Annotated in this window: 46 protein-coding genes and 1 pseudogene; 30 read left to right on the forward strand and 17 right to left on the reverse strand. The window is 74.0% G+C overall.

Annotated features, from left to right (window positions below; all coding sequences use genetic code 11):
- The 7 genes from ACFZA0_RS14075 to ACFZA0_RS14105 all read left to right on the forward strand — a co-directional run.
- Positions 1-750, forward strand: a 750-nt coding sequence (locus ACFZA0_RS14075; RefSeq protein WP_391015405.1) for an alpha-glucosidase C-terminal domain-containing protein, incomplete at its 5' end; no start/stop codon positions are given.
- On the forward strand, positions 747-2,465 hold the full coding sequence (gene treS, locus ACFZA0_RS14080; protein ID WP_391015407.1) for a maltose alpha-D-glucosyltransferase: 1,719 nt from the start codon (positions 747-749) through the stop codon (positions 2,463-2,465). The genes ACFZA0_RS14075 and treS, both read left to right, overlap by 4 nt.
- 28 nt (positions 2,466-2,493) lie before the next feature.
- Positions 2,494-3,855, forward strand: coding sequence for a maltokinase (locus tag ACFZA0_RS14085; protein WP_391015410.1), 1,362 nt, complete (start codon positions 2,494-2,496; stop codon positions 3,853-3,855).
- Between the two features lie 6 nt (positions 3,856-3,861).
- On the forward strand, positions 3,862-6,084 hold the full coding sequence (gene glgB / locus ACFZA0_RS14090; protein WP_391015413.1) for a 1,4-alpha-glucan branching enzyme: 2,223 nt from the start codon (positions 3,862-3,864) through the stop codon (positions 6,082-6,084).
- Positions 6,085-6,226: 142 nt separating this feature from the next.
- Positions 6,227-7,315 carry a glutamate--cysteine ligase gene (locus ACFZA0_RS14095; protein WP_391015416.1) on the forward strand — a complete coding sequence of 363 codons (1,089 nt, stop codon included), beginning with the start codon at positions 6,227-6,229 and terminating at the stop codon, positions 7,313-7,315.
- A gap of 157 nt (positions 7,316-7,472) precedes the next feature.
- Positions 7,473-9,383 carry an AMP-binding protein gene (locus tag ACFZA0_RS14100; RefSeq protein ID WP_391015418.1) on the forward strand — a complete coding sequence of 637 codons (1,911 nt, stop codon included), beginning with the start codon at positions 7,473-7,475 and terminating at the stop codon, positions 9,381-9,383.
- A gap of 118 nt (positions 9,384-9,501) precedes the next feature.
- Positions 9,502-9,933 carry a hypothetical protein gene (locus ACFZA0_RS14105; RefSeq protein ID WP_391015420.1) on the forward strand — a complete coding sequence of 144 codons (432 nt, stop codon included), beginning with the start codon at positions 9,502-9,504 and terminating at the stop codon, positions 9,931-9,933.
- Positions 9,934-10,060: 127 nt separating this feature from the next.
- Here ACFZA0_RS14105 and ACFZA0_RS14110 read toward each other — a convergent pair whose 3' ends face one another.
- On the reverse strand, positions 10,061-10,231 hold the full coding sequence (locus tag ACFZA0_RS14110) for a hypothetical protein (RefSeq protein ID WP_391015423.1): 171 nt from the start codon (positions 10,229-10,231) through the stop codon (positions 10,061-10,063).
- 301 nt (positions 10,232-10,532) lie between these two features.
- Here ACFZA0_RS14110 and ACFZA0_RS14115 point away from each other — a divergent pair, with 301 nt between their 5' ends.
- Positions 10,533-10,967: an ATP-binding protein gene (locus tag ACFZA0_RS14115; RefSeq protein ID WP_391015425.1), complete on the forward strand. Its 435-nt coding sequence runs from the start codon at positions 10,533-10,535 to the stop codon at positions 10,965-10,967.
- Positions 10,968-11,020: 53 nt separating this feature from the next.
- On the opposite strand, the gene ACFZA0_RS14120 is transcribed toward ACFZA0_RS14115, so the two are convergent.
- From ACFZA0_RS14120 to ACFZA0_RS14130, 3 genes are all read right to left on the reverse strand, one after another.
- The gene (locus ACFZA0_RS14120) at positions 11,021-11,470 is read right to left on the reverse strand and encodes an ATP-binding protein (protein WP_391015427.1); all 450 of its coding nucleotides are present in this window, start codon (positions 11,468-11,470) and stop codon (positions 11,021-11,023) included.
- A 131-nt stretch (positions 11,471-11,601) separates the two neighbouring features.
- On the reverse strand, positions 11,602-11,973 hold the full coding sequence (locus ACFZA0_RS14125) for an anti-sigma factor antagonist (protein WP_391015430.1): 372 nt from the start codon (positions 11,971-11,973) through the stop codon (positions 11,602-11,604).
- A gap of 151 nt (positions 11,974-12,124) precedes the next feature.
- Positions 12,125-12,496, reverse strand: coding sequence for a PRC-barrel domain containing protein (locus ACFZA0_RS14130; RefSeq protein WP_391015433.1), 372 nt, complete (start codon positions 12,494-12,496; stop codon positions 12,125-12,127).
- A 411-nt stretch (positions 12,497-12,907) separates the two neighbouring features.
- On the opposite strand from ACFZA0_RS14130, the gene ACFZA0_RS14135 reads away from it, so the two are divergent.
- The 5 genes from ACFZA0_RS14135 (at position 12,908) to ACFZA0_RS14155 (ending at position 22,460) form a co-directional block, all read left to right on the forward strand.
- Complete coding sequence (locus tag ACFZA0_RS14135) at positions 12,908-13,483, forward strand: ferritin-like domain-containing protein (RefSeq protein WP_391015436.1); 576 nt, start codon at positions 12,908-12,910, stop codon at positions 13,481-13,483.
- A 179-nt stretch (positions 13,484-13,662) separates the two neighbouring features.
- Positions 13,663-14,544 carry a SigB/SigF/SigG family RNA polymerase sigma factor gene (locus tag ACFZA0_RS14140; RefSeq protein WP_391015439.1) on the forward strand — a complete coding sequence of 294 codons (882 nt, stop codon included), beginning with the start codon at positions 13,663-13,665 and terminating at the stop codon, positions 14,542-14,544.
- Between the two features lie 346 nt (positions 14,545-14,890).
- Complete coding sequence (locus ACFZA0_RS14145) at positions 14,891-19,189, forward strand: HAMP domain-containing protein (RefSeq protein WP_391015441.1); 4,299 nt, start codon at positions 14,891-14,893, stop codon at positions 19,187-19,189.
- A 104-nt stretch (positions 19,190-19,293) separates the two neighbouring features.
- On the forward strand, positions 19,294-21,741 hold the full coding sequence (locus ACFZA0_RS14150; RefSeq protein ID WP_391015443.1) for a SpoIIE family protein phosphatase: 2,448 nt from the start codon (positions 19,294-19,296) through the stop codon (positions 21,739-21,741).
- Between the two features lie 317 nt (positions 21,742-22,058).
- Positions 22,059-22,460, forward strand: coding sequence for an anti-sigma factor antagonist (locus ACFZA0_RS14155; protein WP_391015446.1), 402 nt, complete (start codon positions 22,059-22,061; stop codon positions 22,458-22,460).
- 250 nt (positions 22,461-22,710) lie between these two features.
- Here the strand turns inward: ACFZA0_RS14155 and ACFZA0_RS14160 are convergent, their stop codons facing one another.
- The gene (locus ACFZA0_RS14160; protein ID WP_391015449.1) at positions 22,711-23,184 is read right to left on the reverse strand and encodes a MarR family transcriptional regulator; all 474 of its coding nucleotides are present in this window, start codon (positions 23,182-23,184) and stop codon (positions 22,711-22,713) included.
- 171 nt (positions 23,185-23,355) lie between these two features.
- Between ACFZA0_RS14160 and ACFZA0_RS14165 the strand changes: the two genes are divergently transcribed.
- The 4 genes from ACFZA0_RS14165 to ACFZA0_RS14180 all read left to right on the forward strand — a co-directional run bounded on the left by ACFZA0_RS14165 (position 23,356) and on the right by ACFZA0_RS14180 (position 28,332).
- A complete protein-coding gene (locus ACFZA0_RS14165; protein WP_391015452.1) occupies positions 23,356-24,540 on the forward strand; it encodes a SpoIIE family protein phosphatase in 1,185 nt (394 codons plus the stop codon).
- Positions 24,541-25,043: 503 nt separating this feature from the next.
- Positions 25,044-25,487 carry an ATP-binding protein gene (locus ACFZA0_RS14170; protein WP_391015455.1) on the forward strand — a complete coding sequence of 148 codons (444 nt, stop codon included), beginning with the start codon at positions 25,044-25,046 and terminating at the stop codon, positions 25,485-25,487.
- Positions 25,484-26,575 (forward strand): SpoIIE family protein phosphatase, encoded by a 1,092-nt coding sequence (locus ACFZA0_RS14175; RefSeq protein WP_391015457.1) that lies wholly within the window; start codon positions 25,484-25,486, stop codon positions 26,573-26,575. The genes ACFZA0_RS14170 and ACFZA0_RS14175 overlap by 4 nt, the downstream gene beginning before the upstream one ends.
- Positions 26,572-28,332 (forward strand): SpoIIE family protein phosphatase, encoded by a 1,761-nt coding sequence (locus ACFZA0_RS14180; RefSeq protein ID WP_391015459.1) that lies wholly within the window; start codon positions 26,572-26,574, stop codon positions 28,330-28,332. The genes ACFZA0_RS14175 and ACFZA0_RS14180 overlap by 4 nt, the downstream gene beginning before the upstream one ends.
- A gap of 41 nt (positions 28,333-28,373) precedes the next feature.
- Here ACFZA0_RS14180 and ACFZA0_RS14185 read toward each other — a convergent pair whose 3' ends face one another.
- On the reverse strand, positions 28,374-28,808 hold the full coding sequence (locus tag ACFZA0_RS14185; protein WP_391015462.1) for a MarR family transcriptional regulator: 435 nt from the start codon (positions 28,806-28,808) through the stop codon (positions 28,374-28,376).
- A 456-nt stretch (positions 28,809-29,264) separates the two neighbouring features.
- Here ACFZA0_RS14185 and ACFZA0_RS14190 point away from each other — a divergent pair, with 456 nt between their 5' ends.
- Together ACFZA0_RS14190 and ACFZA0_RS14195 are read left to right on the forward strand one after the other, a co-directional pair.
- On the forward strand, positions 29,265-30,632 hold the full coding sequence (locus tag ACFZA0_RS14190; RefSeq protein WP_391015464.1) for an FAD-dependent oxidoreductase: 1,368 nt from the start codon (positions 29,265-29,267) through the stop codon (positions 30,630-30,632).
- Positions 30,633-30,825: 193 nt separating this feature from the next.
- Entirely contained in the window at positions 30,826-33,072 is a 2,247-nt protein-coding gene (locus ACFZA0_RS14195; RefSeq protein ID WP_391015465.1) for an FUSC family protein, read from the forward strand.
- Between the two features lie 123 nt (positions 33,073-33,195).
- On the opposite strand, the gene ACFZA0_RS14200 is transcribed toward ACFZA0_RS14195, so the two are convergent.
- From ACFZA0_RS14200 to ACFZA0_RS14215, 4 genes are all read right to left on the reverse strand, one after another.
- Positions 33,196-33,627: a hypothetical protein gene (locus ACFZA0_RS14200; RefSeq protein ID WP_391015468.1), complete on the reverse strand. Its 432-nt coding sequence runs from the start codon at positions 33,625-33,627 to the stop codon at positions 33,196-33,198.
- Between the two features lie 51 nt (positions 33,628-33,678).
- Positions 33,679-34,512 (reverse strand): DUF1206 domain-containing protein, encoded by an 834-nt coding sequence (locus ACFZA0_RS14205; protein ID WP_391015471.1) that lies wholly within the window; start codon positions 34,510-34,512, stop codon positions 33,679-33,681.
- A 262-nt stretch (positions 34,513-34,774) separates the two neighbouring features.
- A complete protein-coding gene (locus ACFZA0_RS14210) occupies positions 34,775-35,638 on the reverse strand; it encodes a SigB/SigF/SigG family RNA polymerase sigma factor (RefSeq protein ID WP_391015472.1) in 864 nt (287 codons plus the stop codon).
- A gap of 198 nt (positions 35,639-35,836) precedes the next feature.
- Complete coding sequence (locus tag ACFZA0_RS14215) at positions 35,837-36,292, reverse strand: ATP-binding protein (RefSeq protein ID WP_391015475.1); 456 nt, start codon at positions 36,290-36,292, stop codon at positions 35,837-35,839.
- A gap of 250 nt (positions 36,293-36,542) precedes the next feature.
- On the opposite strand from ACFZA0_RS14215, the gene ACFZA0_RS14220 reads away from it, so the two are divergent.
- Together ACFZA0_RS14220 and ACFZA0_RS14225 are read left to right on the forward strand one after the other, a co-directional pair.
- Complete coding sequence (locus tag ACFZA0_RS14220; protein WP_391015478.1) at positions 36,543-36,773, forward strand: hypothetical protein; 231 nt, start codon at positions 36,543-36,545, stop codon at positions 36,771-36,773.
- Between the two features lie 370 nt (positions 36,774-37,143).
- Entirely contained in the window at positions 37,144-37,599 is a 456-nt protein-coding gene (locus tag ACFZA0_RS14225; RefSeq protein ID WP_391015481.1) for a cyclic nucleotide-binding domain-containing protein, read from the forward strand.
- Positions 37,600-37,661: 62 nt separating this feature from the next.
- Here ACFZA0_RS14225 and ACFZA0_RS14230 read toward each other — a convergent pair whose 3' ends face one another.
- Complete coding sequence (locus ACFZA0_RS14230; RefSeq protein ID WP_391015484.1) at positions 37,662-39,035, reverse strand: MFS transporter; 1,374 nt, start codon at positions 39,033-39,035, stop codon at positions 37,662-37,664.
- Positions 39,036-39,289: 254 nt separating this feature from the next.
- On the opposite strand from ACFZA0_RS14230, the gene ACFZA0_RS14235 reads away from it, so the two are divergent.
- On the forward strand, positions 39,290-39,547 hold the full coding sequence (locus tag ACFZA0_RS14235; RefSeq protein ID WP_391015487.1) for a WhiB family transcriptional regulator: 258 nt from the start codon (positions 39,290-39,292) through the stop codon (positions 39,545-39,547).
- Positions 39,548-39,629: 82 nt separating this feature from the next.
- On the opposite strand, the gene ACFZA0_RS14240 is transcribed toward ACFZA0_RS14235, so the two are convergent.
- Positions 39,630-40,997, reverse strand: coding sequence for a M1 family aminopeptidase (locus ACFZA0_RS14240; RefSeq protein WP_391016525.1), 1,368 nt, complete (start codon positions 40,995-40,997; stop codon positions 39,630-39,632).
- Between the two features lie 308 nt (positions 40,998-41,305).
- Between ACFZA0_RS14240 and ACFZA0_RS14245 the strand changes: the two are divergent.
- Positions 41,306-41,655 (forward strand): annotated as a pseudogene (locus ACFZA0_RS14245) (DUF488 domain-containing protein).
- 40 nt (positions 41,656-41,695) lie between these two features.
- Here ACFZA0_RS14245 and ACFZA0_RS14250 read toward each other — a convergent pair.
- Both ACFZA0_RS14250 and ACFZA0_RS14255 read right to left on the reverse strand, forming a co-directional pair.
- On the reverse strand, positions 41,696-43,378 hold the full coding sequence (locus tag ACFZA0_RS14250; RefSeq protein ID WP_391015490.1) for an FAD-binding dehydrogenase: 1,683 nt from the start codon (positions 43,376-43,378) through the stop codon (positions 41,696-41,698).
- Positions 43,379-43,395: 17 nt separating this feature from the next.
- A complete protein-coding gene (locus tag ACFZA0_RS14255; RefSeq protein ID WP_391015493.1) occupies positions 43,396-44,082 on the reverse strand; it encodes a TetR family transcriptional regulator in 687 nt (228 codons plus the stop codon).
- Between the two features lie 163 nt (positions 44,083-44,245).
- On the opposite strand from ACFZA0_RS14255, the gene ACFZA0_RS14260 reads away from it, so the two are divergent.
- Together ACFZA0_RS14260 and ACFZA0_RS14265 are read left to right on the forward strand one after the other, a co-directional pair.
- Complete coding sequence (locus ACFZA0_RS14260; RefSeq protein WP_391015495.1) at positions 44,246-44,872, forward strand: alpha-ketoglutarate-dependent dioxygenase AlkB; 627 nt, start codon at positions 44,246-44,248, stop codon at positions 44,870-44,872.
- A 66-nt stretch (positions 44,873-44,938) separates the two neighbouring features.
- Entirely contained in the window at positions 44,939-46,168 is a 1,230-nt protein-coding gene (locus ACFZA0_RS14265; protein ID WP_391015497.1) for a DUF4032 domain-containing protein, read from the forward strand.
- 38 nt (positions 46,169-46,206) lie between these two features.
- Here the strand turns inward: ACFZA0_RS14265 and ACFZA0_RS14270 are convergent, their stop codons facing one another.
- Complete coding sequence (locus tag ACFZA0_RS14270) at positions 46,207-47,079, reverse strand: universal stress protein (protein WP_391015499.1); 873 nt, start codon at positions 47,077-47,079, stop codon at positions 46,207-46,209.
- 171 nt (positions 47,080-47,250) lie between these two features.
- Between ACFZA0_RS14270 and ACFZA0_RS14275 the strand changes: the two genes are divergently transcribed.
- A complete protein-coding gene (locus ACFZA0_RS14275) occupies positions 47,251-48,342 on the forward strand; it encodes a polyprenyl synthetase family protein (RefSeq protein WP_391015502.1) in 1,092 nt (363 codons plus the stop codon).
- The gene (locus ACFZA0_RS14280) at positions 48,339-49,010 is read left to right on the forward strand and encodes a biliverdin-producing heme oxygenase (RefSeq protein WP_391015504.1); all 672 of its coding nucleotides are present in this window, start codon (positions 48,339-48,341) and stop codon (positions 49,008-49,010) included. Before ACFZA0_RS14275 ends, ACFZA0_RS14280 begins: the two co-directional genes overlap by 4 nt.
- A 22-nt stretch (positions 49,011-49,032) precedes the next feature.
- On the opposite strand, the gene ACFZA0_RS14285 is transcribed toward ACFZA0_RS14280, so the two are convergent.
- Together ACFZA0_RS14285 and ACFZA0_RS14290 are read right to left on the reverse strand one after the other, a co-directional pair.
- Positions 49,033-51,825: a LuxR C-terminal-related transcriptional regulator gene (locus tag ACFZA0_RS14285; protein WP_391015506.1), complete on the reverse strand. Its 2,793-nt coding sequence runs from the start codon at positions 51,823-51,825 to the stop codon at positions 49,033-49,035.
- Positions 51,826-51,967: 142 nt separating this feature from the next.
- Complete coding sequence (locus ACFZA0_RS14290) at positions 51,968-54,916, reverse strand: AAA family ATPase (protein WP_391015508.1); 2,949 nt, start codon at positions 54,914-54,916, stop codon at positions 51,968-51,970.
- A 363-nt stretch (positions 54,917-55,279) separates the two neighbouring features.
- On the opposite strand from ACFZA0_RS14290, the gene ACFZA0_RS14295 reads away from it, so the two are divergent.
- The 3 genes from ACFZA0_RS14295 (at position 55,280) to ACFZA0_RS14305 (ending at position 57,651) form a co-directional block, all read left to right on the forward strand.
- Complete coding sequence (locus ACFZA0_RS14295) at positions 55,280-56,098, forward strand: alpha/beta fold hydrolase (RefSeq protein ID WP_391015511.1); 819 nt, start codon at positions 55,280-55,282, stop codon at positions 56,096-56,098.
- An 81-nt stretch (positions 56,099-56,179) separates the two neighbouring features.
- Positions 56,180-57,190, forward strand: coding sequence for an alpha/beta fold hydrolase (locus tag ACFZA0_RS14300; RefSeq protein WP_391015514.1), 1,011 nt, complete (start codon positions 56,180-56,182; stop codon positions 57,188-57,190).
- Between the two features lie 2 nt (positions 57,191-57,192).
- Positions 57,193-57,651 carry a cupin domain-containing protein gene (locus ACFZA0_RS14305; RefSeq protein WP_391015517.1) on the forward strand — a complete coding sequence of 153 codons (459 nt, stop codon included), beginning with the start codon at positions 57,193-57,195 and terminating at the stop codon, positions 57,649-57,651.
- Positions 57,652-57,671 lie beyond the last annotated feature (20 nt).

The raw sequence follows: 57,671 nt of genomic DNA on the forward strand, positions 1-57,671 counted from the left end.
ACCCGCCCCGCGATGATGCGCACCCTGGGCCAGATCGGCTTCCAGCAGTCCTACACCTACTTCACCTGGCGCAACACCAAGCAGGAACTCACCGAGTACCTCACCGAGTTGTCGGGCGAGGCCGCCGCCTCCATGCGCCCGAACTTCTTCGCCAACACCCCCGACATCCTCCACGAGTACCTCCAGCACGGCGGACGCCCCGCCTTCGAGGTCCGCGCCGTCCTCGCCGCGACCCTCTCCCCCACCTGGGGCATCTACAGCGGCTACGAACTCTGCGAGAACACCCCCCTGCGCCCCGGCTCCGAGGAATACCTCGACTCCGAGAAGTACCAGATCAAGACCCGCGACTGGGACGCCGCCGCCCGCGAGGGCCGCACCATCGCCCCCCTCGTCACCCGCCTCAACACGGTCCGGCGCGCGCACCCGGCGCTGCGGCAGCTGCGCAACCTGCGCTTCCACCACACCGACAACGACGCGGTGATCGCCTACAGCAAGCGCAGCGGCGAGGACACGGTCCTGGTGGTCGCCAACCTGGACCCGCACCACGCGCAGGAGGCCACCGTCTCGCTCGACATGGCCCAACTCGGGCTGTGCCAACACGACTCGGTGGTCGCGCGGGACGAGATCACCGGCGAGACCTACCGCTGGGGCAGCGACAACTACGTGCGCCTCGACCCCCGTCGGGCGCCCGCCCACGTCCTGCACGTGCGGCCCGCCGCCGGCCAGGCCCTGAGCGGAGGGGTTTCGTGACCGTCAACGGGCCGGTGCCGGACACCTTCGAGGACACCCCCGTCAGGGACCGTGACCCCGAGTGGTTCAAGCGCGCCGTGTTCTACGAGGTGCTGGTCCGCTCCTTCCAGGACAGCAACGGCGACGGCGTCGGCGACCTGCGCGGTCTCACCAGCAGGCTGGACTACCTCCAGTGGCTCGGTGTGGACTGCCTGTGGCTGCCGCCGTTCTTCAAGTCCCCGCTGCGAGACGGCGGTTACGACGTCTCGGACTACACCGCCGTCCTCCCCGAGTTCGGCGACCTCGCCGACTTCGTCGAGTTCGTCGACGCCGCCCACCAGCGCGGCATGCGCGTCATCATCGACTTCGTCATGAACCACACCAGCGACCAGCACCCGTGGTTCCAGGAGTCCCGCAAGGACCCCGACGGCCCCTACGGCGACTACTACGTCTGGGCCGACGACGACAAGCAGTTCCCCGACGCGCGGATCATCTTCGTCGACACCGAGGCGTCCAACTGGACCCACGACCCGGTGCGCGGTCAGTACTACTGGCACCGCTTCTTCTCCCACCAGCCGGACCTCAACTACGAGAACCCGGCGGTCCAGGAGGAGATCCTGGCGGCCCTGAAGTTCTGGCTGGACCTGGGCATCGACGGCTTCCGGCTCGACGCGGTCCCGTACCTGTACCAGCAGGAGGGGACCAACTGCGAGAACCTGGCGGCCACGCACGCGTTCCTGAAGCGGGTGCGGCGCGAGATCGACGCGATGTACCCGGACACCGTGCTGCTGGCCGAGGCGAACCAGTGGCCGGAGGACGTCGTCGACTACTTCGGCGACTACCAACAGGGCGGCGACGAATGCCACATGGCGTTCCACTTCCCCGTCATGCCCCGCATCTTCATGGCCGTGCGCCGTGAGTCCCGCTACCCCGTCTCGGAAGTCCTCGCGAAGACCCCGGCCATCCCCTCGGGCTGCCAGTGGGGCATCTTCCTGCGCAACCACGACGAGCTGACCCTCGAAATGGTCACCGACGAGGAACGCGACTACATGTACGCGGAGTACGCCAAGGATCCGCGGATGCGCGCCAACATCGGCATCCGCCGCCGCCTCGCGCCCCTCCTCGACAACGACCAGAACCAGATCGAACTGTTCACCGCGCTGCTGCTCGCCCTGCCCGGCTCGCCGATCCTCTACTACGGCGACGAGATCGGCATGGGCGACAACATCTGGCTCGGCGACCGCGACGGGGTCCGCACCCCGATGCAGTGGACCCCCGACCGCAACGCCGGATTCTCCTCCTGCGACCCCGGCCGGCTCTTCCTGCCCACGATCATGGACCCCGTCCACGGCTACCAGGTCACCAACGTCGAGGCGTCGATGTCGTCGCCCTCCTCGCTGCTGCACTGGACCCGCCGCATGATCGAGATCCGCAAGCAGAACCCCGCCTTCGGCCTCGGCACCTACACCGAACTGCCCTCGTCGAACCCGGCCGTGCTGGCGTTCCTGCGCGAGTACGAGGACGACCTCGTGCTCTGCGTGAACAACTTCTCCCGCTTCGCCCAGCCCACCGAGCTGGACCTGCGGGCCTACGACGGGCGCCACCCCATCGAACTGATCGGTGACGTCCGGTTCCCCGCCATCGGCGAGCTGCCCTATCTGCTCACCCTCGCGGGCCACGGCTTCTACTGGTTCCGGCTCTCCCGAGTCGCCTCCCGCATCGGACGACGGCGTTGACCGTCTCCCGAGGAAAGGACGCGTGACCATGCCGAAGACCGCATTCGTCCACCGGACCGCCCCCGGCGCGGCCGACACGATGGCCTCGCTCGGCGATCTGCTGCGTCAATGGCTGCCCAGCCAGCGGTGGTTCGCCGGCAAGGACCGGCCCGTGAGCGAACTCGGGCTGCTGTCGATGACCGAGCTGTACCCGGGCTGCCTGCACCTGCTGGTGCACACCGGGCACACGGCGGTGCCGGCGCCCGGTGGCACCGGATTCTCCGGCGACTGCTACCAACTCCTGCTGGGCGTAAGGGAACACCTGCCGCCCGGTCTCGAACAGGCCGTCGTCGGACGGGCCGTCGGGGGGCCGCTGGCCGGGCTCACCGTGTACGACGCGCTCCAGGACCCGCGCTCGGCGCGGCTGCTGCTGGAGCGGCTGCGGCACCCGGGCACCGCGGGCCCGCTGTGCTTCGAGGCGGACCCGGCGGCCCGGGTGCCGTCCGGGCTGACCCCGCGGCTGCTGGACGCCGAGCAGTCCAACACCTCGCTGGTGTACGGCGACGCGTACATCCTCAAGGTGTTCCGGCGCGTCCAGCCGGGTGTCAACCCGGACCTGGAGGTGCCCCGGGCGCTCGCCGCGCAGGGCTGCCGCCGGGTGCCCGAGCCGGTGGCCTGGTTCCGGACGACCCGTCCGCAGCCCGCCACCCTGGGCGTGCTCCAGCCGTTCCTGCCCGGCGCGTCCGACGGCTGGACGCTGGCGCTGCGCGCCCTGGCCTCCGGCGACGACTTCGCCGCCGAGGCGCACGAACTGGGCCGGGCCCTCGCCGAGGTGCACCTCGCGCTGGCCTCGGCCTTCCCCTCCGGCACCCGCGCCGAGAACGGCCGCACGGCGGCCGCGATGACCGAACGGCTGGAGGCCGCGGCCCGTTGCGTGCCCGCGCTCCAGCCGTACACCGCCGGGCTGCGCGGCGCCTTCGGGGCCCTCGCGGGCTGCGAGGCGGGTCCGCCCGCGCAGCGCGTCCACGGCGACCTGCACCTGGGGCAGGTGCTGCGGACGGGCAGCGACTGGTTCGTCATCGACTTCGAGGGCGAGCCGTCGCGCCCGCTCGCCGAACGGTGCAGCGTCCAGTCCCCCGTCCGGGACGTCGCGGGCATGCTGCGGTCCTTCGACTACGCCGCCCGCCAGCGGCGGCCCTGGCGGCCGCAGTGGGCCGGCCGCTGCCGGGAGGCGTTCTGCGCGGGCTACGCCGCGCGGGCCGGCTGGGACCCCCGCACGAAACACGCACTACTCCGTGCCTACGAGACGGACCGGGCCGTGTACGAGGTGCTGTACGAGGCCCGGCACCGCCCCGACTGGCTCCCTGTACCGATGGCGGCGATCGAACGCCTCGCCGTGAGAGGAGACTGACCGCAAGTGGCCCTCCAGGAGACGTCACCGCCCGAGTCCGCCGGCCCGCCGGCCGCCCCTGCCGGAGCGCCGGCCCCCGCCGCCGCACTGGATCCGGGCGACCGCGGCAGGCTGCTGGCCGGCGCCCACCACGACCCGCACGGCCTGCTCGGCGCGCACCCCGTCCCGGGCGGTGTCGTCTTCCGGGCGCTGCGCCCGTTCGCCCGCTCCGTCGCGGTGCGGATCGACGGCGAGAGCCACGAACTCGCCTCCGAGGGCGACGGGTTGTTCTCGGCCGTGCTGCCGCTGACCGCGGTTCCGGAGTACACGCTGCTGGTGGCGTACGACGGCGACCCGGCCGAGACCCACGACCCGTACCGGTTCCTGCCGGCGCTCGGCGATCTCGACCTGCACCTGATCCGCGAGGGCCGCCACGAGCAGTTGTGGAAGGCACTCGGCGCGGAGCCGACGACCCACCAGGGAGTGACCGGCACCCGGTTCGCGGTGTGGGCGCCGAACGCCCGGGGCGTGCGCGTCACCGGGGACTTCAGCTGCTGGGACGGCACCGCGTTCCCGATGCGGTCGCTCGGCTCGTCCGGGGTGTGGGAGCTGTTCCTGCCGGGCGTCGGAGAAGGCGCCCGTTACAAGTACGAGATCACCTCGCGGCACGGCGGACGGTTCCTCAAGTCGGACCCGATGGCCCGGCGGACCGAGGTACCGCCCGCCACCGCCTCCATCGTCACCGCGAGCCACTACAAGTGGCGCGACGCCAAGTGGCTCAAGCAGCGCGGCAAGGTCTCCCTGCACGAGGCGCCGTTCTCGGTGTACGAGGTCCATCTCGCCTCGTGGCGACCGGGGTTGACGTACCGTCAGCTCGCGGACGAACTCCCCGCGTACGTACGCGACCTCGGCTTCACGCACGTCGAGCTGATGCCGGTCACCGAGCACCCCTTCGGCGGCTCGTGGGGCTACCAGGTCACCGGGTTCTACGCCCCGACGTCCCGGCTGGGCACCCCGGACGACTTCAAGTACCTGGTGGACGCGCTGCACCGGGCCGGGATCGGCGTCATCATGGACTGGGTGCCGGCCCACTTCCCCAAGGACGACTGGGCGTTGGCCCGCTTCGACGGCGACCCGCTCTACGAGCCCGGGGACGACCGGCGGGCCGAGCACCCCGACTGGGGGACCTACGAGTTCGACCTCGGCCGCACCGAGGTGCGCAACTTCCTTGTCGCCAACGCCGTTTACTGGTGCGAGGAGTTCCACATCGACGGCCTGCGCGTCGACGCCGTGGCCTCCATGCTCTACCTCGACTACTCGCGCGACTCGGGCGGGTGGAGCCCCAACGTGTTCGGGGGCCGCGAGGACCTGGACGCGATGCGGTTCCTCCAGGAGATGAACGCGACCGTCTACCGCAGGGTGCCCGGCGTCGTGACGATCGCCGAGGAGTCCACCGCGTGGGACGGCGTGACCCGCCCGACGGACTCGGGCGGTCTCGGGTTCGGGTTCAAGTGGAACATGGGCTGGATGCACGACTCGCTGGAGTACATCGGCAAGGAGCCGGTGCACCGCCGCTACCACCACAACGAGATGACGTTCTCGATGGTGTACGCGTACAGCGAGAACTACGTGCTGCCGATCTCGCACGACGAGGTCGTGCACGGCAAGCAGGCCCTGGTCTCCAAGATGCCCGGCGACTGGTGGCAGCGGCGCGCGAACCACCGTGCCTACCTCGCCTTCATGTGGGCCCACCCTGGCAAGCAACTCCTGTTCATGGGACAGGAGTTCGCGCAGGGCGACGAGTGGTCGGTGGACCGCGGACCCGACTGGTGGCTGCTCGACCCGGCGTACGGCGCGCAGGCCGACCACCGCGGGGTGCGGGATTTGGTGCGCGACCTGAACACCGTCTACCGCGACACCCCGGCGCTGTGGCGCCTGGACACCGATCCGGCCGGGTTCCGCTGGGTGGTCGGTGACGCCGCGGAGGACAACGTCTTCGCGTTCCTGCGCCTGGACTCCGACGGCTCGCCGCTGCTCGCGGTGTGCAACTTCTCGCCCGTCGTGCGCCACGGCTACCGGCTCGGCGTCCCGGACACCGGGTCCGCGTGGACGGAGACGCTGAACACCGACTCCCTCGTCTACGGCGGCAGCGACGTGCTCAACCCCGGGCCGATCGAAGCGGAGGACGGCTGCGTGACGATCACGCTGCCGCCGCTCGCGACGGTCTGGCTCACGCCCGCCGCGGGCTGACGGCGGACAGGAGGGGCCGGGGACGCGGAACGCCGCGGCCCCGGCCCCTCCCGCGCACAGGTGTCCCGGTTCCGTCCCGGGGCAGTCGTGCCGTACGGCAGGCGCACGCCCGCGCTGCCGAACGGCAGAAGGGCGACACCTCGTGCGCACCGTCGGAGTGGAGGAGGAACTCCTCCTGGTGGACCCGGAGACCGGGGAGCCGAAGGCGTTCTCCGCAGCCGTGCTCGCTCGCGCCGCGCGCGACGACGCGGCGCCCGGCGTCTTCGAGAAGGAGCTGTACGGACAGCAACTGGAGTTCGCCACGCGGCCGCAGGCGGACATGGGCGCCCTCGGCGCGGAGATCCTGCGCTGCCGCGAGGAGGCCGCCCGGCACTCGGAGGACCTCGGCTGCGCGGTCGTCGCGCTCGCCTCGTCGCCGCTGCCGGTGAGCCCCACCCTCACCACGAGCGAGCGCTACGCGTGGATGGAGGAGCGCTACGGCCTGCCGGTGCAGGAGCAGCTCGTCTGCGGCTGCCACGTGCACGTGGCGGTGGACTCGGATGAGGAGGGTGTCGCCGTCCTCGACCGGATCCGGCCGTGGCTGCCCGTGCTGACGGCGATCAGCACCAACTCCCCCTTCTGGCAGGGCCGGGACTCGGGCTACGCGAGCTACCGCACGCAGGTCTGGACACGGTGGCCGTCGGCCGGGCCGACGGAACCGTTCGGGTCGGCGGAGGGCTACCACCGCCGGGTCGCCGACATGGTGGCGACCGGCGCCATACGCGACGAGCACATGGCGTACTTCGACGCCCGGCTCTCGGACACCTACCCGACCGTGGAGGTCAGGGTGGGGGACGTGTGCCTGCACGCGGACACCGCGCTGCTCCTCGCCGCCCTGGTGCGCGGCCTGGTGGAGACGGCGGCCCGGCAGTGGCGCTCGGGTGCCGGGGTCCCGGGCCACAGCGTCAGCCTGCTGCGGCTCGCCGGGTGGCAGGCGGCCCGTTCCGGCCTCGACGGCCCCCTGCTCGACCCGGGGACCCTGCGGCCGAGGCCCGCGCGGGACGTGGTCGCGGCCCTGCTCGACCACGTCGGCGACGCGCTCGCCGACAGCGGGGACACCGACCTGGCCCGGGACACCGTCGCGCGGCTCGTGAAGCACGGCAACGGGGCCCGGGTGCAGCGCGAACTCCTGGAGAGCACGGGCAGTCTGCGGGACGTCGTGGCGGAGTGCGTGATCCACACCAAGGCGTGACCCGCCGGGAGGGGGCGCGCGCGGGCGCCACTTCCCTGTTCCCGTTCCTCACAGGGGTCCCGCTGGGCTACATTCGACCACTGTCGGCACCGCACGCGCAGGCCCCAAGCACGTTGGAAACCGGCGGAGTTCATCCCCTCCACGTCAGGAGCCGCGCATGCGCGACGTCCCCGCTCCGCCGGCCGTCCCCGTGCCGGCCGGCGGACTCGCCGACGGTGTCCACGCCGCGGCGGACCAGGACCCCGGCCGGCCGGTGCTCGCCGTGCGCTCCGACGACGGCACGGGCACCTGGCGGGAGGTGACGGCGGGGGAACTGCGCGCGGAGGTGACGGCCGTCGCAAAGGGCCTCGTCGCCTCGGGCATCTCGCCGGGGCGCCGCGTCGCGATCGTCTCCCACGCCCCGCACACGGCGACGGTGCTCTGCCTCGCGCTGTGGACGGTGGGCGCCGAGCTGGTCCCCGTCCACCCGGCGTCCCCGCCCGACCAGGTCGAACGCGTCCTGCGGGACACCCGGTGCGTCGCGGTGGCCGTCGAGGACGAACAGGGCGTGATGACCGTCGGGCCGCTGTACGCGACGATGCCGCTGCTGCGGCACGTCTGGCAGCTCGACGCGGGCGCGCTCGGCCAACTGGCCGCGCGGGGCGAGGCGATACCGGACACGACGGTGGACTCGCTGCGCCGCATCGTCCTGCCGGACTCGACCGCGGTCGTCGCCCACACGGCAGGCACCACCGGCCCGCCGCGCGCCTGCGCGCTGAGCCACCGCGCGCTGGCGAGCCCCTGCGACGCGCTGCTGGCCGGCTCGGGGCACCCGGCGGCGCCGGCGGGCGAGCGGGCCGCGGTGCTGTCGTTCCTGCCGCCCTCCCACGTGCACGGACTGCTGGTGCGCACCCTGTGCCTGCGCGGCGGCCTGCTCCTCGCGCAGGAGCCCGGCCCGGACGGCGCGACGCCGCCCGAGACCGTCCTGCGCTCCTTCCGCCCGACGTACTTCCACGCGGCCCCCTCGGTCTTCGAGCGGATCCACAGCTCGTTCCTGCGCTCGGCCCAACAGGCGGGCCGCGGCGCCCTGTTCGAGCGGGCGGCGGCCACCGCGCGCGACTTCGCCGCCGCCGAGGAGCGCCGCCGGCTCGGCAGGGGGACCGGCCCCGGACTCGACCTGCGGGTGCAACACGCCCTGCACGAAAGGACGGTGTACCGCTCGCTGCGCGCCGCGCTCGGCGGCCGGCTGTGCGGCGCGTCCTCGGCCGGTGGTCCGCTGGACCGTGAACTCGCCCTGTTCTGGGCGGGAATCGGCATTCCGGTACACGGCGTCTACGGCCTCACGGAGACTGGCGGCGCGGTGACGGCGCAGCCGCCGGGCAAGGAGCGGGCGGGCACCGCGGGAGTACCGCTCCCGGGCTCCGAGATCCGGGTGGCCGACGACGGGGAGATCCTGGTGCGCGGCCCGTCCCTGTTCCAGGGGTACGTCGACCACGAGCGCGGGGCGGCGGTCCGCCCCGGCGCGCCCGACGCGTGGCTCGCCACCGGCGACGTGGGGCGGCTGGACTCCGCGGGGCACCTCACCGTCACCGGTCGCAAGCGCGACCTCCTGTTCACCGGCGGCGGCACCGGCGTGGCACCGGGCGTTCTGGAGCAGCGGCTGCGGATGCACCCGCTGGTGCGGCAGGCCGTGGTCGTCGGCGAGGGCCGTTCCTGCGTGGGCGCCCTGATCACGCTGGACCCGGACTTCCTGGAGCACTGGTCCACGACCGTCGCGGCACCGGGCGACGCGCCGGGACGGGAGGCCCGCGTGGAGAACGCGCTGCGCGAGGAGGTCGGGCGGGCGGTCGCCGTCGCCAACAGCGCGGTGCCGCGCGACGCGGCGATCCGGGTGTTCCGGGTGCTCCCCCAGACCTTCGAGCGGACCGGCGGCCTGCTGACGCCGTCCCTGTCGGTGCGCCGGGACGCGGTCCTGACGCACTACGCGTTCGAGATAGACGCGATGTACCAGGCCCGCAAGCGCCCCGCCCGCCGCCCCGAGCCGCGCGAACCGGCCGGCTGGGACGAGTCGGACAGCGTCTTCCGCTGACGGGGGCACGACGGCGGGAACGCGTGGCACCGCTCCGGATTCCCGCAGGTTTACTTCCGTCGGTTCGTCGCATCCGGAGAAAAGAACCTCTGCCGGAAGTGGACGGGAGCCCGCACCGATGACACACCACCGCCGCCGCCAGGCCCTCCGCGCCGCGGCCGCCGTCCTCGCCGCGACCGGCGGGGCGGGCTGCGCCGCCGCCGGCTGGTGGGCGCCCGCGGCGTCGCTCGGCGTCGGTGCCGTCGTCCTCGCGGCCGCCTCCGCGCACGCGGGTCTCGCGCACCGGCGGACGGTGGCCGACCACCTGCGTGCCCGCCTGACCGCCCTGGGAAGCAGTCCCGGCCCGCTGGCCGTGCCGCGTCCCTGCTGCGCCTTCTGGAAGGCCTCGCGCGGCGCGGTGCACGCGCCCGACTGCGTCCACGCGTCCGGCCTCCAGGCCGAGGTGGAGCGCGGCTGGCGGGAACTCGACGAGGCGTGCTGCCTGCGCGGCTGGGAGTCCCGCGGCGGGGAGCACGACTCCAGGGCGTGCGCGCGGAGCACCGCCGCTTAGGAAGCCTTCCCCCGTCGGGGCCGTGTTCGCCAACCGGCCCTTCCCCGCGCCTCGTTGGGGCCGCACGACACGAAGGGGCCGGTCACGACCTACGTCGTGACCGGCCCCTTCGTGTCGTGCGGCGGGGTCAGCGTCTGCGACCGCCCCAGCCGCTGCCCACGCCCGCGACGTGCAGCGCCAGCAGCATCAGGCCTATGAGCATCACGTTCGTCGACGTGAAGACGTCGTTCGTGTCGATGTCCCCCGCGTTGATCAGGAAGGAAATGAGAAACAGGACAGCAGCCGCAATACCGAGCACGGCTTCTCCTCTCGTCGGTTCCCCGAGGGGGGCTTGGCCGGCGAGGGTCCTCGCCGGTGAGACCCATGTGCCCCCGAACCACGGCGGCAGACCTGCCGGATCCCGGCGGTGGTAAGGAAGTTGTGGCCGGCGGTCACCGTGGCGGGGGAATCGGCGCACAGGGTCCGCGCGGCAGGGGCGCGTAGGCTGCGCACCCCTGGGAACACAGAGAAAGTACGCGACGGCGACCGTCGCGCGTACAGACGGAAGAATCACGGCAGAACGGACAACGGCCCTGCTGAGGCCGGGCGAGGAAGACGACATGGCTACCGAGCCTCATTGGGACGAGACGCTGGCTTCCGACGAGATCCCGGACCGCACGACCCGCTTCGAGGGTGAACTGCACAACGTGACCGGCGCACGCCTCGCCGCGGAGGGATTCCTCCGCGATCTCGCGCGGGCCTCACCGCCGTCCGCGCCCGAATACTGGGACGACATCCTGCTGGTCGTCACGGAGCTGGCGGCGAACGCCGTCCAGTACGCCCCGGGGCCCTTCGAGCTGTGCCTGCGCCGTACCTTCGACGGCGTCCACGTGACGCTGCACGACACCAGCACCGAGCTTCCCGAGCCCCGGCCCTTCCACCCCAGCCGGGGCGGCGGAGGCATCGGCTGGCACCTGGTGCACACCCTGTGCGACCAGGTCAGCGTGGTGGCGGACGACCACGGCAAGGACATCCACGTCTTCCTGCCCTGGTGAGACGCCGCGCGCGGCCCCGGGTGAACGCCGCGCGTCACCCGGTGGCCGTGTTCTCAGGCCTGGTGGCCCGGGTCCTCCGTGTCGGACACCGTGCGGATCGGCACCAGCACGCTGATGCTCTTGCCGCCCTCGGGGCGCAGCCGGATCGTGATGTCCCGGGCCAGCCGGATGATCAGCGGCCACCCGTACCCGTTGCCCTGGTGGCCGACGGGCAGGGCACCGGAGCCGTACGCCACCTCGGGCACCACGTCGCTGCGGTCGTGGACGGTCAGGTGCAGCCCCTCAGCGGTCGGGACCGCCTCGAAGCCGGCCAGCCCGTCACCGTGCCGGATGGCGTTGGTGACCAGTTCGGACACGACGAGCTGGAGGTCGATGAGGTCCTCGTCGCGGGGCCGCCGCGCCGGCGGACACCACTGTCCGCGCACCACCTCCTGCGCGTGGGCACGCGCCGCCGCCGCGCTGGTCACTCCGGGTACGCCCCGCGAGCCGTTCGTGTCCGCCATGGGCATCACTCCCGGGGGCAGTCCGCCGGCCGGTGGCAGCGGACCGGATCCGCCCAGGTGCCCCAGCCGGGCCGGGTCCCTGACGTCCGCGCGTTCCGTACCGGGTTCCGCTCCCGGTCGCTCGTGCCACCTCACCGCTCGGTCACTGCCTGAGGCACCTCCATCGCTGCCGCGACACTGTCGGCAAGGACGAAGAACCCGGCGGTTCCTGTCACGTCAAACAGCCTTTCAATGCTCTCGTTGAACGGCCCCGCCACCACCATCAGCGCCCCCCGCTCCTCGTGCTCCTGGCGAGCCGCGAGGAGTACGTGCAGGACGGACGAGTCGGCGAATTCGGTGCCGGACAGGTCGACCACGGTCCGTACGGAGACCGCTCGTTCCGCGGCGTCGAGGGCCTGTGCCAGTTGCGGTGCGCTCTCACTGTCGATGTCGCCCCCTACCCGCACGACGAACGCCTCGCGTTCGGCGTGGTACGTGACGACGGCCTGCCGCTCGTCGGACATCGGCACACTCTTCCTTGTTCGCACTTCTTCTCGCACCCGGACGCGACGCACGACGCACGCCCCGCGGGTCGCTCCAGCATAAGGAGGCTTCGCCGCGGCCGTGCACCACGGATGCGGGTCAGGGGTCCGGGAGGCCGGACCGGCCCGGCCGTCAGGCCGGTGTCGCCTCGCGCGGCGGCAGCCGGTGGTAGTAGTCGCCGACGGTCGCCAGGTACTCGGCGTCCATGGTCTCGCTGTCGGTGCGGAACCGCGGCGCCTCCTTGACCTCGCTCTCCGTGCAGGAGAGCGAGACCTGCTGCGCCGCCGGGTCGATGCCCGTGACGACGCCCACCGGCACCAGCACGCTGCGGCCGAACTTCCAGACGCCGGTGTCCACGACGAGGTGGCGCATGCCGAAGTGGTCGGCCTCGCGTTCGACGCGGCCGATCGTGCCGTCGGTGGCGACGACCGCGAACCCCGTCGTGTCGGCTTCCGCGGAGTATCCGCTGTCCGGCGTGTAGGACCAGATCCTGTCGATGGCCACGCTGCTCCCCTTCTCCCGGGCGGATCACATTGGCTTTCCGGCACGGACGGCGGCCTCGGACGGCGCCCCCGTGCTCCACAGCTGCAATTACCCTGCCTTTGCCCTCGCATTCGGGGTGATTTCCGCTCGGTCGGGGACGGCCGGGATGCCAGCCCGAACGCGTTCCGGTGCCCGGGAAAAAGCCGCCGTCGAACACCTGGGCGGCCGGCGGGAATTCCGTGCTCCCCGAATGCCGACCCCCGCCGCGGGTGTGTAGTGCCCCGGCATCGGGGCACGCGTTGCCGTGGAGGCCGTCGAGAACGCTTCCGCGGTCCCGCCCCCGTGCGGTGGCCCCACGCTCGTCCGGACCTTCGCGCCCACGCCACGGGTGCCGTCCGGGTCTCCGGCAACACAGGATGGGAAGGAACACACATGACGTCGTCGCAGTCCACCCCGAAGTACACGGTTCCCGGCCTCGGTCTTCAGGACGGCGGTCGCGTGATCGAACTGCTGCGCGTCCGGCTCCACGCGTTGAACGACCTTTCGCTGACGCTCAAGCACATTCACTGGAATGTCGTCGGACCGCATTTCATCGCCGTGCACGAAATGCTCGACCCGCAGGTCGACCGGGTCCGTGAAATGGCCGACGATCTCGCCGAGCGCATGTCCGCCCTCGGCGGCGTGCCCGCCGGCACCCCGGGTGCGCTCGTCAAGGAGCGCACGTGGGACGACTACTCCGTGGGCCGCGCCGACGCGATCGCCCACCTCGGCGCCCTCGACCTCGTGTACACGGGCATCGTCGAGGACCACCGCGCCGCGCTGGAGGAGGTCGGCAAGATCGACCCGGTCACCGAGGACCTCCTCATCGAGCAGCTGCGGTCGCTGGAGCAGTTCCAGTGGTTCGTGCGCGCGCACCTGGAGAGCTCGGGCGGCGTCCTGTCGACGGCCGGTGCCGAGCACGAGGACCAGGCCGCCCGCTCCGCCGGGAAGAGCTCCAAGCGCAAGTGAGACCCCGCCTCCCGGGCCGCGGCCGCCCGGGAGACGGAAGCCGTTCGTGAACGGGGGGCGCCGCTGGACGGCGTCCCCCGAGGGATTCGAAAAATCATCCGGATTTCGTGTGCATGAGGTGAGGATCCCGGGGCAGACGGGCTCTGCCAGCATGCAGTGCGACGAACGGAGTGGGCGGGATGAATGCCGTGACGGCAGGCGGGGCGACGAGCACGGCGCGGCGGTCGGTCACCGAGGAGGCAGCCGAGCGGCTCCCGTTCATAGCCGACCCCTCGAAGGTCCAGCCGAAGGACGCGCGCGAGCTGTCGCGCCGCTTCTTCGACCGGCTGGCGACCCTTGAGGAGGGCACGCACGACCACCAGTACGTGCGCAACACGCTGATCGAGATGAACCTGTCGCTGGTGCGCTACGCGGCCTCGCGGTTCCGCAGCCGCGGCGACTCCATGGAGGACATCGTCCAGGTCGGGACGATCGGGCTCATCAAGGCGATCGACCGTTTCGAGCTCACCCGCGAGGTGGAGTTCACGTCGTTCGCCATCCCCTACATCGTGGGCGAGATCAAGCGCTTCTTCCGCGACACCAGCTGGGCCGTGCACGTGCCGCGCCGGCTCCAGGAGGCGCGGGTCGAGCTGGCGCGCGCGACGGAGGAGCTGCGGACGCGTCTGGGCCGCACGCCGACCACGCGCGAGCTGTCCCAGCTGATGTCGCTGCCCGAGGAAGAGGTCATCGAGGCCCGCAAGGCGGCCAACTGCTACAACTCCTCTTCCCTCGACGCCGCGCTGACCCCCGACAGCGGCAGCGACGGGGAGTCCGTGCTGGCCGACTTCATCGGCCAGGAGGACGCCTCGCTCGAACTCGTCGAGGACCTGCACTCGCTGGCCCCGCTGATCGCCGGGCTGGACGACCGCGAGCGCCGGATCATCCACATGCGTTTCGTCGAGGAGCGCACGCAGGCGCAGATCGGCGAGGAGCTGGGCATCTCGCAGATGCACGTCTCGCGTCTGATCAGCCGGCTGGTGAAGCGGCTGCGCGAGGGTCTGCTGGACCCCGAGGTCGCCTGACCCCCGCGGGCCGCGACCCCCTGCACCCGGCGGCCGGTCCGGGCGGAGCGATCCGCCCGGACCGGCCGCTTCGCGGTGCTCTCGCACGCCCTTCCGAAACCGTCCTCGGTACCCCGGTCCGACGCCCCCGTACCGCTCGCGCACCCCGCGCCGTTCCCCCGTGTGCAACTTCGCGGGATGCTTTGTCCAGCGTGCTTCCGGTGGGTTAGCCTTCGGCGTATTTTCCCATCGCGCAATTCCGTGAACTGCGGAAACGCACGCTGGCACGCCGGAGCGTCCCGCGCTCGGGCGCGGTTCCGAGTCCTCGTCGTTCCGGGGGCTCCCGGGAAGCGGAACAAGGGTGCGCATGAGCGGCAACACGTCCGAGACCTCCGAGGCGGCGCCGGGCGAGCAGGAGCTGAGCACGGTCCCGGGCGACCAGGAGCTGCGGCGGCTGCTGGCGGGTCTGACGGCGGTGCGGGACGGCGACTTCGGCACCCGGCTGCCCGACGACGCGGGCGGCCTGATGGGCGACATCGCCACCGTGTTCAACGGCATGGTCGACCAGTTGTCCGTGTTCACCTCCGAAGTCACGCGTGTGGCACGGGAGGTGGGCACCGAGGGGACGCTCGGCGGGCAGGCGGAGGTGCCCGGTGTCTCCGGGACGTGGGCCGACCTGACGGACTCGGTCAACGCCATGGCGGGCAACCTGACCACGCAGGTGCGTGACATCGCGCAGGTGGCGACCGCGGTGGCCAAGGGCGATCTCTCGCAGAAGATCGACGTGCCGGCGCGGGGCGAGATCCTCCAGCTCAAGGAGACCGTCAACACGATGGTCGACCAGCTGTCCGCGTTCGCCGACGAGGTCACCCGCGTCGCCCGCGAGGTCGGCACCGAGGGACGGCTCGGCGGACAGGCCCAGGTGCCCGGTGTCGCCGGTGTGTGGCGGGACCTGACGGACTCGGTCAACTTCATGGCCGGCAACCTCACCGCCCAGGTCCGCAACGTCGCCCAGGTGACGACCGCGGTGGCCAAGGGCGACCTCTCGCAGAAGATCACCGTCGACGCCCGCGGCGAGATCCTCGAACTCAAGAACACCATCAACACGATGGTCGACCAGCTCTCCGCGTTCGCCGACGAGGTCACCCGCGTCGCCCGCGAGGTCGGCACCGAGGGACGGCTCGGCGGACAGGCCGACGTCAAGGGGGTGCGGGGCACCTGGCGGGACCTGACGGACTCGGTCAACTTCATGGCCGGCAACCTCACCGCCCAGGTCCGCAACGTCGCCCAGGTGGCGACCGCGGTCGCCGAGGGCGACCTCTCGCAGAAGATCACCGTCGACGCCCGCGGCGAGATCCTCGAACTCAAGAACACCATCAACACGATGGTCGACCAGCTCTCCGCCTTCGCCGACGAGGTCACCCGCGTCGCCCGCGAGGTCGGCACGGCGGGCAACCTGGGCGGGCAGGCCACCGTCCGGGGCGTCTCGGGCACGTGGAAGGACCTGACCGACAACGTCAACGTGATGGCGTCGAACCTGACGGGCCAGGTCCGTTCCATCGCGCAGGTCGCGACCGCGGTGGCGCGCGGCGACCTCTCGCAGCGGATCACCGTCGAGGCGAAGGGCGAGGTCGCCGCGCTCGCCGACGTCATCAACACGATGGTCGACACCCTGTCCGCGTTCGCCGACGAGGTCACCCGCGTCGCCCGCGAGGTCGGCACCGAGGGACGGCTCGGCGGACAGGCGCACGTGCCGAACGTGGCGGGCACCTGGAAGGACCTGACGGACAACGTCAACTCGATGGCGAACAACCTCACCGGGCAGGTCCGCAACATCGCCCTGGTGACGACCGCGGTGGCCAAGGGCGACCTGTCGAAGAAGATCGACGTGGACGCCCGGGGCGAGATCCTCGAACTGAAGACGACCATCAACACGATGGTCGACCAGCTCTCCGCGTTCGCCGACGAGGTCACCCGCGTCGCCCGCGAGGTCGGCACCGAGGGACGGCTCGGCGGACAGGCCGAGGTGGAGGGCGTCTCCGGCACCTGGAAGCGGCTGACGGAGAACGTCAACGAGCTGGCCGGGAACCTGACCCGGCAGGTGCGCGCCATCGCCGAGGTGACCAGCGCCGTGGCGGAGGGCGACCTGACGCGGTCGATCACCGTGGTCGCCTCCGGCGAGGTCGCCGAGCTGAAGGACAACATCAACTCCATGGTGGAGTCGCTGCGCGAGACGACGCGGGCCAACCAGGAGCAGGACTGGCTCAAGACGAACCTCGCCCGGATCTCCGGCCTGATGCAGGGCCATCGCGACCTGCCGGTGGTCGCCGAGCTGATCATGGACGAGCTGGTGCCGCTGGTGTCCGCGCAGTACGGCGCGTTCTACCTCGCCGAGGACGGCGAACGCGGGCCGGAACTGCGGCTGGTGGGCTCGTACGGCTATCCCGACGACGACACGCGTCCCGTCCGCATCCCGTTCGGCCGCTCGCTGGTGGGCCAGGCCGCGCGCAGCCGCCGCACCATCACGGTGGACGAACTGCCCGCCGGCTACGTGACGATCTCCTCGGGGCTCGGCCGGGTGGTGCCGACCGCCCTGGTGCTGCTGCCGATCGTGGTGGAGGGGCAGGTGCTCGGCGTCATCGAGCTGGCCTCGGTGACCCTTTTCACGCAGATCCACCGGGACTTCCTGGAACAGCTGATGGAGACCATCGGCGTCAACGTCAACACCATCGTGGCGAACGCGCGCACCGACGAGCTGCTCGGCGAGTCGCAGCGGCTGACCGGTGAACTCCAGTCCCGCTCCGCTGAGTTGCAGGCACAGCAAGAAGAACTCCAGCGCTCCAACGCGGAGTTGGAGGACAAGGCGACCCTGCTCGCCACCCAGAACCGCGACATCGAGGCGAAGAACCTCCAGATCGAGCAGGCCCGTCAGGAACTGGAGGCGCGCGCCCAGCAGTTGTCGCTCGCCTCGAAGTACAAGTCGGAGTTCCTGGCGAACATGAGCCACGAGCTGCGCACCCCGCTCAACAGCCTGCTGATCCTCGCCCAGTTGCTCGCGCAGAACCCCTCGCGCAACCTCACGCCGAAGCAGGTCGAGTACGCCGGCATCATCCACTCGGCCGGCTCGGACCTGCTCCAGCTCATCAACGACATCCTCGACCTGTCGAAGGTCGAGGCGGGCAAGATGGACGTCTCGCCCGAGCGGGTGCCGATGCGGCAGCTCGTCGAGTACGTCGAGGCCACGTTCCGGCCCATGACGACGCAGAAGAACCTGGACTTCGCGGTCCGCGAGGCCCCGGGCGCCCCCGCCGACCTGCTGACCGACGACTCGCGGCTGCGCCAGGTGCTGCGCAACCTGCTGTCCAACGCGGTCAAGTTCACCGAGGAGGGCCGCGTCGAGCTGAGCATCGAACCGGTGGCGGACGGGGAGGTGCCAAGCAGCGTGCCGCGCGGCGGGACCGTCGTGGCGTTCCGGGTCCGCGACACCGGCATCGGCATCCCCGAGCAGCACCTGGAGACCATCTTCGGCGCGTTCCAGCAGGCCGACGGCACGACCAGCCGCAAGTACGGCGGCACGGGCCTGGGGCTGTCCATCACCCGGGAGATCGCGCACCTGCTCGGGGGCGCCGTCACGGTCGACAGCACGCCCGGCCGCGGGTCCACGTTCACCCTGTACCTGCCGGTGGCGCGGCCCGACTTCGAGGAGGCGCTGAGCGGCACCCGTTCCGTCGAGCGCGTGCCGCTCGCCGCCCTTCCCCCGGCGGCCGGGCACGAGACGGTGCCGGCGCCGGGCGGCTCGGGACGGCGGCCCCGGCGGCTGCTCGTGGTGGAGGAACGGCCGCGAGGGCTGCTGACGCTCGTCGCCGAGAGCGTCGTCGCCGACGCCGCCCGCAGCCGCGAGGACGGCGGCCCCGGCATGGCGGTGGACGTCATCACCGCGGTCGGCGCGCAGGAGGCGGCGGGCGCGCTGGCCGCCGAGCCGTGCCACTGCGTCGTGCTGGAACTGGGCATGCCGGACGGCGAGGCGTCCCGCTTCCTGGGGGCGCTCCAGGGCGACTCGGCCCTCGCGGGCGTCCCGGTGCTCGTGCACAGCGGGCACCGCGCGGACCTCGCGCAGGAGGAGACACTGGCGTCCCGCGCGCCGGGCCGGGCGCTGGAGTTCCTGTCCAGCCTGGACGAACTGCGCGAGCGCATCGCGCTGCACCTCTCGGCGGAGGAGCCCGGGGACGTGCTGCCGCTGGTGCGTGCCGAGGAGCCCCGGCTGAGCGCGCCGCGGCCGGTGGACGACGCGACGGCCGGCCGTACCGTCCTCGTCGTCGACGACGACGCGCGCAACCTGTTCGCGCTCAGCGGGATCCTGGAGCTCCAGGGCTTCCGCGTGCTGCACGCCGACAACGGCCGCAAGGGCATCGAGACGCTGGTCGACAACCCCGAGGTGGCGCTCGTGCTGATGGACGTGATGATGCCGGAGATGGACGGCTACACGGCCACCGCGGAGATCCGCTCGATCCCCCGGTACGCCGGGCTGCCGATCATCGCGGTGACGGCGAAGGCGATGCCGGGCGACCGGGAGAAGAGCCTCGCCTCGGGCGCCAGTGACTACGTCACCAAGCCGGTCGACACGCGCGACCTCATCGCCTGCGTCCGCCGCTGGCTGCCCGAGTGAAGCAAGTGCAGTAGACGGTGCCGGTCCCGCGGGGCGGGGCGGGCGCCGAGGCCCGCCGTCCGTCCCACGTCCCCGGGGCCGTCCCGCCGAGGAGCGTCCGCACCGTGAGCATGTCCGAGGAATCAGTCGAGCCGCGCGGCGGGAGAGCCGTCGCCGGGCCCTCCGGGACCGTCGCCGGCGGCGGGGCGGCGGACGTTCCGCCGCCGGATCCGGTGGGGCGGCTGGCGGCCACCGTGGAACGGCTGCGGCGCGAGGTGCGCGCCGCGCAACGGGAGGCCGAGGGGCGGGCCCTGGTCGAGCTGGCCAAGGGCATCCTCGTCGAACGGCTCGGCTGCGGCCCCGCGCAGGCGGCCCGGCAGCTCACCGGGCTGGCGGAGCAGGCCGGGGTGACGCCTCTGGAGTTCGCGGTCGAGGTGATCAACAGGTCGGCCCGGGACCGGATGTCCGAGGTGACCGAGGCGTTCCTCGCGGCCACCGCCGACCCGGGCGGGCCCGCGGACCCCGGGGTCCCCGAGGGCGGGTCGGCCGCGGTGCGGCTGCGGACCGCCGAGAGCGGTGCGCTGGCGGCCGGCGACACGCAGGCGGTCGCCGACTCGCTGCTCCAGCACGCGCTGCACCCGCTCGGCGCGGTCGCGGTGGCGATCTGGGCGGCCGGCCCCGACGGCTCGCTGACCCTCGCGGGCAGCGCCGGGTTCTCCCCCGCCGAGGCGGCGCGCTGGCGCTACGTACCGCCGGACGTCGCGACGGTGGCGCGCCGCACCCTGACCGGCCGCGCCGGGCAGTGGATCACCTCGCCGGCCCGGACGGGGCTGCCGACGGTGGGCCGCGGCCTGTTCCCGGAGGGCGGCCGGGTGGCGCTGCCCGCCGGTACCGGGGGGCGGGTGCACGGCGTGCTGGAGATCGCCTGGGCGGTGCCGCTGGCGCCCCAGCCGCCGCGGGTGGTCCGGCAGATCGAGGCACTGGCCGAGCTGTGCGCGCACACCCTGGAGACGTCGCCGCCCGAGCCGGAGGCGGGCCGGGGGCCGCGGCCGCTGCTGCCGGACACCGCCGAGCTGATGGACCTCGCCGACGGGCTGCACGACCCGGCACTGGTGCTGGTGCCGCACCTCGACGCGTCGGGGCAGCTCGTGGACTTCCGCATCCAGCACGTCAACAGCCGCTTCCTCGACCCGGCCGGCCGCCCCCGCGCGGTCGTCAACGGCGCGCTGCTCCTGGAGGCGTACCCCCTGGCGGCGGGCGACGGCGACCTGTTCCGGCAGGTCGAGCGGGTGTACGCCACGGGAGAACCGTTCCGGGCGCACCGCGTTCAGCTCACCGCGCTGGTCGACCAGGTGCCGCTCTCGGCGGTCGCCGACATCAGCGTCAGCCGGCACGGCGCCGGGGTGCTGCTGATCTGGCGGATCGAGGACGAGACCGCGCGGCTGGCCTCGCTGCTCCAGCACGCGCAGCGGCTCGGCCGGGTCGGCGGCTTCGAGGAGAACCTGCTGACCCGGGAGATCACCTGGAACGGCCAGATGTTCGCGCTGTACGGCCGCCCGCCGTCGAGCGCGCCGGTCCCGCTGGAGGAACTGGCGGCCCACGCGCACCCGGACGACGCGGTCGCGATCGGCCGGTTCCTGCGCACGCTGCTGCACGGGTGCCGGCCCGCGTCGGCGGCGTTCCGGCTCCAGCGCCCGGACGGGGTGACCCGGCACATGCGGGTGGTGGCGGAGCCGGTGCTCGACCCCGACGGCCGGCTGTTCGCGGTGCGCGGCGCCTACCAGGACATCTCCGCGCAGCACTGGACGGAGGTGGCCCTCGCGGCCACCCGGGACCAGTTGGCGCACACCGAGCAGCGGGCCGACGAGCGCAACCGGCTCACCCTCCAGCTCCAGCACGCGATCATGCCGCCGGAGCAGGCGCCGCTGCGGATGCCCTCGCTCCAGGTCGCGGTCCGCTACCGGCCCGCGGAGACCGAGCAGTTGGTGGGCGGGGACTGGTACGACGCGGTGGTGCTGCCCTCGCGCCGGGTGCTGCTGTGCGTGGGCGACGTGGCCGGGCACGGCATGGAGGCGGCGACCAGCATGGTCGTGCTGCGCAACGCGCTGCGCGGGCTCGCCGTCACCGGCGCCGGTCCCGGGCAGCTCCTGTCGTGGCTGAACATCGTGGCGCACCACCTGACGGGCGCCGTCACCGCGACGGCGGTCTGCGGGCTGTACGACCCGGCCACCCGGACCCTGCGCTGGGCGCGGGCGGGCCATCTGCCGCCGGTCCTCGTACGGGGCTCCGACGCGACGGCGCTGCCGCTGGTCCGCGGGATGCTGCTGGGCGCGGTGCCCGAGGCGGTGTACGAGGAGGACGAGGTGCAACTGGCCGTGGACGACACGCTGTTGATGTACACCGACGGTCTGATCGAGCGGCGGGACCGGCCGTTGGAGGAGTCGCTGACGCATCTGCTGACCACGGCGCGGACGGCGCCGCGGGCGCTCGACAAGCAGCTCGACCGGCTGCTCACGTACAGCAGGTCGGACACCGACGACGACACCTGCATCGTGGGCATCCGGGTCGTCTGACCCCGGCCGGTGTCCGCCGCCGGGCGCGCCCGCGCACTCCCCGGGTGTGCGGATTCCGTGCACGAACGGGGTGCATGGTGCCGCCGATCGGGGGTACGTGCGGTGCGCGGTGCAAGACGAAGAGCCAGGTGAGGAGGGGCACGACATGCGACAGGACGTCCGCGGCGCGCTCCGCCGCAGCCGGGCCCCGCGTCCCGCGCCGCTCCGCGACGCCGGAAAGGGCCAGGTCACGGCACCTTGCCGCCGTGCGCTGCGCGCGCCGACGTCGTGCCCGGGGGTAACCAGCCCCGGCCGTCAGCCCATGTTGGAGGAATCTCGTGCCCATCGCCCATGATCCGCTGTCCGTCGAGGTCACCCTGCCCCGCGAGGACATCGCCCTGCTGACCGTCGAGGGCTATCTGGACGTCGACACCGCTACGGAACTCCAGCACCACCTGGCCAACCAGCTCCATCACGGCCGCCGGCACTTCCTGCTGGACCTCTCCGGCGTGCCGTTCATGGACTCGTCCGGCATGAACATCATCCTGCGCGTGTACCAGCAGGTGCGGGACCTGCCGGGCAGCGTGCACATCATCGCGCCCACGCCCGCCGTGCGCCGCATCCTGGACCTCACGGGTGTCAGCCTGACGGTGCCGGTGTCGAAGGACACCGACGAGGCGCTGGCCCTGGTGGAAGCCGGGCCGCTCCCCGCGGACGAACCCGGGGACACCGCCGGCTGAGCGGTGCGCGCGGGCGCCTTCCGGGCCCGTTCGCACCAGGGCGGTCGGCTGCCGGCGCCCCGGGCCGGAACCCGGGGCGCGGCCGCACGCATGTCTGATTGTTGCCGTTTGACAACTGTAAGCCGGAGGCAAGAAAGTTGGGCCGGACGATCGCGCGGGAGGGACCGAGGATGCGCCTGTGGCCCGGGGCCCGTCGCCACGGCGACGTTCAGGCACCCGGCGACGCCGTGCCGTGCGGTGCCGTCGCCGGTCAGGCCGTGCGCACGTCCGTGTCGGTCTCGCCGATCCGTGCCGCGGCCGCCGCGCAGAACGCCTCCAGACCGCCGAGCAGGGCGGCCCGCTGCGCGGACGGCATCTGCTCCAGCACGGACTGCAGGGCGGCCTCGCGGCGGGAGCGCAGGTCCGCGAGGAACGCGCTGCCCCGGCGGCTCAGGTACAGCCGCAGCTCCCGGCGGCTGGTGACGCACGCCTCGCGCTGCACGAAGCCCACTGCCTGGAGGCGGTCGCACAGGCGGCTGGTCGAGGGCGGCGTCGAACCGAGCGCGTCGGCGAGCGTCCGCAGGTTGATGCCCTCGTTGTGCTCCAGGATGAACAGCACGCGCAGTTGCGACGCGGAGACCGGCGCGGTCGACGCGCGGCCCCACAGCACCTCCAGCAGCTCGGCGGCCTCGGAGGTCACCCGCGCGACCTCGGGCGGCTGGGAGCGCGAAGAGAAGGACGTCACCGGGACACTGTCGCAGGCTTCGCGCGGGCTGTCAGCTCGCCGGGGCTCCGGACCTTGTCGTAAAACGGTGCACAACGGGACGTACAGTCCTCCTTCTCCCCACATCGTCACCGAACCGGCACCCGCACCGGACTCCGCATCCGCTTCACAAGGAATGGCTCACCCGACATCGTGAACAGATTCGTGGCCGCCGGACGCGCCCTGCGCTCGGCTGCTCCGCACCGGCTGGTCGACGCCCTCCGCGAGGTGCTCCGCGACCAGTACGCGGCCGAGAGTGTCGAACTCTCCCTGGCCGACTACGGAATGACCGTGCTCCAGCCGGTCGGCCCCACGCCGGACGCGTCCGGCGTGCGGTCCGTGCACACGAGCCCGGCCGGGCGCGCGTTCGGTTCGCAGCAGCCGTTCGTCGAGGAGCGGGGCGACTTCCGGGTGTGCGCCCACCTGCCCGTGACCGTGCGGGGCGACCGGCTGGGCGTGCTGTCGGTCACGCTGCCGGCCGGCGACGCGGTGAAGGGGCACCTGGACGAGCTCTCGGAGATCGCCTGCGTCCTGGGCCACGAGATGGTCGTCGCCGAGCGGGACACCGACGTCTACCTGCAGGCGCGCCGCAAGGACCGGCTGACGCTCGCCGCGGAGATGCAGTGGCAGCTGCTGCCCGCCCGTTCCTGCGCCCGGCCCGAGTACGCGCTCGGCGCCCAGTTGGAGCCGGCGTACGCCGTCCACGGCGACAACTTCGACTGGTCCGTCTCCGAGGACCGGCTGATGCTCTACATCACCAACGGCATGGGCGAGGGCATCGAGGCGTCGCTGCTGACCAACCTCGGCATCAGCGCGCTGCGCAACGCCCGGCGGGCGGGCATCCCGCTCGCCGACCAGGCGGCCCTCGCGGACCAGGCGGTGTTCGCCCAGTACCGGGGGGACGCGTACCTGTCCGTCCTGCTGATCGACCTGGAGCTGTCCACCGGCCGGATGCGGGTCGTGGACGCCGGGTCGCCGCGGATGCTGCGGGCGCGCGACCGGGTCGTCGCCCCCGTCCCGCTGGAGGCGCAGCTGCCGCTGGGCATGTTCGAGGAGACCGACTACGTCGCGCAGGAACTCACGCTGCGGCCCGGCGACCGCCTGGTGTTCGTCAGCGACGGGGTGCACGCGGTCAGCGCGCCCGGCGGCGAGGTGTACGGGGACCGGGCGCTGACCCGGGCGGTGTCGTCGGCGGGGCTGCTGCCGGCCGCCGAGGTGCCCCCCGCGGTGCTGCGCGAACTCACCGCGCACCGGGGCAGGCCCGAGCCGGACGACGACGCGCTGGTGGCCTGCCTGGACTGGTTCGGCCCCGCCGGCGCCGGGTCCGGAGCCTCGTGAGGCGGGACCGGGCGGCCGGCCGCCCCTCCGGCGCTGCCACCGGGTCCGGCGGGCCGTCGCGACGCGTTGCCCGATGCGCCGTGCCGGACGGGAACGGCCCGTGGTTACAGTTGTCGCCCGGCAAAGGTCAGGTCGCCGTACCGCTGCTGACGGCGGATCCGGAACGGCGCAGCGCGGACGAGGAGAGCAGGACGTGCCGGAGCACGAAACGGTGGGAGAGCACGGATCGCCCGCCCGCGGGAACGCTCGCCGCGGGCGCCCGGCGCCGTCCCGCGGGCACGCCGCGCGGGCTCGCGCCGGTCTCGCCCCGGGCCGGGGGATGACGTGCCCGCCGCGGACCGCGGCCGGTGCGCCCCGCGCGTCGCGGGAACGTGCGCGACACCGCCGTTCCGGGCGCCCGGCGACCGGCGGAGCGGGCGCTTGGTGACCCGCGGAGCCGTGCGCGGCGGCCAGGGGCGCCCGGCGTCCGGCCGCTCGGGCGTCCGCGCACCGGAGTGGCCGTGATGCCGACCGACACAGGTGTGGACGCCTGCCTGCCGATCGGTTCGGACCGCGACCTCGTGTGGCTGCGCCAGCACGTGCGCCGGGCCGCCGGAGAGCTCGGTTTCGGCCTGGTCGAGCAGACCAAGCTGGTCACCGCCGCCAGCGAACTGGCCCGCAACACCCTGGTGCACGGCGGCGGCGGGCGGATGACCGCGAGCCTCGCCGACGGTTCGGGCGCCTCCGGGCTCCGGCTGGAGTTCCGCGACGAGGGTCCCGGCATCGCCGACCCGCAGCGGGCGCTCAGCGACGGCTTCACCTCCGGCGGCGGCCTGGGCCTCGGCCTCGGCGGCGCCCGACGGCTTGTGCACGAGTTCACGATCGACAGCGCGCCGGGGTCCGGCACCACCGTGACGGTGGTGTCCTGGGCCGGCCGGCCGCCGCACCCGCGAGGGGAGTTCCGATGACGCGCGTGTGGGACGTACCGGTGGAGGACGCCGCCGGGGTGAGTGCCGCCCGGTCCGCCGCCGAGGAGGCGGCCGCCCTCGCCGGGCTGGACGCGCCGCGCGGCGCCGACGCCGTGACGGTGGCTTCCGAACTGGCCGCCAACCTGGTGGAGCACGCCGGGGGCGGCCGGCTCCTGGTCGAGGCGGTGCCGCCGGTCCGGCCGGCCGGTGCGCACGACGCGCCCGTGGTGCAGATCGCCGCCGTCGACCACGGGCCCGGTACCGCCGAGACCCCGGCGGGCCGGGACTTCGGCACCGACGGCGCGACCGGGACGCCCCGGGACGGGCACCCGGCCGTGCGGACGCTCGGCTCCGGGCTGCGCGTCTGCCACCGCGTCGCCGACTCCTTCGCCCTGCACGCCGCCCCGGGCCGGGGCACCGCCGCCGTCGCCCGGATAGGCGCCGCGCCGGTGCTGCCCGCGCAGTCCGCGGGCCCGGACGCCGTGCGGACCGGCGGGATCAACGTCCCGCTCGGCGGGGCCGCGCTGTCCGGCGACGCGTGGACGGCGGTACGGGCCGGTCACCTCGTCACGCTGATGCTGGCCGACGGCCTCGGCCACGGCCCCGAGGCCGCGCGCGCCTCCACGGCCGCCGTCGAGGCGCTGCGCGAGGTGCCCGAGCTGGCGCCGGCCGCCGCGCTGCGGCACCTCGGCGAGGCGCTGCGGGGCACCCGGGGCGCCGCCGTCGCCCTGGCCCGGCTCGACACCCGTACCGGACGGCTGCTCTTCGCCGGTCTGGGCAACGTCGGCGCGCGGCTGTACACCGGGGGCTCCTGGCGCACCCTGCTGTCCCGGCCCGGCATCGTCGGCGTGCACCGGCGCGCGGCACCGCCGGAGACCGACCTCGCGTGGGCGCCCGACGCCGTGCTCGTGCTGCACAGCGACGGGCTGCCCCAGCGCTGGACCCCGCCGGCCGGCCTGCGCCCGCCGGCCGTCGACCCCGCGGTGTTCTGCGCGGTGACCGTGCGCGACACCTTCGGCCCCGCCGCGCAGGTGCGCGACGACACCGCGGTGGCCGCCCTGACCACGACCCCACCGGACCTCTCATGACCCACACCTGGCAGATCAGCGACGTCACGGGCGCGGCCCGCGCACGCGTCGAGGTGGCACGCCTCGCCGCGGCGCACGGTGCCGAGGCCCCGGACCGCGCCCGGCTGGCCACGGACCTCGGGGCGCACCTGCTGCGCTGCGCGAAGGAGGGCGGCACGTGGGACGTCGTCCTCGAAGTCCCGGACGGGGCGGGGAAGTTGACGGTCCAGGTCACGCCCGCCCCCGGTTCGGCGGCCCGCCCGGACCCCTGGCTGCGCACCATCGGGGCGGGGCCGGCCGGGGACCGCCCGGCGGACGCCGCGGCCGGTCCCGCCGCCCTCGCCGAGGCACTGCTCGCCGCCGACGAGGAGACCGCGCAGGCCCTGGGCAGGCTCGCCGAGCAGGAGGAGCTCGTCGCCTTCCACCGCGAGGAGCTGCACCAGACCAACCAGGGCGTGGTGGCCCTGCACGCCGAGCTGGACGCGGCGGGCGCCGCGCAGCGGGAGGCGTTCGCGGCCGAGCGCAAGGCGCGCAACGAGGCGGAGAGCGCCCGCCGCAGGCTGACGTTCCTGGCAGACGCGAGCGCGGTGCTGACGTCGTCGCTGGACCATCACGAGATCGTGCGGCGGCTGCCCGACCTGCTCGTGCCGGAGTACGCGGCCGACGTGGACGTATGGCTGTTCGACGACGTCGACGAGGACCGCCGGCACCCGACGCCGCGTCCGGCCGCGGCGGTCGTCGCCGCCCGCACCGGACGGCCGCAGTACGCGGCGGAGGCGCCCGGCGGCCTGCCCGGCGTCGACGACCAGCCGCCCTCGGCCCTCTCCCCCGAGCGGCCGCTGCTGTGCGTGCCGCTCCACACCCGGCGCACCTCGGTGGGCGTCCTGCTGCTCACGCCGCCCGGCGGCCACTGGGACGCGGACGACGCGGTGATGCTCGTCGAGCTGGCGCGGCGGGCGAGCATCGCCATCGACAACGCCCGGCGCTACGAGCACAACAGGGACATCGCCGAGACCCTGCAACGGGCGCTGCTGACGGACCTGCCGGCCACGCCGGGCCTGCACCTGGCGGCCCGGTACCTGCCGGCGACGAGCGGGCTGAACATCGGCGGCGACTGGTACGACGCGTTCCGCCAGCCCGACGGCAGCCTGATCGCCGTCATCGGCGACGTGACCGGGCACGGGCTGCACGCCGCGGTGATGATGAGCCAGCTGCGCACCGCGCTGCGGGCGTACGCGGTGGACGGCGGCACGCCCGGCCAGTTGCTGACCCGGCTGCACACGTTCCTGCACCACCTCCAGCCCGACCTGTACGCGACGGCGGCGATCGCCCGGTTCCGTCCCGGCGACACCTCGCTGACCTGGGCGGCGGCCGGGCATCCGCCGCCGGTGCTGCGGATGCCCGACGGGAGCGTGCGGACGCTGGACGCGAAGCCCGGCGCGATGCTCGGCATCCCGCTGCGGCAGGAGATCCGGGACCACACCGTGCCCATCGGGCCGGGCGCGACGCTGGCGCTCTACACCGACGGGCTCGTCGAGCGGCGCGCCGAGGGCATAGACCCGGGCATCGGGCGGCTGGCGCACGCGCTCGGCGCCGCCCGCGCCGAGGACCTGGACACGGACCTGGACGGCTCCGCGGACCGGCTGCTGTACCCGCTGCTCAGCGACTCCGAGCGGGACGACGACGTGTGCCTGCTGCTGTGCCACGTGGACAGCGCGGCGGTCCCCCGGCTCCCGTCCCCGCGGCCGGGCACCCGGACCGCCGGGGGACGCGCCTGACCGGGGCCGCCCGGTGACGGGCGGCCCCCCGTCACCGGCCGTCAGCGGGCGGTGCCCTCGCGGGGTGCCCGGCCGTCCGCCGCGTGGGCGGCGCGTCGGAAGGCGGCGAGACCGCGGCCCAGGTCGGCGCACTGGCTCTGCGTCATGTCCCGCAGGGCGGCGGCGAGGCGGCGGCTGCGCAGTTCGGTGACGTCGGCGAGCAGGCGCCGTCCGTCCGCCGTCACCACGAGCTGCACCTCGCGCCGGCTGTGGGGCTGGGTCTGCCGCTCCAGGAGCCCGGCGGCCACCAGCCGGTCGCAGAGTCTGCTCGCGGTGGGCAGGCCGACGCCGAGGTCCTCGGCGAGCGCCGTGAGGTTGAGCTCCGGCCGGTGCCGGACGGTCCTCAGCGCGTGCAGCTGACGCGCGGGCAGCCGGGGCGCCGCGTCGTCGGACGCCGCGAACCAGAGGGCGACGAGGTCGTCCACGGCGTCGGCCATCTGCCGTGCCGCGCGCTCCCCCCGATCGTCCGGACCCTGTTCACAGCCCACCTCGGTCCCCTCGGGACACCGCGTTTGTCATGTACGTCGGCCTACCCGCGCGACGGGGGCGTACACGAGCGGGATCAGGGAAAAGGGCGGCCCCTTCCGGGGCCCTTCCCCGCGCTCCTCCCGGGCCCTCCCCGCGGTGGTCCGCGGGCGCCCCGGCCGGTACGGGCGCGTGCGGTGGGGCGTACGGGGAACCCGGGGCGGGTCCGTGTGCCGTACGGCCCCGTTGGGCACGATGCCGTCCGACACGTTCGTCTGTCTGCCGCGCCCGACTGGCGGAACCTCCCGGGACGCGGTGGGATCGGTGGGAGCTGGGGTTCGGAGCTCCCAAAGGTGCGAAGCAGCGATCCAGGGGCACGCGAATGGCGTCGAGGCAGACCGCCTGGAGCCGCAGAAGGGAAATACACCGTGACACGACCCAGGATCCTGGTGGTTGGCGCAGGCTTCGCAGGAGTGGAGTGCGTCCGCCGCCTGGAACGCAAACTGCCGCCCGGCGAGGCGGACATCACCCTGGTGACGCCGTTCGCCTACCAGCTCTATCTGCCCCTGCTGCCCCAGGTCGCCTCCGGTGTGCTCACACCGCAGTCGATCGCCGTGTCGCTGCGCCGCAGCAGCAGGTACCGCACGCGGATCATTCCCGGCGGGGCCATCGGTGTGGACCTCCGGTCGAAGGTCTGCGTCATCCGGACCATCACGGACCGGATCGTCAACGAGCCGTACGACCACATCGTGCTCGCCCCGGGCAGCGTCACCCGCACCTTCGACATCCCCGGGCTGACCGACCACGCGTTCGGCATGAAGACGCTCGCGGAGGCCGCGTACGTCCGCGACCACGTCATCTCGCAGCTCGACCTCGCCGACGCCAGCCAGGACCCGGCGGAGCGGGCCTCGCGGCTCCAGTTCGTGGTGGTCGGCGGCGGCTACGCCGGCACCGAGACCGCCGCGTGCCTCCAGCGGCTGACGCACGCCGCGGTGAAGCGCTACCCGCGCCTGGACCCGAGCCTGATCAAGTGGCACCTGATCGACGTGGCGCCCAAGCTGATGCCCGAGCTGGGCGACAAGCTCGGCCGCAGCGCGCAGGAGATCCTGCGCAGGCGCGGCATCGAGATCTCGCTGGGGGTGTCCATCGCGAAGGCCGGTGAGGAGGAGGTCACCTTCACCGACGGCCGGGTGGTCCCGACGCGCACCCTGATCTGGACGGCGGGCGTCGTCGCGAGCCCGCTGATCGCCACGCTCGGCGCGGAGACGGTGCGCGGGCGGCTCGCGGTGAACGCCGAGATGAACCTGCCCGGCAGCGACGGCGTGTTCGCGCTCGGCGACGCGGCGGCGGTGCCCGACGAGGCGAAGGGCCGGGACGGGGCGATCTGCCCGCCCACCGCCCAGCACGCGATGCGGCAGGGCCGGCACGTCGCGGACAACGTCATCGCCTCCCTCAAGGGGCAGCACATGCAGCCCTACGTCCACAAGGACCTCGGTCTCGTGGTCGACCTCGGCGGGCACGACGCGGTGTCCAAGCCGCTCGGCATCGAGCTGCGCGGTGTCCCCGCGCAGGCCGTGGCCCGCGGCTACCACTGGTCGGCGTTGCGCACCGGTGTCGCCAAGGCCCGCGTGATGACGAACTGGCTGCTGAACGCGGCGGCCGGCGACGACTTCGTGCGGACCGGGTTCCAGGCCCGCAAGCCGGCCAAGCTGAAGGACTTCGAGTACACCGACTCGTACATGACGCCGGAGCAGGTGCGCGCGCACGTCGAGGGGGCGCTGCCGAGCAAGAAGTGACGGCGCCCTCCCGGCACCGCCCACGGGCGCCCGTGCCCCCGGCGAGCGAGCCCCGCCCTCGGGCGGGTGCCCGTCGGCGGCACGGGCGCCCGTTCGTCGGCCCACTGCCGGTACTGCGCGCCCGGCGTGCCATGCTGAGAAATGGATCATGGCGTGCGGACCATGAGGGCTCGACGGGAGAGAGTGCGGCGGCGTGAAGGCAGCGGAACGGTCGTTCGGGATCCGCGTTCGTGAGCGCGCAACGGCGTTCGACCCGGGGCTGCTGCGGCTGACCGCCGGGCTGCGGACGGTGGGGTCGATCGCCCTGGCGCTGCTGCTGCTCAGCCTGGCCGGCGCGGACGTCACGCATCTGGTCGCCGGGGCGATGGGCGGCATGGTCTCCACGTTCGCCATCCGTGAGAAGCATCGCGGCGGACAGGCCGTGACCCTCGCGCTGGGCCTGCCGGTGGCGCTGACGTCGGTGACACTGGGCGCCCTGCTGAACCCGCACCGCGTGTTCGGCGACGTCTTCTTCGTCCTGCTGATCTTCAGCGCGGTGTACGGGCGCCGGTTCGGCGACCGCGGCACGGCGCTGGGGCTGATCGGTTTCCAGTTCTACTTCCTGTCGCTGTTCGTCGGCGCCACCGTCTCCGGTCTGCCGACGCTCTACTGGACCATCGCCATCTCCTTCGGCTCCAGCGCCCTGGTGCGCTTCGTCCTGCTGCCGGAGACACCCGCGGGCATCCTGCGGCGGCTGCGGGAGGCCTTCCGTTCCCGGCTGGCGCAGCTCGTCACCGCGCAGCTCGAACTGCTGGACGCGGGGCCGCAGGAGGTGGAGAAGGCGATCGAGGCCGTACGGCAGGGCACCGCCCGGCTGCACGAGACCGCCATGATGATCCAGGGCCGCCTCGCCGAGGGCACCCCCGACGAGGCCACCGCCGAGCTGGTGCAGCGGCGCATCGCGGACGCCGAGATCGCCGCCGAGCGGCTGGGCCTGCTGCTGCTGACCGCGCGCAGCGCCGAGCGGGCCGACACCCTGACGCTGCACCTGCCCGGCGCGCCGGTGCCGACGGGGGCGCACCGGCAGGTGCCGGAGCAGGCGTCGGCGACCCTGCGGCGCGACCTGGAGGCGCTGCGGCTGCTGGTGCTGCGCCCGGTCGACGAGAGCGCGGGCACCGGCATGGCGCACGTGCGCAACCGGCTCATCGGGTACCGCGAGGAGGAGAACCTGCCGGTCGCCCCGGCCGCCGTGCAGGACGTCTTCCGCGGCATCGGCGAGTCGGCGCGCGCGGTGCTGGGGCTGCGGATCGCTCTCGACGGGGCGGTCGACGAGTCGGACGACTCCCCCGCCACCACGCGTTCCCGCGAGGAGCTCGACGCGGAGGACGCCGCGATCGGCGGGGTCGAGGACGAGGGCGAGGAGGAGGAGCGGACGGGTCTGCGCAGGCTGACCACGCGCGCCGCCCTCCAGGTCACCGTGGGCGCGTCGCTGGCGATCGTGGGCGGCGAGTTCCTGTCCAGCCAGCGCTGGTACTGGGCCGTGCTGACCTGCTGGATCGTCTTCCTCAACACCTCGTCCACGGGCGAGATCGTGGTCAAGGGCTCCCGGCGGCTGCTGGGCACGGTGCTCGGCGTGGTCGCCGGTATCGTGCTGGCCGGGCTGGTCGGGCACCACACCTGGACGGCGTTCGCGCTCGTGCTGGTGTTCCTGTTCGCGATGTTCTACACGGCACCGGTCTCGTACACGCTGAGCTCGTTCTTCGTGACGTCGGCCCTGGGGCTGCTCTACACGCTGCTGCACACCTACAGCCGGTCGGTGCTGTTCCTGCGCATCGAGGAGACCGCGCTGGGCGCGGCGTGCGGGATCATCGCGGCGGCCGTGGTGCTGCCCGTGCACACGGACCGCAGGACGAACGACCTGCTGGACGCCGCGCTGGACCGGCTCGCCGAGGTCACGGAGGCGGCGGTCGACCAGCTCAGCGGCGGCAGCGTGCCCGATCTGCTCGACCGGGCGCGCGACCTCGACCAGGCGCTGGCGGACCTGCGCGCGGGCACCCAGCCGCTGACCCATCCGGTCACCCCGCTGCGTGCCCGCCGCAACACCGCGCGGTACGTGGTGGCCCTCCTGGAGACCTGCGCCTACCACGCGCGTGCCCTCGCGGCGACCGCGGAACTGCTGCCCACCCACCCGTCGATCGCGGCGGACCCGCGGCTGCGCGGGGTGGGGAAGCGGGTCGCGCACAACCTGGAGGCGATCGCCGCGCACGTCGCGGACGAGGAGAGCACGGCCGAGGTGGAGACGGGGCCGAGCATCGCGTCGATGCTGGAGCACGACATCTCCGCCACGCCGCGCTACGGGCGGATCACCGACCGCGTGCTGCGTCATCTCCAGCGGCTCGACGAGGGCGTGGTGGGTCTGGCCCGCCCGCTGGGCGCACCGGTGGCCCGGCCGCGGGGCTGAGGCCGCCGGGACCCGGGCCCGCCCGGCGAACGCCGAACGGCGGATCCGCCGTGTGCCCTCGCGTCGTGCGGGGCACGCGGCGGATCCGCCGTTCCGGGTGGTGCGCCGAGGGGGCCGATGCCGTCAGAAGTCGGTCGGCAGTCCGCTGACCTCGGCGATGCCGCGCAGTTCCTCGGTCTCCCGGTGCCGGGCGCCGATGAAGTCGGCGATCTCGCCCAGCCGTTCCGGGTCGGCCGCGGTGTCCGCGTCGGTGACGACGCGCACCGGGCCGCTGTCGCCCGTGTCGAGCTCGATCAGCTCGTTGTCCAGCCGGCCGGTGAGGGCCGCGGCGATGACCAGGGCGGCCTCGTCGCGCACCTCCTGCGGCAGTTGCTGGGCCTTCTCGCCGTCGAGCGCGAAGTCGAGCGTCGCGGGTTCTTCGTTGTCGATCGCCTGGAGTGCGGGGCCGACCACCGTGAGCAGCTGCCGGTAGTCCTCGTCCGGCATACGGATGCGCAGGAGGTCCAGGTAGACGTCCACGGGGCGGCCGTCGGGCGGAAGCTCGGATTCGCTCATTGGCTCCGTGTTCCCCTTCCGCGACACCTCAGACCTCGCACACCGGGCGGATCAGACCTTGCGCCAGCGGGCGAGGGCGAAGGAGAACACTCCGAAGAGCGCGAGACCGACGGCGACGACGACCAGCAGCCACGGGCCCGCCGGGGTTCCGGCGAAGGTGCGCAGGGTGTCGTCCAGGCCCTTGGCCTTGTCGGGCTCGTACTCGATCGCCGCGCGGACGGCGAAGACACCGGCCACGGCGAAGACGATGCCGCGCGCGGCGCCGCCGCCGACGCCGGTCACGTCCACGAGCCGGCGCACCCGCTGCGACATCTCCGCCAGCCTCAGCTTCTTGTGGTAGTGCCGGGTGACCGCGCGGAACGCGATCCACAGGCCCGCCGCGACGATGCCGACGCCCGCCGCGCCGACCAGCCACTGGCCGCCGGGGATGCCCAGCGCACGGGCGGTGGCGTCGCGCGACGTCTGGTCGCTGGAACCGCCGCCGCCCGAGCCGGCCGCGAACGACAGGGCGGAGTAGGCGACGAAGCAGTAGAAGACGAACCGCACGGCGGCCAGCGCGCGCTTCTGCGGCTTGCCCCCGTCCTCGCCGGCCGACCCGAAGACCACCTCCGAAAGGCGCCACAGCGCCATGCAGGCCAGGCCGAGCCCGACCGCCCACAGCATCACCTTGCCGAACGGCTTGTCGGCGATCGACGCGAGGGCTCCGCCCCGGTCGGCCTGGTGCTCGTTGTCGCCGAAGGCGATCTGCACCGCCAATATTCCGACGAGCACGTAGATCACGCCCCGGGCGGTGAGCCCGGCCTTGGCGGCAGCCTTCACCCCGGTGCCCTTGGCAGCCTGCTCGGTACGAGCCCGGCCCGTCTGTGCTGTCGCACTCATGTTCATGTCGACCTCCCGGGGTCCGAATGCCCCGGGTCGCGTCCGGCACACTCACCGCGACGGCCCGCCCGGCACACCGCGGGGCGGCGCGCCGAAGCGCGTGGGGGCGCCCGTTCGCCGCCGGCCGCGCGCCGGTCCGGGACCGGGTCTCCCGCCGGCCTGTCGCCCTTCAACGGCGAAGCGCCCGTGGGGGGTTGGGGACACACAGGGGTCTGTGTGTCCCCAACCCCCCACGGGCGGTGGCGGATCGGGGTGCGCGGTCGTGCGGTCAGGCCGTGCGGGGACGCGGTGCGCGGGTGCGGCGGACCTGGCGCTCCTCCATCGCCTCGTCGCGGATGCGGGCGCAACTGCGGTTGATCAGACGGGAGACGTGCATCTGGGAGATGCCCAGCCGGTCGGCGATGCGGCTCTGCGTCATGTCCTCGAAGAAGCGCATGTACAGGATGGACCGCTCCCGTTCCGGCAGCCGCCGCAGCCCCTCCTTCGCGGACTCGCGGTCCACGACGGTGTCGAACGACGAGTCGGACTCGCCGAGCCGGTCCGCCAGGCTGTGGCCGTCGCTGTCGGCGGACAGCTCCGCGTCGAGGGAGAGCGTGCTGAAGCTCTCCAGCGCCTCCATCCCGGCGCCGACCTCCTCCTCCGACAGGCCCGCGTGGGCGGCGATGTCGGCGACGGACGGCTCGGGGCTGCCGGGGCTCTGGGTCAGGTCACGGCGGGCGGCGCGCACCTTGTTGCGCAGTTCCTGCACGCGGCGCGGCACGCGCAGCGCCCACATGCGGTCGCGGAAGTGGCGCTTGACCTCGCCGGTGATGGTCGGCACGGCGTAACTCTCGAACGCGCCGCGTTCGGGGTCGAACCGGTCGATGGCCTTCACCAGGCCGAGCGCGGCAACCTGGCGCAGGTCCTCGATCGACTCGCCGCGGTCGCGGAAGCGCCCGGCGATGCGGTGGGCCATGGGCAGCCAGGCGGCGGCGAGTTCGTCCCGGGCGGCGTCCCGTTCGGGGCCTTCCTCCAGGGCGGCGAGACGGCGGAAGAGGGCCGCGGTGTCCGGGGCGTCGTCGTGGCTGCGTCGCGCGGGACCGGCCTCGCGGGAGGTCGTTCCGGGACGGGTGGTCGGCATTTCGGTGAGCATGCGCTGTCGCTCCTGAACGCAACGAGGGTTTCAGGGATGTGGGCGGGAGGGGCGATGTCCGTGGTCCACCACGGAACGGGGCCTCGAAACTCCCGCCGGCGCGCCTCCGGTCCGAAGCACGGGAGTTCGACTGCCCCTGCGCCCCGCGGGCAAACCGACGCAACCGTTCCGGATCGCGCGCCGGGTGCCCGTGCCACCTCAGCCCAGGGGCACCAGGGCGCTGATGCACTTGCCGCCCGCGGGCAGGCCGGACACCCGGACGTCGCGGGCCAGCCGGCACACCAGGGGCCAGCCGTGGCCGCCGAACCGGTTGCGGCCCTGCGGGTCGACGGGCGGCCTCGTGACGGGGGTGTCCGTGCAGCGGTCGCTGACCCGGACGCGGACTCCGCCGCCGCACACGTCCACGTCGAAGTCCGTGATGCCGCCGCCGTGCAGTATCGCGTTGGTCGTCAGCTCGGAGGTGACGAGCAGCGCGTCGCACAGCGCCTCCCGGTCGCACGTGGCGCCGGTGACGTGGCAGCGGTCGGCGACGGCGCGCTCCACCGCCCTGCGCGCGTCGGCGGGCAGGCACCCGCCGCCCGTCCGTTCCGCGGGGCCGGACCGCACCGTGCCGGGCGGTCCGGTCAGGGGATCGGTCCTGTGGCTCTCACACATCGGTTCGCTCCCTGCGCTGGCCTGTTTCCGGTGAGCCGTGCGGCTCGTGCGTCCGCACGGCGGTCGGGTGCCGCGGGGTCCGCGGTCCGGCGCGGACCCCGCGAAGCCCCTCGCCGGCCGTTCCCGGTCTCCCGTTGGCCTCATGTGTCCGGCTCACCCCTCCAGCCGCCGGCAAACCTCCGCCGCCGGGCCGGGAATCCGGGGGCACCGCCCGGTCGTCAAGGGCGGCGCGCTGGGTAGACGCACGCACATGACCGAAGTCGTGGACTCGGACGAACTGTTGCGGCGGATACGGCGCGCGCGGGACTGCGCGGCCCAGGAGGAACGGAGATGGAGGGCAGGGGCGTCCCCGGAGACGGCGCCCTCGACGGAGGACGCCGGCGGCGCGGCGGACGCGGCCGTGCGGAGCGTCGCCTACCAGGCGGTCGGCCGGGTGCTGGACGAGATCCTGACCCCCGGCAGAACGCACGACGGGGTCTGACCGCACGCGCGGGTCCCCGCGCGCGGCACGCGGACGCATGATGGTTTACGGTTCATCAACAGCGGCGCCGCGGCCTTCGGGCCGCCCGGCGGACCGCTGCGGGCCCTGGTCGGCTTCCCCCGGTCGATCAGGGCCCTTCTGCGTGTCCGCTCCCCCGCCCGGCCGGACGGCGCCCGCCCCGGCTCGTGACACCGGCGGTCGGCGCGACCACGCACCGTCGCCCTCCCGGGCCGTCCCGTTCGGCCGCCACTGCCGCGTTCTCGCTGGTCAGCGCCGCCTTCCCGCTGCCGAGGTGCCGGGGGCTGCGGCAGCGGCTGAAATGGGCTGTAGGGAAAGCCCGGGAACCACCGGCGGCAAGGGAGCCCTGATCATGCCCAAAGTGAAAAAACTGCTCACCGCGCTCCCTCCGCCACAGCGCGATCGCCTGATGGACCTCTCCCGCGAGGTGATGTTCCCGGAGGACACGAGGATCTTCGAGAGCGGCGGCAAGGCCGACCGGTTCTGGGTGGTGCACTCGGGGGCCGTCTCGCTGGACCAGCAGGTCACCGAGCACCAGCGGGTGACCGTGGCCAGTCTGAGCGTCGGCGACCTGCTCGGCTGGTCCTGGCTGTTCCCGCCGCACCGGTGGGACTTCGGCGCCGAGGCCTTCAGCCCCGTACGGGCCTACGAGTTCGACGCGGCGCCGGTGCTGCGGCTCTGCGAGGCGGAGCCGGCGCTGGGCCTGACCCTCGTCCGAACCGTCGCGGAGATCCTCGCCCACCGGCTGGAGATGACGCGCGGCAAGCTGCTGGAGCAGTACTCGCTGCACCGGCACGGGGTGATGTAGCGCGGGTGGGAGGCGCTCGCGCGCGCCTCCCACCCGTGCACCGCCGTCCGCTCGCCGGACCGTCAGATCCGGTACCGGCGCAGGTCCGGCATGACCATGGCCAGCACCAGCATGATCACGACCACCAGCAGACCGCCGCCCGCGACGGCCGCGCGCGGGCCGAACAGGGAACCGCCGGTGCCGTGCAGGACGTCGGCCAGCCGGGGTCCGCCCGCGACCACGACCGTGAAGACGCCCTGGAGGCGGCCGCGCATCTCGTCGGTGGCCGCGGACAGCAGGATCGCGCCGCGGAAGACCATGGAGACCATGTCGGCGACGCCCGCGGCGGCCAGGAACACCACGGCGACCCACAGGTTGCGGCTCAGGCCGACCCCGGCCACCGCGACGCCCCAGGCGACCACCGCGCCGATGACCATCCAGCCGTGGCGGCGGGCCCGCGAGAACGTGCCCGAGAACAGGCCGCCGACGACCGCGCCGATCGGGATCGCCGCGTAGAGCATGCCGAGCGCCAGGCCCTCGCCGTACGGCGCGAAGGTCTCCGACGCCATCTGCGGGAACAGCGCGCGGGGCATGCCGAAGACCATGGCGACGATGTCCGCGAGGAAGGACAGCAGCAGCACCTTGTGCAGGGAGATGTAGTGGAACCCCGCGGAGACCTCCCGCCAGCCGGCCCGCCGTGACGTGGAGCCGTCGAGCGGCGGCAGCGCGGGCAGCCGGAAGACCGCCCACACGGTGACGCACAGCGCCAGCGCGTCGATGAGGTACAGCTCGGGCAGGCCGATGACCGGGATCAGCGCGCCCGCGAGCAGCGGCCCGGCCACCAGACCCGTCTGCATGACGGTGGAGCTGAGCGCGTTGGCGGCGGGCAGTTCGTGCGCGGGGACGAGCCGGGCCACCGAGGCGCTGCGGGCCGGGGAGTTGAGGCCGAAGAACGCCTGCTGGAGGGCGAGCAGCACGATGAGCGTGCCGACCGAGTCGAAGCCGAGGACGGCCTGCACCCAGAACAGCAGGGAGGTGACGGCGATGCCGCAGTTGGTGATCAGCAGCAGCTTGCGGCGGTCCATGCTGTCGGCGATCGCGCCGCCCCACAGCGCGAACACGACGAGCGGGACGAGTCCGGCGAGGCTGGCGTAGCCCACCCACGCCGAGGAGCCCGTGATGTCGTAGATCTGCTTCGGCACGGCCACGGCGGTGAGCTGGCTGCCGACGGAGGTGACGATGGTGGAGGTCCACAGCCGGCGGAACGCGGGGTGGCGCAGCGGGCGGGTGTCCATCGCCCAGCGGCGCCAGCCGGTCCTGGGCACCGCCTCCGCCGCCGGTGCGGGGGCGTCCGGCGGCGCCGCGGGGGCGGGCGGGGCCGCCGCGGGCGCGGGGGTGTCGGGGGCGCCCCCGGAGCCGGTGCCGGAACTGCTCTCGGTACTTTCGCTCGTGTCCACGGGCTTCCTGGTTGCTCGATACATCTTTCGATTCGGTGTTCACTATCGCAGGAGCACCCCGGCACCGGAAAGCACGGTCCGCGCACTGCCGTGCGAACCTCCCGGAACCCGCGCCCCCGTGGGCACTTCACGCCCGCGAATCGGGCCCGATCCCACATCTCGTGGAACTCGGCTGTTTCAGCCCCGCCGGATCAGGTGACCCGACACCGGCAACCATGACAAGGGCACGACGACATCAGGCACAGGTGACTTTCATGGACAACTGGCGATCCCACGCGGCATGCAGCAACGAGGACCCGGAGCTGTTCTTCCCCATCGGCACGGGCGCCCCGGCGCTGCTGCAGACGGAACAGGCCAAGGCCGTCTGCGGGCACTGCCGGGTACGGGAGGACTGCCTTCAGTGGGCCCTGGAAACCGGCCAGGGTGTGGGTGTGTGGGGCGGCACGAGCGAGACGGAGCGCAGGACGCTCAAGCGCCGCGCGGCGACCCGGCGACGGGCGGGCCGGTCCTGAGCGGACCGGACGGCACCGCACGGGTGTGGGGGCGGCCATCGTCCGACGATGGCCGCCCCCACACCCGTGTCCGGACGGGCCGTCAGGGCGTGGCCGGCTTGCCCGCCGTGTACAGCCAGGTCCGGAACAGGGACCCCAGGTCCTGGCCCGACAGGCGCTCGGCGAGGCGTACGAACTGCGCGGTGGTCGCGTTGCCGTGCCGGTGCTCGGTGGCCCAGGCCCGCAGGATGCGCAGGAAGACCTTGTCGCCCACCGCGTTGCGCAGTTCCTGGAGGGTCATGGCGCCGCGGCTGTAGACCGGGGAGGCGAAGATGTTCTCGCCGCTGCCCGGGTCGGCCGGCGGGAACGCCCACAGGGAACTGGTCGCGGCGCGCGCGTACAGGGCGTCGAAGCTCTGCTGCGCCGTCCGCCCGCCGTGCTGCTCGCTGTAGAGCCATTCCGCGTACGTGGCGAAGCCCTCGTTGAGCCAGATGTCCTGCCAGCTGGTGAGGGAGACGGAGTCACCGAACCACTGGTGGGCGTTCTCGTGGACGAAGGTGCTCAGGCTCGGTGCCGAGTCGTACAGCGGCCGGGTCTGCGTCTCCAGCGCGTACCCGACGTCCGGGGCGTCGTCGACGATGGAACCGGCGGCGCGGAACGGGTAGGGGCCGAAGATCCCGCTCTCCCACTTCAGGACCGCCGGGAGCTGGTCGACGACCGGGTCCGCCTCGGCCGCCTCGCGGGGGTCGACCGCGCTGTACACCTGGACGCCGTCCGCGGTCCGGTACTGCTTGACGTCGAAGGTGCCGACGGTGGCGGTGGCCAGGTAGGACGCCATGGGTTCCGTCTGCCGCCAGCGGAACGTGGTGCGGCCGTGCGCGGTGCGCCGGCCGAGCAGCACGCCGTTGGCGACGGCGGTGGTGCCGGCGGGCACGGTGATCGTGAAGTCGTAGGAGGCCTTGTCCGCGGGGTGGTTGTCGCCCGGGAACCAGGTCATGGCGCCCTGCGGCTCGCCCGCGACGAACGCGCCGTCGTCGGTGGGGATCCAGCCGTCCGGCGAGCCGTCGGGGTCGGTGACCGGCTGCGGGACGCCGCCGTAGACGACGGTGACGTCGAACTGCTGCCCCGCGCGCAGTGCCTTGCGCGGGGTGACGACGAGTTCCTGCCCGTCGCGCCGGAAGGCGGCCCGGGTGCGGTCGACGGTGACGGAGGTGACGGTCAGTCCCTCCAGGTCGAGGTCGAAGCTGCTGAGCGACCGGGTCGCGCGCGCCGTGAGGACGGCCCGGCCGTCGAGGTGCCCGCTCGCGGTGTCGTAGCCGAGCGTCAGGCCGTAGTGGCCGACGTCGTAGCCGCCGTTGCCGGCGAGGGGGAAGTACGGGTCGCCCGCGCCGGGGGCACCGGGGGTCGCGGCCGCGGCGGGGCCGGCGGTGGCGAGCAGGGCGCCGAGGGCGAGCGGCACGGTGAGCGCCACCGCGCGGCGGCCGAGGCGGGCCGGGCGCCGCCGGGTGACCGTGCCGTCGGCGGGGTGGCGTCCGGCGGCCGACTGCTGAGAGGGCGTCACGTGCGCTCCAAGGAGTGGGGGACGGGGGCGCCCCAGCGTAGGACGATCAGGTCCGGGTGCGTGTCACGAACAGATCAACTCCGTACGCGGCGCGGGGTGGTTGTCCGGGCGACGGCGGCTTCGTCCGTAGTCTCCGGGCTGTCGTCGTCCCGTCACCGGGCCGCCGGTTCCGCCGCGCTCGGCGAGGCCGCCGGCGGCCCTCCGGAAAGGTCCCGCCCGTGAGTGTGCGAGTGCGCCGTGTGTACGAACCGCCCGACGAGGGGGACGGGGTCCGTGTCCTCGTCGACCGGTTGTGGCCCCGCGGGCTGTCCAAGGACGCGGCCCGCGTGGACGAATGGCCGAAGGGGCTGACCCCGACGGCCGGACTGCGCCGCTGGTACCACTCCGGCGAGGGCGACTTCGAGGAGTTCCGGCGCCGCTACGAGGCCGAGCCGTCGAACCGGAGGCGGCCGAACTCCTGCGTACCGTACGGGAGTTGGTCAAGCACGGCCCGGTGACGCTGCTGACCGCGTCCCGGGAGCCGGAGCACAGCCACGCGGCCGTGCTCGCGGACCTCCTGGGAGCGTGAGGGCACGGCCCGTCCGCGCCCGGCCGGGGCCGTGCTCCGCTCAGCCCGTCTGCTCGGCCGCCGCCCGGCCGGCCGCGCGGCCGGAGAAGAGGCAGCCGCCGAGGAAGGTGCCCTCCAGGGCGTTGTAGCCGTGCACGCCGCCGCCGCCGAACCCGGCGACCTCACCGGCCGCGTACAGGCCCTCGACCGGCTCGCCGTCGGCGCCCAGCGCGCGCGAGTCGAGGTCGGTCTGGATGCCGCCGAGGGTCTTGCGGGTCAGGACGTGCAGCTTGACGCCGATCAGCGGCCCGGCCTCCGGGTCGAGGACGCGGTGCGGCGTGGCGACGCGGCCGACGCGGTCGCCGATGTAGCGGCGGGCGTTGCGGATGCCCTGGATCTGCGAGTCCTTGCTGTACGGGTTGGCGATCTGGAGGTCGCGCGCCTCGATCTGGCGCCGGACCGTCGCGGCGTCGAGCAGCGGCTTCGGGGTCAGCCCGTTCATCCTGTCGACGAGCTCTTCGAGGGTGTCGGCGACGACGAAGTCCGCCCCGTTGCGCAGGAAGGCGTCCACCGGGCCGGGCGCGCCCTTGCCGAACAGCCGCTCCTTGAGGAACGCCTTGCGGTTCTTCGCGGTGATGTCGGGGTTCTGCTCCGAGCCGGAGAGCATGAACTCCTTCTCGACGATCTTCTGCGTGAGGATGAACCAGGAGTGGTCGTGGGCGGCGATGTCCTCGGTGGTGCGCAGATGCGCCAGGGTGCCGAGGGTGTCGTAGCTCGGCAGGCACGGGTCGGGCAGCCGCCGGCCGAGGGCGTCGAACCACATCGAGGAGGGCGCAGCCAGGATGCGGATGCCGTGGCCGGGCCAGATCGGGTCCCAGTTCTGGATGCCCTCGGTGTAGTGCCACATCCGGTCGCGGTTGACCAGGCGGGCGCCCGCCTTCTCGGTGATGTCGAGCATCCGGCCGTCGACGTGCGCGGGGACGCCGGTGACCATCTCGGCGGGCGGGGTGCCCAGGCGGGCGGGCCAGTGACGGCGCACCAGTTCGTGGTTGGCGCCGATGCCGCCGCTGGTGACGATCACGGCCTGCGCGGTGAGTTCGAACTCGCCGACGGCGTCACGGTTGGAGGAGACGCCGCGCGGCGAGGTGTCCTCGGCGAGCAGGGTGCCGCGCACGCCGCGTGCCGCGCCGTCCTCGATCACGAGGGCGTCCACCTGGTGGCGGTGGTGGAAGGTGAGCAGCCCGTCGCGGGAGGCCTGCCGGGCGTACCGCACGAACGGTTCGACGACACCCGTGCCGGTGCCCCAGGCGATGTGGAAGCGCGGCACGGTGTTGCCGTGGCCGTGGGCGCGCAGGTCGCCGCGCTCGGCCCAGCCGACGGTGGGCAGCAGCTTGATGCCGTGCCCGTCGAGCCAGGACCGCTTCTCCCCCGCCGCGAACTCCACGTAGGCGCGCGCCCAGCGCACCGCCCAGGAGTCCTCGGCCAGTTCGCCCTCGGTGCGGTCGAACTGCGCGCTGCCCTGCCAGTCGCTCCAGGCCAGTTCGAGGGAGTCCTTGACGCCGAGGCGGCGCTGTTCCGGGGAGTCGACGAGGAACAGCCCGCCGAAGGACCAGAAGGCCTGGCCGCCGAGGTTGGCGGCGTTCTCCTGGTCGACGAGCGCGACCCTGCGGCCCCGGCTGGTCAGTTCGTGCGCGGCGACCAGGCCCGCGAGGCCCGCTCCGACGACGATGACGTCGGCATCCATGGCGACCGTCCCTTTCCTCATCCGCCGCTGTGCGCGGTGCGGTTGTCGGCGCTGCCGTCCGTGAGCAGCGCGGTGAGCAACTGCCGCAGCCAGGCGCGGGCGTGCTCGACGTCCTTGTCCAGCAGCAGTTGGGTGGTGACTCCGTCGTACGCGGCGACGACCGCGTGGGCGGCCTGTTCCGCGTCGCCGAGCACGGCGGGCGCCCCGGCGTGCGCGGCGGCCCGCTCCAGCCGGTCGGCGACGGCGCGGCGCAGCCCGGCCCGGTGTTCGAGGAGCACCTCGGCCACGGTGGCGTCGCGGGCCGCGTGCACCAGGAAGTCCGTCTTGACCAGGAGCCAGTCCGGGTCGAAGAGCAGGACCTCGGTGACGCGGTCGACGGCGGCGGGCACGTCGAGGTCGGGTCCGTCGAGGGCGAGCGCGTCCGCGACCTGGCCGGAGATGAGGTCGGCGCGTTCGCGGTAGAGCGCGAAGAACAGTTCGTCCAGGCTGTCGAAGTTGGAGTAGAAGGCGCCCCGGGTGTAGCCGGCCGCCTCGCAGACCTCCTCGATCGAGACCCGCCCGAACCCCTTGGCCGCGAACACCGTGAACGCGGCGTCCAGCAGCCTGGCCCGGGTGCGGACCCGGCGCCGGGTCACGCGCGCGCCCGTCGCGGGCGCCGCCGCGTCCCGTCCGTCCCCGCCGATCCCGCCGTCCCCGGCTGCCATGCGACGCCCCGCCTTCCGTCCGATACGGGAATGTATCCGATACGGCGGTGTATCGGGAGGGGTCGCACGGGTCCGGTTTCCGCGTTCGCGCCGAGCCGGACGGCGGGCGGCGCACCCTCCCGTTAACCGAACGCATTTTCGAACAAGGCGTTACGCTGGACCCATGACCACGCACCTCCAGGCATCCCTCTTCGACCAGACCGACCGGCTGCGGCTCGGCGGCCTCGACGGCGTGCACCGGGCCGCGCTCGGCTCCGGCGCCTGGATCGACGTGCTGCCCGGCTGGCTGTCCGGGGCCGACGACCTGTTCGAGCACCTGGTCACGGCGGTGCCCTGGCGGGCCGAGCGCCGGGAGATGTACGACCAGGTCGTGGACGTCCCCCGGCTGCTCCGCTTCTACGGCGACGGCGCCGCCCTCCCGCACCCGGTGCTCGACGAGGCCCGCGAGGCGCTGTCCGACCACTACGCGGCCGAACTGGGCGAACGCTTCGCCACGGCCGGCCTCTGCTACTACCGCGACGGCCGCGACAGCGTCGCCTGGCACGGCGACCGGACCGGCCGGGGCTCCCGCGAGGACACGATGGTCGCGATCCTGTCGGTGGGCGAACCCCGGGACCTGCTGCTGCGCCCGGTGGGCGGCGGCGGCACGGTACGGCGGCCGCTCGGGCACGGGGACCTGATCGTGATGGGCGGCTCCTGCCAGCGGACGTGGGAGCACTGCGTGCCGAAGACCGCCCGGGGCGCGGGGCCGCGGATCAGCGTCCAGTTCCGCCCGCGCGGCGTGCGCTGACCGGCCCGGCGGGCGGGGCGCGGACGGCCGCGCGGCCCGTCCTCGAACTGAAGTAGGGTTCCGGCCATGGCCCTGCGCATCAGCGCCACCAATCCCGAGCACCCGGCGCTTCTGCTCGAACTCCCCTGGGACGTCCCGCTGGAGGAGTGGCCCGAGTCGTACCTCGTGCCGCTGCCCCGCGGCATCTCCCGGCACGTCGTGCGCTACGCGCGCGCCGGCGACGAGGTCGTCGCGGTGAAGGAACTCGCGGAACGGCCGGCCCTGCGCGAGTACCAGCTGCTGCGCGACCTGGACCGGCTCGGCATCCCCGCGGTCGACGCGCTCGCCGTGGTGACCGGACGGGTCGACGCGTCCGGCGAAGCGCTCGAACCGGTGCTGATCACACGGCACTTGGGCGGCTCGATGCCCTACCGCTCGATGTTCGAGACGACGATGCGGCCGGCCACCGTGCACCGGTTGATGGACGCGCTGGCCGTCCTGCTGGTGCGCCTGCACCTCGCCGGGTTCGCGTGGGGCGACTGCTCGCTGTCCAACACGCTGTTCCGGCGGGACGCGGGCGCCTACGCGGCCTATCTGGTGGACGCCGAGACCGGCGACCTGCATCCCCGGCTGTCCGACGGGCAGCGGGAGTACGACCTCGACCTGGCGCGGGTGAACATCAGCGGGGAGCTGCTGGACCTGGAGGCGTCGGGCGCGCTGCACCCCTCCGTGGACCCGCTGGAGTTCGGCACGGAGATCTGCGAGCGCTACCGGGGGCTGTGGCGGGAACTGACCCGCACCTCCGTCTATCCGGCGGGCAAGTACCACTACATCGAGCGCCGCATCCGCCGCCTCAACGACCTCGGCTTCGACGTCGCGGAGATGCAGATCGCGCACTCCTCCAACGGCGACACCGTCACGTTCGTGCCGAAGGTCGTCGACGCGGGCCACCACCAGCGGCAGTTGCTGCGGCTGACGGGCCTCGACGCCGAGGAGAACCAGGCCAGGCGGCTGCTGAACGACCTGGAGTCCTGGATGGCCACGCAGGACGACGCCGACCCGGACCAACTGCCGCCCGCCCGGCCCGAGGTGCTGGCGCACCGCTGGGTGCGGGAGGTGTTCCGGCCCACCGTGCGGGCCGTGCCGCGGGACCTGCGCGGCGGGATGGACGCCGCGGAGCTGTACCACGAACTGCTGGAACACCGCTGGTACCTGTCCGAGCGGGCACAGCACGACATCGGCCTGGACACCGCCGTCGCGGACTTCGTCGAGCACATCCTGCCGAAGGCCGGCAGGGTCCCCCCGACGGAGGGCTGACCGGACGGGGCGGGCCGCCGGGGACCCGCCCCGCGCGCTCAGGCCGGCGGGACCACCGCCACCGGGCAGGCCGCGTGGTGCAGCACGCCGTGCGCCACCGAACCGATCCGGGCACCCACCGACGTACGCCGCACCCGGCGCCCGACGACCATCAGCTGCGCCCGCCCCGCCACCGCGAGCAGCACCTGGCCGGCGCTCCCCATCTCCACGTGCTCGACGACGGGCACGTCCGGGAAACGCTCGCGCCAGGGCCGCACCGCCTCGGCGAGCGCCTTGCGCTCGAACGGTTCGGGCCCGCCCGCCTCGTCGAGCAGGCGCAGCGAGCCGGGGCTGTAGGCGAAGACCGGCGGCAGGCTCCACGCCCGCACCACGCGCACGGACGCGCCGCGCGCTGCGGCCGTCTCGAAGGCGAAGCCCAGTTCGGGCGCGCTGTCCTCGGGGCTGCCCTGCTGGCCGACGACGACCTCCCGCCCGGCGGCCTCGCCGGAGGCGCGGTCGTCCGCGCGGACCAGGACGACGGGACGCACGGTCTCGGCGATCACGCGCTGGCCCACGGAACCGAGCAGGAAGCCCACCACCGACGCCTGCCCGCGCGAGCCGAGCACCAGGGTGCCGGCCTCGGCCGCCGCCACCTCGGACAGTACCTCGGGCGCCCGCCCCTCCCGGACGTCGGCGGTCACCTCAAGTCCCGGGTGGCGCAGGGCCAGTTCCGCCACCGCGCGGCCGACGGTCTCGTGCGCCCAACGGTCCTGGACGTCGCGGTGGCCGGCGTCCACGCCCTCGTACGGCTGGAACTGCCACACGTGCACCACGCGCAGCACCAGTCCGTGGCGCACCGCCTCCCGGGCCGCCCACGCCAGCGCCGCGGTGCTCTCGTCCGTTGCGTCGAATCCTGCGATCAGTGTGCTCACGGGGCCTCATTGTGCCCGCCGGCCCGGGGACCCGCGCCCGCGCCCGGATGACCGAAAGGCGATCTTGACCGCTCTTCGGGAGTACGTGAGATTGGACCGGCCCTGCGCCGCGCACCTTCCGGCCGTCCCGTCCCGTCCCATCCCGGCCCGGCCCGTTCCTCCGGAGGCGACATGACCGTTGCGACCACGACCGACGTCGAGGCGGTGGTGCGACGTGACGCCTCGCTGCTGGAGGAGGACCTCGCCGCGTTCCTCGGCACCCTGGTACCACCCTCGAGTGACGTGTACGGGGCGGCACTTCGGCGCTCCCTGTACGAACCGGTGGCCGACGCGCTCGGTTCGAAGGCGGGACAGCCCGCGCTGCCCGGCCCGGGGGCACCGCTGCGGCCGTCGATGGTCTACTGGGCGTACCGCAACTACCGGGGCTTCGACGCCGGGGAGGCCGAGGGCCTGGACGCCGTGCGGCGGGTGGCCGTGGCCGTCCGCGTCCTGCTCAAGGCGGCCGTCGCGATCGACGACATCCAGGACGGCAGCGACGTCCGGTACGGCGAACCGGCCCTCCACCGCGGCCACGGTGTGCCGCTCGCCCTCAACACCGCCTCCTGGCTGGTCGCGGCGGCACTGGAGCACGCGGCGCACCCGGCCGCCGTGGCCGGTCTGGTGCGGTCCGTCCGCGACGGGTTCACCGGCCAGGCCGCCGACCTGGCGGCCCGCTCGGCGGACACCCGCGCCGCCCTGCTGACCGCGCCGCCCGAGGAGCGGGTGCGGTTCTGGGAGTCGGTGGCGGAGCTGAAGACGGGCACGCTGTTCCTGATGCCCCTCGGCGCCGCCCTGCTCGCGCTCGACGTGGTGGAGGAGGAGCGGCGCACCCTCGACGAGGCGATGCGCAGGCTCGGTCTCGCCAGTCAGCTCTTCAACGATCTGACGGACGTACTGCCGGAGTTCGGCGGGGCCAACTCCCACGAGGACTTCGCCGGTCTGGGCAACCGCGTCTTCCTGGAACTGCTCGGCGACGGCTCCGGCTCCGGCGGTGACCTCGGCCCGGCGGCGCTGAAGACGTACGTGCTGGACCACCCGCGGCTGCGGCCCACCCTCCTCGCCCTGTCGGCCGAGGCGGCCGAACTGAAGCGGTCCGCCAAGGAGTTGGTGCACGGGGTGTGCACGTCCGCCGCCTCCGCCGCGTACTTCGACCTGACCATCGACCGCAAGGGCCACGTCATCGACCGGCTGCACGACACGCTCCGGCAGCGGGAGCAGGCGTGAACGCCCCGCGGAACGCGGCCGGGGAGGAGCGGCGAACGGCGCCCGGACCCGCCCGCGTACCGCTGAGCGACCGGCTGCGGGCGGAGACCCGCTCCTGGCACGACGCCCTGGAGGCCACCGGCTTCGCCGCCGCGATGCTCGCCGGGACGCTGCCGCGCGACCGGTACGCCGGCCAGCTCGCCGCCCTGCGCGTGGTGCTCGGGGCGCTGGAGGAGGAGTTGTCGGGCGCCGCCGCGACGAGCCCGGCGGCGGCCGGGGTGTGGTCGCCGGAGCTGGCCAAACTGCCGTTCCTCGAACGGGACTTGACGTACCTCTCGAACACCGCGCCGAGGGTGCGGGCACCCGCGGAGGCCGAGGCGTTCGCGCGCGGGATCCGTGCCGCGGAGCCGCTCGCGCTGCTCGGCTGCCTCTACGTCCTCGAAGGCTCCACGCTGGGCGCGCGCATGCTCCGCCCGCACGTCTGCCGGGCCTACGGGCTCGACGGCCCCGACGGCGCCGCCTACTACGGCAGCGGCGACCGCGACCGCTGGTCCCGCTTCACGGCCCGCCTGAACGGTACGGTCACCGGTCCGGCGGAGCAGGACCGCGTCGTCGCGGGGGCCGTGACCGCGTACGGGCACACCCGCGCGGTGACGGAGGCGCTGTCGGCGGGGCTCGGCCGGCGGTGAACCCCCTGTCCCGGCCCGGCTCCTAGGCCTCGCCCTCCAGCGCCGGGGAGAGCTGCCTGCGGGAGGAGACGCCGAGTTTCCGGAACACCTTGTTCAGGTGGTACTCGACCGTCGAGACCGAGATGAACAGCCGGGCCGCGATCTCCGCGTTGGTGGCGCCGGCCGCCGCCAGCGTCGCGACCTGGCGCTCCTGCGGGGTGAGGTCGTGGTGGACCGTGCCGGTCCGCCGCCGGGCCTGTTCACCGGTCGCGCGCAGCTCGGCGGCGGCCCGCTCCGCGAAGAGCGCGGCACCCATGTCGGTGAACATGTCGTGGGCGGCGCGGAGTTGGACGCGTGCGTCGGCGCGGCGGCGGCGCCGCCGGAGCCATTCGCCGAAGGCCAGGCGGGTGCGGGCGAGTTCGGCGACGGTCCGGGTCCGGCCGAGGAGGTCGACCGCTTCCGTGTAGCAGGCCTCCGCCTGGTCGTGGTCCGCGGTGAGGGCCCGGCAGCGGGCCAGCAGGCCGAGGCCCCAGGGCGTACCGGCGGCGGTGGCGCGCTCCTCCAGGCGGGCGAGCGCGGCCTTGGCGGTGGCGTCGTCGCCGCTGCGCACCGCCGCCTCCACGACCTCGTGCAGCAACCGGGCCCCGGTTCCGGGCAGGTCGGCGTCGAAGGCGGGGCGCAGGCAGGCCAGCGCCTCCGCGTGGCGGCCGAGGCCGATCTCCAGCACCGCCAGGCAGCCGGCCGCCCACGCGCCGAAGGTGCCGTTGCCGTAGGTCCGCTCCCAGTGCTCGGCGATGTGGCCCGCGGCGGCCCTGACCGCGGCCTCCTCCCCGCGCCACGCCATCAGTTCGATCCGGTGGATCGGGCCCGCCGGGGGCAGGCCGGTGACCTCGGCCAGTTGCTCCGCCTCGTCCAGGCACGCCTCGGCGGCACGCAGCCGTCCCGCCCTGACCTCCCAGGTGGACTGCACGACGAGCGTGCTCTGCAGCGCGCCCAGTGCTCCGGTGCGGCGGTCGTGGGCGTCCAGCACCCGCCAGACCTCGCGGCCGAGGACGTCGTCCCAGCCGTCGTCCGCGGCGAGGCTGGTGAGGACCGCGAGCGGCATGCCCTCCTCGGTGATCTCGCCGCCGTCGACGAGCAGGGCCAGGGCCTCCCGGAGCAGCGGCAGGGCGGGGGCGTGGCCGGCGTCGAGACGCAGCGCGAAGCCCCGCAGCAGCAGGTCGGTGACGGTGGGGCGGTACGCGGTGCGCAGCGCGGGCGAGGCGAGCGCCGCCCTCGCGTACTCCCGCGGGGTGGTCCGCTCCACGTGGGGACCGCTGACCACCAGCACCTCCATGCCGCCGAAGAGCATGCGCCGGGCCAGCGGGGGGTCCAGTTCGGCGATCGGGCGGGCCGCGTCGAGCAGCAGGGCGCTGATGCCGCGCATCCCGGTGAAGTAGAGGTCGACGGTGGCGCGGGTCCGCCGGGCGCGGGCGTGCAGGACCGGGTCGTCGGCGCCGAGTTCGGGCTCGGCGCGGTCGAGCATGGCGAGGGCGGACCGGGGGTCGCCGAGCACCAGGCAGGCCTCGGCGGCGGCGACCAGCCGGGCGGCCCGGCCGGACTCCGACAGCTCCGCGGCGCGGGACAGGAAGGCGGCGCGGGCCGCGTAGCCGCCGCGGGCCCGTGCCCGCTCGGAGGCCTCGGCCAGTTCGGCCGCGACCGTCTCGTCCAGACCGACGGTGGCCTCCGCGCGGTGCCAGGCCCGGCGGTCGGGGTCGCGGCGGGGGTCGGTGACGGCGGCGAGGGCGGCGTGCGCCCGGCGCCGGTCGGCCGGCTCCGCGTTGCGGTGCACGGCGGAGCGGATCAGCGGGTGGCGGAACGCGACCGTGCGGTGGTGGGTGACGACGCCGGCGGCCGTCGCCGCGTCGGCCGCCCGCGCGGGCACGCCCAGTTGGGCCGCCGCCCGCCACAGGATCGCGGGGTCGTCCGGCGGGGCGACGGAGAGGACCAGCAGGAGGGTGCGGGTGTCCGCGGGCAGCGCCAGGACGCGGTCCAGGAAGTGGGCCTCCAGCAGCGGGCCCACGGGCAGCGGCGTCGGCAACGGGGCGGTGCCCGCGAGCTGTTCGGGATCGAGGGTGCGGGTGAGTTCGAGCAGCGCGAGCGGGTTGCCGCCGGTGCCGGCGACGATGAGCCCGGCGACCGTCCGGTCGAGGTGCCCGGTCGCACCGGCGGCGAGGAGGCCGCGGGCGTCCGCGTCGGGCAGACCCGTGACGGTGCGGGAGGGCAGACCGTCGAACGGCCCCGGCCCGGCCGGCCCCTCACGCCCGGCCAGTACCAGGCCGACGGCGTCGGCGTGCAGCCGCCGGCCGACGAACGCCAGCACCTCGGCGGACTCCCGGTCCAGCCACTGCACGTCGTCGACCAGGCAGAGCAGTGGCCGGGCGGCGGTGGCGGTGTCCGCGAGCAGGGTCAGCGTGGCCAGTCCGACGAGGTAGCGGTCGGCGGGGGTACCGGTGTCGGCGAGGCCGAACGCGGCGGCCAGCGCGCCCCGTTGGGGCGCCGGAAGCCGGTCGAGGCCGTCCAGGAACGGACGCAGCAGCCGGTGCAGGGCGGCGAAGCCGAGCCTGGTCTCCGACTCGACCCCGGCGATCCTGGCCACCCGGAGGTCGGCGCCGTCCCCGTCGACCGTGTCGAGCAGCCGGGTCTTGCCGATGCCGGCCTCGCCGACCAGCACCAGCACACCGCTGCGCCCGTCGCGGACCTCCGCCAACAGCTCGCCCAGCAGCCGGAGTTCGGCCTGCCGTCCGGCGAGGCCGACGGGGTGGGTGCCGGTGCGCGGATCCGGTCGTCGGGCCATGCGGGTGTGCTCCTGTCCCCCGCGGGCCGTGCGGCCGTACGGCCTGCGGGAACGGAGGTTCGTGGACGGGGGTCGAGGGCCGCGCGCGGGGTGCCCGGGGCAGCAGACCACACGGCGGCCGCGAACACCCCGGGGGCGGACCCTAGTTGTCGGCGTCCCGGCCCCGGGGGTGCCGGGACGCGGCGGCCGGGACCGCCGCGGGCGGCGGGGGCGGCCCGGGGCGCGGGGCCGGAGACGGGAACGCGGGCGGGGAGCCGTCCTCGCGCAGTGCCGCCGCGAGGGCACGGCGGGAGGATATGCCCAACTTGGCGTAGATGTGGGACAGATGGTATTCGACGGTCTTCTGGCTGACGTACAGCTCCGCCGCCGCCTCCTGGTTGGTCAGGCCGCCGGCCACGGCGTACGCCACCGACAGTTCGCGTTCGGTCAGGGCCGCCGTGCGCCCCGGCGCCCTGCCCGGCCCGCCGAGACCGCCGGCCGCGAGGTCCGCGTCGCAGCGCTCGGCGAACGGGGCGGCCCGCAGCGCGGCGAACCTGTCCCGCGCGGCGTTCAGCCGGGCCGCCGCCTCCCGTCGCGACCCCGTGCCGGTGGCCAGCAGCAGCCTGCCGTAGGCCTGTTCAAGGAGGGCGAGGTACAGCGGGGAACCGCCGTCGGCGCCGCGCCCGGACCCGCCGTCGCCCTCGGCGAGGGCCCGCGCGTAGGCGTCGAGGGCGTCGCGGGGCCGCCCCTCGGCCTCGGCGAGCTGCCCGGCGAGCCGCGCCGCCACCACCCGGAGATGGCCGGTGCCGTCGAACTCCTCCCGGAACGCGCGCAGCGCGGCGGCCGCCTCGTCCAGCCGGCCGGTGCCGGTCAGCGACTCGACGAGGAGGGACTGCTGCCACAGCCAGAACGGCTTGTACCGGAGCCGGGGCGCCCCGTCCGGGCCCGGCCCGTCCGCCAGCAGGGGGCGCAGGGCCCGCAGTACGGCCGGGTGGTCGGCGCGCGCCTGCGCCAGGGTCGCCCCGGCGAGCCCCAGGTAGACGATCTCCGTCGAGGAGCCGAGGGTCCCGGCGAGCAGGGTGAGCCGGGCCAGGTGCTGCTCTGCGTCCGCCCATTCGCCCCGGCCCGAGCGGACGCAGAGGGCCGCGAAGCGGGCCGCCGCGTCGCCGAGCAACTGCTCCCCCGCCGCCGCGACGGCCAGCGCGCGGTCGGCCGACGACTCCCCCGCGTCCCAGTCGCCCGCGAGGTAGTGCGCCACCGAGAGCAGCGACACGGTCAGCGGGCCCATCTTGGACGCCGCGCCCTGCCGGTCCCGCTCGACGACGACGGCCAGGTCCCGCCGTGCGCCCGGGAGTTCACCGAGGAAGAGCCGCAGGCAGCCCCGGGTGGCGAGGCTGTCGAGGAAGTGGTCGGGGACGGCCGCGCCCGCCGGCGGCAGGTGCCCCAGGTCCGCGAGCGCGGCACGCGGACCCCGGTGCCACAGCCGTCCGGTGGCCAGGGCGGCCCGGGTGAAGTCGGTGGTCGCCGGGTCGAGGCCGCCGAGGGACAGGGTCTGCCGGGCGATGTCCACCGTCTGCTCCCCCCGGCCGTTCCACAGGGTGATGTTGGCCAGGAACGTGCCCGCCAGGACGGCCGCCCCGTCCGCGCCGGGCAGGCCCGCCCGGTGCTGGGCCAGGGCCTCCCCCCAGGCCCCCCGGAGGTGGGTCTCGGCCGTCGCGAACCGCCCGGCCATCATGTCCAGGACCCCGAGGACGCAGTCCCGCAGCGGACCCGGCGCGCACTCCTCGACCTGCGGCCGGTGCCGGGCCGCCCAGGTGGGGCGCATGGTGAGCAACGACTGCGCGCAGGCGGTGAGCAGCCGCCGCTCGCGGTCCGCGGGGTCCTCGGTGAGCGTGGCGGACCACAACAGCCGTGTCGCGGCGAGGGCGTTGCGGCCCGCCGACGCCTCCTCCGATCCCGCGCGCTCCAGGGCGTCGGCCAGGCCGGGGTCGGCGGTGGTGGCCGCGGCGACCAGGTGGGCCCAGCGCGCGGACGTGCCGAGCAGCGGCGCGGCCGCCGCGTGCAGGGCGCGCCGCCGTTCGGGGGTGAGGGAGGTGTAGACCGCGTCCCGCTGGAGCGCGTGCACCAGTTCCACCGGGGTGCCGGGTTCCATCGGCCACCAGCGGGCCAGGCCCGAGGCCAGCGCGGGGCCGAGTGCCTGGACGGGGTCGGTGACGCCGGCGACCCGGCCGGCCGTCGCCAGCGGCACCCGGGCGTCCAGCACGGCCAGCCCGGACAGCAGTTCGCGCGCGTCCCGCGGCAGCCGGTTCAGCTGGCCCCGGATCCCGACCCGCAGCGACGGCGGCACCGGCCACCGTTCCAGCACCCCGTCGCGCAGGGCCGCCGCCGGCACCTCCGCGAGCACGGTGCGGACGTAGAGCGGGTGGCCCTTGGTGTAGGCGTAGAGCCGCTCGCCGAGCCCCGGCGCCAGCCGGCCCTCCACCAGGCCCTGGGCGAGCCGGACCACGTCGTCGCCGTCGAGGCCGCGCAGTTCCAGCCGCACGGTTCGGTCGAGGGAGCGGGTCAGCCGGTCCAGTGCCTCCGCGGTCCGGTCCTCGCCGGGCCGGGTGGCCAGGACCGTGAGCACCCGGTCCGCCCACAGCCGGCGCAGGACGAAGCCGAGCGCCCGCACGGACAGCGCGTCGGCCCACTGCACGTCGTCCACGACGACGGCCACGGGGCGCCCGCCCTCCTGCAACGCCCCCAGCAGGAGCAGCAGTTGACCCCCGAGGACGTGCGCGGTCGGCGGCCCGCCGGGCTGCTCCGGAGCGTCCGCCGGTGCCGCGCCGGCCGACTCCGCCCGCCGGGTGAGCTGGGCGAGGACACCGCCGGGCAGGTCGGTCTCCGCGGGGTCGCCGGTGGCCCACAGCACGGTGAAGCCGTCCAGGTCCTCGGCGGCGGTGTGCCGCAGCAGGGCGCTCTTGCCGATGCCCGCCTCGCCCTCGACGACCGCCAGCCAGGGGGCGCCCGCACGCACGCCGTCCGCGCAGGCGCGCAGCCGTGCGGACTCGGGTCCGCGGCCGACGAAGTGCCGGTCCGGCGCGTCGTCGGCCAGGGTCTTCTCGCCGGTCACCGCGGTGCTCGTACGGGGGCAGCGGTCATGCTCGGACTCCAGGGGCAGCGCTCGGCGGTGCCGTGCGCGGGTGCGCCGGAGGCGCCCGGGGACACGGCGGACGGACGACGGCCCCACTATGGCGTGGAACGGATCTCCGGGAGGCCGCCCGAAGGATAACCGGCCAAGATCCACTGCGGAAACGCTCCCGCCGCACCGGCACGGCACGCGGCGGACGCCCGGGGTGCCGGGGCCCGCCGACGGGATCCGGGGCTGGGGTCGGCGGCCGGGGACTGCGGTCCGACCCCGATACGAACGGGGCGTCCCCGGTGGTGTGCTGGCGCCGCGGGCCGGACCGGCCGGTCCCGCCAAGGAGCGACCGCCATGACATCAGCCTCACCGACCCCAGCCTCACCGACCCCCGTCCTCTTCATCCACGGACTGTGGCTGCACGCCACCTCGTGGCAGCCGTGGACCGACCTGTTCGCCGAGGCGGGCTACGCGCCGCTGGCCCCGGGCTGGCCCGGCGACCCCGACACCGTCGAGGAGGCCCGCGCCAACCCGGAGTCCATCGCGGACCACGGCATCGACGACGTCGTCGCGCACTACGCCGCCGTCATCCGCACCCTGGACGCGCCGCCGGTCCTGGTCGGGCACTCCTTCGGCGGGATGATCGCCCAGAAGCTGCTGGGCCAGGACCTGGCGGCCGCCGCCGTCGCCATCGACGCGGCCCAGATCAAGGGCGTGCTGCCGCTGCCGCTCTCGGCCCTGCGGTCGACGCTGCCGGTCTTCCGCAATCCCGCCAACAAGCACCGGGCGGTGTCCCTGACCGCCGAGCAGTTCCGGTTCGCCTTCGGCAACGCGGTCTCCGCCGAGGAGTCGCGGGAACTGTTCGACCGCTGGGCCATCCCGGCCCCCGGCAAGCCGCTGTTCGAGGCCGCGGCGGCGAACTTCGACCCGCACTCGCCGGCCGCGGTGGCCACCGCCAACTCCGGCCGCGGACCACTGTTGTTGATGACCGGCGGCAAGGACCACACCGTCCCGGAGTCGGTCACCCGCTCCACGCTCAAGCAGTACCGCCACTCCGAGGCCGTCACCGAGATCACCGAGTTCCCCGACCGGGGCCACTCGCTGACGATCGACAGCGGCTGGCGCGAGGTGGCGGACACCGCGCTGGCCTGGCTGCGCCGCCAGTCGCTCTGAGCGCTCCGCGTCGCCCGCCGCCCCGGCCCGCGTTCCACCCCGCCTCCCGCCTTCCCGCCTCACCCACCTGGAGACACCACCGTGCGACCCCTCCGCCGCCTCGGCACACCCAAGGGCGCAGCGCTGCTCGCCGTCGCCGTCCTGCTCGGGCTCACCACCACCGAGGTCACCCAGCAGGCGGCCAACGCCGCCCCCACCGGGCAGGTCACCGCCGTCGGCGCGGCACAGGAGCAGATGCCCGCCGGGTTCTCCGAGCACAAGGCCGACATCGGCGGGACCGGCGTCGACTACGTGATCGGGGGCCACGGCCCGACCCTGGTCCTGCTGCACGGCTATCCGCAGACCTGGTACGAGTGGCGGCACGTCATGCCGGCGCTCGCCGAGCACTACACCGTGATCGCCCCGGACCTGCCGGGCGCCGGGCGCAGCGACGCCCCGGCGGCCGGCTACGACAAGAAGAGCATGGCCGCGGTGGTCCACGGGCTGCTCGTACGGCTGGGCCGGGACCGGGACGTGCGGATCGTCGGGCACGACATCGGCTCGATGGTCGCCTACGCGTACGCCGCCGCGCACCCCGCCGACGTCCACAAGCTCGTGCTCAGCGAGGCGCCGATCCCCGACAAGGGCATCTACTCCTTCCCGTCGCTCGGCCCGAAGGGGCCGGGGGTCTGGAACTTCGGCTTCTTCAACGTGTCCAACGGCCTGCCCGAGCAGGTCGTCGAGGGCCGCGAGGAGCTGTGGACGGACCGGTTCATCGACAGCCTCGAAGTGCGGAAGGGATCGGTGAGCCCGGACGAGATCTCGGTCTTCGCGGGCTACCTGGCGGACCCGGCGCATCTGTCCGCGTCCTTCGCCTGGTTCCGGACCTTCCCCCAGGACATCGCCGACAACGCGGTCTACCGCAGGACCAGGCTCACCATGCCGGTTCTCGCGATCGGCGCGGACGGCAGCCTCGGCAGCGCCGTCCCGGAACAGGTCCGCAAGTACGCCACCCACGTCACCGGGGCCGTGATCAAGGACTCCGGTCACTGGATCTACGAGGAGCACCCCGCCGAGACCGCCTCCCTGCTGCTCTCCTTCCTGAAGGGCTGACCATGACCCGACTCCCCTCCGCCACCGAGCCGTTCTGGTTCCTCGGCGGCCAGGCCCGCGTCCTCGTGCCCAGCAGGGCCACCGGCGGTTCCGTCAGCGTCATGGAGTTCACCGACGCCGCCGACCACGCGCCCCCGCTGCACGTCCACGAGGACGAGGACGAGATCTGGATCGTCCTGGACGGCAGGGTGACCTTCTTCGTCGGCGACCGGAAGTTCGACCTGAAGCCCGGCGAGGCGGCCCACGGCCCGCGCGGCGTCGCCCACAGCTACCTCGTCCGCAGCCGCACGGCGCGCATGGCGGCCGTGTTCTCCCCGGCGAACGTCGAGGACTGGTTCGTCGCCAACGGCACCCCCGTCTCCCACGTCGACGAGGCGCCCGCCGCGTTCGACATCGGCGCGATCCTGGCCTCCGCCGAGGCCTTCCACGTAAGCGTCGCCGGACCGCCGCCCACCGCCTGAGCGCAGCCTCCTCCGCACAC

The organism is Streptomyces sp. NPDC008150 (assembly GCF_042956945.1).
Classification (GTDB): domain Bacteria; phylum Actinomycetota; class Actinomycetes; order Streptomycetales; family Streptomycetaceae; genus Streptomyces.

Bases quoted from the DNA above. Each gene is read 5' to 3' on its own strand.
- ACFZA0_RS14085 (WP_391015410.1), top strand. From the start codon at position 2,494: ATGCCGAAGACCGCATTCGTCCACCGGACCGCCCCCGGCGCGGCCGAC.
- ACFZA0_RS14100 (WP_391015418.1), top strand. From the start codon at position 7,473: ATGCGCGACGTCCCCGCTCCGCCGGCCGTCCCCGTGCCGGCCGGCGGA.
- ACFZA0_RS14105 (WP_391015420.1), top strand. From the start codon at position 9,502: ATGACACACCACCGCCGCCGCCAGGCCCTCCGCGCCGCGGCCGCCGTC.
- ACFZA0_RS14115 (WP_391015425.1), top strand. From the start codon at position 10,533: ATGGCTACCGAGCCTCATTGGGACGAGACGCTGGCTTCCGACGAGATC.
- ACFZA0_RS14120 (WP_391015427.1), bottom strand. From the start codon at position 11,470: ATGGCGGACACGAACGGCTCGCGGGGCGTACCCGGAGTGACCAGCGCG.
- ACFZA0_RS14125 (WP_391015430.1), bottom strand. From the start codon at position 11,973: ATGTCCGACGAGCGGCAGGCCGTCGTCACGTACCACGCCGAACGCGAG.
- ACFZA0_RS14135 (WP_391015436.1), top strand. From the start codon at position 12,908: ATGACGTCGTCGCAGTCCACCCCGAAGTACACGGTTCCCGGCCTCGGT.
- ACFZA0_RS14140 (WP_391015439.1), top strand. From the start codon at position 13,663: ATGAATGCCGTGACGGCAGGCGGGGCGACGAGCACGGCGCGGCGGTCG.
- ACFZA0_RS14145 (WP_391015441.1), top strand. From the start codon at position 14,891: ATGAGCGGCAACACGTCCGAGACCTCCGAGGCGGCGCCGGGCGAGCAG.
- ACFZA0_RS14170 (WP_391015455.1), top strand. From the start codon at position 25,044: ATGCCGACCGACACAGGTGTGGACGCCTGCCTGCCGATCGGTTCGGAC.
- ACFZA0_RS14175 (WP_391015457.1), top strand. From the start codon at position 25,484: ATGACGCGCGTGTGGGACGTACCGGTGGAGGACGCCGCCGGGGTGAGT.
- ACFZA0_RS14180 (WP_391015459.1), top strand. From the start codon at position 26,572: ATGACCCACACCTGGCAGATCAGCGACGTCACGGGCGCGGCCCGCGCA.
- ACFZA0_RS14185 (WP_391015462.1), bottom strand. From the start codon at position 28,808: ATGGCCGACGCCGTGGACGACCTCGTCGCCCTCTGGTTCGCGGCGTCC.
- ACFZA0_RS14200 (WP_391015468.1), bottom strand. From the start codon at position 33,627: ATGAGCGAATCCGAGCTTCCGCCCGACGGCCGCCCCGTGGACGTCTAC.
- ACFZA0_RS14205 (WP_391015471.1), bottom strand. From the start codon at position 34,512: ATGAACATGAGTGCGACAGCACAGACGGGCCGGGCTCGTACCGAGCAG.
- ACFZA0_RS14210 (WP_391015472.1), bottom strand. From the start codon at position 35,638: ATGCTCACCGAAATGCCGACCACCCGTCCCGGAACGACCTCCCGCGAG.
- ACFZA0_RS14215 (WP_391015475.1), bottom strand. From the start codon at position 36,292: ATGTGTGAGAGCCACAGGACCGATCCCCTGACCGGACCGCCCGGCACG.
- ACFZA0_RS14220 (WP_391015478.1), top strand. From the start codon at position 36,543: ATGACCGAAGTCGTGGACTCGGACGAACTGTTGCGGCGGATACGGCGC.
- ACFZA0_RS14225 (WP_391015481.1), top strand. From the start codon at position 37,144: ATGCCCAAAGTGAAAAAACTGCTCACCGCGCTCCCTCCGCCACAGCGC.
- ACFZA0_RS14235 (WP_391015487.1), top strand. From the start codon at position 39,290: ATGGACAACTGGCGATCCCACGCGGCATGCAGCAACGAGGACCCGGAG.
- ACFZA0_RS14250 (WP_391015490.1), bottom strand. From the start codon at position 43,378: ATGGATGCCGACGTCATCGTCGTCGGAGCGGGCCTCGCGGGCCTGGTC.
- ACFZA0_RS14255 (WP_391015493.1), bottom strand. From the start codon at position 44,082: ATGGCAGCCGGGGACGGCGGGATCGGCGGGGACGGACGGGACGCGGCG.
- ACFZA0_RS14260 (WP_391015495.1), top strand. From the start codon at position 44,246: ATGACCACGCACCTCCAGGCATCCCTCTTCGACCAGACCGACCGGCTG.
- ACFZA0_RS14265 (WP_391015497.1), top strand. From the start codon at position 44,939: ATGGCCCTGCGCATCAGCGCCACCAATCCCGAGCACCCGGCGCTTCTG.
- ACFZA0_RS14275 (WP_391015502.1), top strand. From the start codon at position 47,251: ATGACCGTTGCGACCACGACCGACGTCGAGGCGGTGGTGCGACGTGAC.
- ACFZA0_RS14285 (WP_391015506.1), bottom strand. From the start codon at position 51,825: ATGGCCCGACGACCGGATCCGCGCACCGGCACCCACCCCGTCGGCCTC.
- ACFZA0_RS14295 (WP_391015511.1), top strand. From the start codon at position 55,280: ATGACATCAGCCTCACCGACCCCAGCCTCACCGACCCCCGTCCTCTTC.
- ACFZA0_RS14305 (WP_391015517.1), top strand. From the start codon at position 57,193: ATGACCCGACTCCCCTCCGCCACCGAGCCGTTCTGGTTCCTCGGCGGC.